The organism is Paenibacillus sp. LRG-1 (genome assembly GCF_057220305.1).
In genome coordinates, this window is record NZ_CM170126.1 from 4828502 (window position 1) to 4886172 (window position 57671).

Here is a 57671-nt window from a genome sequence, read left to right on the forward strand (position 1 = left end):
GAACACTCAATGCCTGCTTTTGTTGAGCCAGAAGATCCACATTGTATTCGCTATTCTTAACATCTTTTCGTGTTTGCGAGGTTTGAGTCAAGGCTTCCTTGGCCTTTTCTGTTTTGATACGAGCCTGCTGGCGTTCCTCAGCAGTTGCGCCAGCCTCCATTTTATCCAAAGCGGTTTGCTGCTGAGCGATCCCATTTTTAGCAATGTCCGATTGTTTGCTAGCCGCTGTAATCTGGTTATTGGCAATTTCAACCTGATCCTTAGCTGTATCTAACGCGATTTGGGCATTATCCAGTTGGTTTTTGGCGTTATCCAGTTCTGCTTTGGTTCCAGCTCCAGCATCATATAACGCTTGAATACGGTTGTAATTCACTTTAGCCAAGTCCAGAGCCTGTTGTCTGGATGCTACTGTTTTTTGCGCGATTTCCGCATTTCTTTTGGCTGTCTCTACTCCTGTCAGAGCTGCGTCCAACGATTGCTGTGCTGCTTCAATAGCCAGCTTTTGTCTTACAATATCCTCCGCACGTGTGCCTTGGTTTAATAAGGACTCTCCCGCTTGCGCAGCTTGAATGTCCAATTGCCCCTGTTTTTCTGAATTCGAAATTTTCTCCGACTGATTTTGCAGCGCGTCTTTAGCCTGTTTTATTTTCACATCAGCCTGTGCGATATCCGTTTTTAATTTCTCAATTTGCAAATCAAGGTCTACAGGATCGAGGGTCATGAGCACATCCCCTTTTTTCACCTGTTGTTCTTCCTTCACCTCAATCGTGTTTACTCTTCCCCCTACACCCTGAAAAGCAACATTCACGGTATCCGCCGTAAGCAGTGTATTTTTTTGTTGGGCTGCCATACTCACAGCATCCTTGCCGCTCATTGCCATTAGCGTACCCCCGGTACCTAACGCGACAATAAGTAATACGTACACAATGATCTTTTTGTTCATTACAATAAACTCTCCTTCATGATGATTTAGCAATGATAGTTAAAAATTAATAGTCGAAAACTAATAAGGAACCTGATAGTACGATGTCTAACTATTTGAGTTGGGAAATTTTTTTATTCCCGTTTTATCTGTTCAAGTCCTGAGGAAAGCTTATTTAATAACGTAGCAAATAGAATATGATCTTCCTTCGTAAATTCATTCATCAAATCAGCAAAAAGCTGCATAAACAACGGAATTCTTTCCGTCATTAACTGTTTACCTTCATTAGTCAAGGAGATTGCAGTCATACGTCGATCCGTCAGCGTACTTCTCCGGATGATGCCGTCTCGTTCCAGCTTATCAATTACACTGGTTACTGTTGAACGAGTAACTCCTGAATATTCAGCCAGCTCGGATGGAGTCAATGCACGTTCATGAAGAAACAATGGCATTAAAATTTTCAGGTTGCCTACAGACAGCCCATATTCCGACAGTCTGGAAGACACTCCATTGTACACTTCATGCGCTGCCTGCACGAAAAGTACCAACGTATTCAACGATTGGGAGTCCGCATTTGGAAACTTTTCTGCCAATAAATTTATTCTCTTGGGATCAGCATTGATATTAAAATCAGAATTCAATCTGAAGCTCCCCCTCTGTAATTAGTAACCATACTATACGTCGTCAAATAGTTATGAGTCAATACCTTTTTTTGTTCGCCTAAATAAAAAAGGTCTCCATGCTCCTTTTTAGGAGTCAAGGAAACCTTTCTACCTTTAGAAAAACCGTCCCTTTTTCAGTACCAGTGGAATTCCGCCAATGATGAACAGATAGCGGAGATCCACAATTTTTTTCAATTGTGCGGCCACCCAACCTTTTATTTTGCGTTTGCCCACCACGGCGACGGCTTCCCCTTTTCCAAGAGAAGCAACCGTCCCTTTGTTGGAAAATATGAACTTGTGCAGCTCCTTTTTGCGAAGAGTAGCGGCCAGATTCTTGGCACAAAGAACCCCTTGCTGCATCGCAATTTGGGCAGTCGGTGGATAAGGGCGTCCTTCAGGATTAAACATCAGGGAGCTGTCCCCGATAATAAAAATATCATCGTGGCCCGGTGCACGCAGAAAATCGTCGATTTTCACCCTTCCGCGCATCACTTCGAATCCGGCTTTCTCGATTAATCCGTTCCCACGGATCCCTCCCGTCCAGACCACCGTGCACGCTTCGATTTTCTCCCCCTCACCAACGATTACACCATCCTGCAAGCATTCCTTAATCGGAATTCCAATGCGGAAGGTGACCCCTTTATGCTTAAGGACGTTCATCGCATACTCCACCAGCTCAGGATCGAACCCTGGCAGCGCCGTAGGAGCTGCCTCGACGTTAATGATTTGAATCCGGTTAAAATCGATGTCATAGGCTCTGGCCAGCTGTGGCAATCGATCCGCCAATTCTGCTACAAACTCAATGCCGCTAAAACCAGCGCCTCCTACGACGAAATTGAGGCGACCTGGTTTACCGTCATTTTTATACAGGGCCAGCTGGTATTCAATATGCTCACGAATCAGGCGAACCGAGTTAATACTGCGAATCGTCAGCGCGAACTTATCCATTCCCGGAATACCGAATGTTTCTGGCTCGCCGCCTAATCCAATGACCAAATAGTCATAGGAGAGTGATCCATCCTCCAGCACGATTTTTTTCTCCTTCGGTATGATTTCCTTAACCGTTCCTTTGACTAAATCCACCTTGAACTCATCGATTAGCTGGGCAATCGGAATCCTTGAATGCTCAATCGTATCCGTACCTGCCGCAGGCATATGAAGATGTGTCGTAATATAGTGGTAATCATGTCGATTGATCAGTGTGACATCCGCCTCATTGTGCTTGAGCTCCTTTTGCAATTGCTGAGCCGTCAATATACCGCCATATCCGGCGCCCACAATGACAATTTTGGGAATACTGCTCATGCTTCTACCCCTTCCGATATACATAATCATTAATTATTCACAGCTGTTCTCTCAAAACGGTTAATTTATACTCACAGAAAAGTCTTCATCAAATATTAACCGCTTTAACTTTGCAAGCGGAACCCAGCAGTTTATAATGATAAACAGTGAATCATGCGTTCGGCGGCTATCTGAACCTCTATGCGGCTGATTCAATATCTACAAATCCCATACTATCCCTTTCGGAGGTGTTTTAGAGTGACAGCTCAATCCACAGGTGCGGAAATCCGCGATCTGATTATTATCGGAGGCGGTCCAGCCGGTATTTTCGCCGCTTTTTACGGGGGAATGCGTCAGGCGTCCGTCACCTTAATTGAAAGTATGCCCCAACTGGGCGGCCAGCTTGCAGCCCTTTATCCTGAAAAATATATCTATGACGTCGCTGGCTTTCCTAAAGTGACTGCACAGGAACTGGTTAACAATTTGGTTCAACAAATGAACCACTTTAATCCAGAGGTGCAGCTAGAAGAGAAAGTCGTATCATTAGAGAAAAAGGAAGAACGCCACTTCATCGTAAAAACAGACAAAGGTGGCGAGTATCATGGTAAAGCGGTTATTATTACCGCTGGTGTGGGTGCTTTCGAGCCGCGCAGACTGGAGCTTCCAGGTGCCGAACGTTTTGAAAAAACGAACCTGCATTACTTTGTCAGCGACCTGAGCAAATTTGCAGGCCGAAAAGTGCTAATTAGCGGTGGTGGTGACTCTGCTGTAGACTGGGCACTTATGCTGGAACCGATTGCAGAACAGGTTACATTGATTCACCGCCGTGACAAATTCCGTGCGCATGAACACAGTGTCGAAAACCTCCTCGCTTCCAAAGTAAACGTTATTACACCAACGGAAATTACAGAATTGCATGGAGAAGACACAATTACGAAAGTCACTCTTGCTCATGTAAAAACCAAAGAAACACAGGAAATCGAAGTGGACGATGTGATCGTTAACTTTGGATTTGTATCCACACTTGGCCCGATTGCTGAATGGGGAATTGAAATCGAAAGTAACTCTATCGTGGTCGATTCTCGCCAGGAAACTAATATTCCCGGCATTTTCGCCGCTGGGGACATTACGACCTATCCAGGCAAGCTCAAGCTGATTGCGGTCGGCTTTGGTGAAGCTCCTACGGCAGTCAACAACGCCAAGGTCTATGTAGATCCAGATGCCAAGTTATCTCCTGGTCACAGCAGTAACATGAAATTGTAGTCTAGTTTAGACTATGACAAAAAAGGGTATTTTACTCCAAATTTGAATCTTTGGAGTGAAATACCCTTTTTTACGGTGTGCCTATTCGTTGCAGTGATTGTCCGTAAAGTCATCCGAACCCTGAATGACTTCACAGTCGCAGTACGAGAGCTTGTCCGGTCTAATGAAGGACTACGGCTGTATTCATCTCTAACTTTCTTTTGTGAATCTCAGCCAGCAACAGTGCAATGAAGTCACATTCAAGTTTAAGCTCGATTGCCATCTGATAGGAATCCAAAAGCATTTCATCCGTCAGCATAGCCATCCTCGACACAACCTTTCCTTTTATTTCAAAATCTATTCTATCAAAATACCAAAATCGGAACAAGCGTTCTGTTATCCACAGTCAATTGTGGAAATCCTGTGTATAAATTGTTGGTAAGTGTCGTTAACCCATATATGTGACAGGGGATAATGTGGACAATATTTATACACAGAATTTTGACGCTCGAACACAAAAAAAATATTTTTATTATTTATATAAATATATTATATTTAGCGTCTTGTTAATAGATTATATTGGAATTTTTTTAAAGAAATCAGAAATTTATTGAGGTCTTGTATTAACCTCTAAAATCCATACCCGTCCACTCTGATCAAGCCCGTAATCAAATCCCAGTTGTCCGATCCCAGGAAATCTTCTTTCCAGTACAGGAATACAGCGCTGTGTAAGTTGAATGATTTCTCGCCGCTTTTGAATAGCAAGCCGCCGGGGATATATCATCCGAAGCGCCTCTGTTCCCTTCAGCAAAGTTCCCCCTTTGCACAGATTTGTAATGACCAGTCCGGGACGAGCATGACGTGCAACCACCGCACGAAAATCCCATCTCTGCCCTTCCTTCACGACTTTGACTCGATAGTCGACAGGTCTACCTTGAATACTTGCCAGTTGGATGCCTTGTTGAATGAGATATGGACGTTGGATTCGGAGCTTATTGATTCCGAATACAAGTGCTCTAAAATGACTGAACCGATGTGTATGCTCCATACGCGTACAGGCGTATCCTCTACGCTCCTTTGCCACACGCATGACTCCGATTCCTCCGCCTCCTTTTACAGGTTTTATAAATACAAAAGCATGCCGCCGCAGCATCATGCGCAATTGATCTTCACTATATAGACAGGTTTCCGGTATATAAACGGCGGTATGTGGATGGTGCAGCAGCGCCTTCGTCTTTAGCCATTTGCTTGCAAGTTGTCTCATCTAACCCTCTCCTTTCGCCGTCAGGTATACTTATACATACTCAACAGGAAGGTTCTATTCTTGGATGATTGTCGGTGGCATGTGTCTATTTCGACAAGATCATGGCGAACGGTAGCATGCACCGAACATCACTGGTACAATGACAATAATCTACTACCATTTGCACGGAGCAGCGGAAATTACCGGCAAATCGTTTTTTTCAACAAGGAGGTCAACTCATGAATAGCAAAATTGGCATCATGGACATTGGCTCAAACTCCATACGTCTGGTGATCTATGAAATGACAGAGACAGGAGCCTATCGAATTGTGCAGGAATGCAAAGAAGCTGCCCGACTGAGCGAAAAGGTTGGGGCCAACGGCCGTATGGAACGAGAGGCGATTCGAAGCATCGCTCCATTGCTGCGCCAATTTATGGCGGTATGCCATATGCACGGGGTTGTCCGTATGCGTGCAGCAGCAACAGCAGCCATCCGCAATGCCACGAATTCGGACGAAATCGTCCAATGGATCGCGGAGGAGACAAATTTAACACTGGAAATACTGAGCGGAGAGCAAGAAGGCTATGCCGGTTTTCTGGGAGTAGTGAACACTATGAATGTGAGTGACGGAATCATTATTGACATCGGGGGTGGCAGTACCGAAATTACGTTGTTCCGCGATCGAGAACGACTGCATACTGTGTCATTTCCCTTTGGCGCCGTCAATATGAATTGGCGCTTTGGACGTGAGGTCAAGAATGGCGAATGGTCTCCTCAGCAGATTGAGGAAATGGAGAGCTTTGTCCGTTCTTCCCTGCAAAATCATGATTGGATCTTCTCCAATCCGGGTCTGCCATTCATCGGGCTAGGTGGAACCCTGCGTACTTTGGCTAAAATCAATCAGAAACGATTGGATTACTCACTTCCTGTGACGCACCATTACGAAATGACGATAGAAGATGTCAATTACTTCTATGGAAGTCTGCCCCATCTGCCCTATGAAAAACGCAAAAAAACAGCCGGCCTGTCCAAGGACAGAGCCGACATCATTGTACCGGGTCTTATTATATTGAAAACGATATTTGAAGCTGCTCAAGGCTCCGCGTATTTGGTCAGTGGAGCGGGTCTGCGAGACGGCCTATTTCATGAGCTGGTCAACGCTGAACAGCCCGTGGTAGCTAATCCGCTTATCACATCCATTCGCAATATCCTTTCGTTTGCTGTCCCGGTTAGCGAAGCGCATGTCAAGCGAGTTAACGAGTACGCCGTCCGGCTCTATGACACATTAGCTAGCGGAACCTCAGCTGCTATGGACAAACGCTTGTTACTGACCGCAGCAACTCTTTACAAAACGGGAGCTGCCTTGAATTACTATCATTTCCGCCAGAATTCCGTATTCTGGATCTTACATGCAGGCATTGGCGGTTTATCCCATAGGGAAACGGTACTAGCCGCGTTGATCGCGGATTACCATCCCAAGAACCGGACACCCCGTTTGCTACGCACACATGCGGATATTTTGGAGCCTTCCGACGAGGAACGTGTACATCGGCTCGGCTCGCTGCTCCAGCTCGCGATTGGCATGGATCGGAGTGAGTCCGGAATGATTAGCAGCATCAATCCCACTACAGGGGATGATGCACTGCATCTTCGTCTGGAAAGCAAGAGTGAACCCATATTAGAACAACGGGAGCTGGAATCAGTTGCCAAGGATTTCCAAAAGGCATGGAATCTTACATTGTCGTGGTCCATTCTACCTTCTTCCAATTTCTAACCTTCATCGCTTCAGATTGGCTCCTGATGGGAGCCTCTTTGTCGTTTCTGGACACAAATTGATAGCTGCCGTTAGGCATAAGCTGGCGTGCCTTCACATTATCTCTTAACGATAAATGCAGAATATCTGCCAGCATTTCTTTGATCCCGTCATCATAAATCGGGCACATCAGTTCAATTCGGCGGGTCAAATTTCGCGTCATCCAATCCGCACTGGACAGAAACAACTCGGAATTGCCTCCATTTTCAAAATAAAACAATCTGGAATGTTCCAGGAAGCGGTCTACAATACTGATGACACGTATGTTCTCGCTGAATCCTTCCACACCCGGACGCAAACAGCAGACCCCTCTAATGATAAGATCAATCTTCACACCTGCTTGGGAAGCCGCATATAGTTCATCGATCATCTCCTGATTGGATAAGGAGTTGATCTTGGCAATAATCCGGGCGGGCTTACCTGCCAATGCTTGCTCAGCTTCCCTACGGATGAGTTCAAACAGCTTGTTCTTCATTCCCGTTGGAGCCACCGTAAAAGCTTGCAAAGTCTTGAGCGCAGAGAATCCCGTAATTTCATTAAACAGTTCGGAGGCATCCTCGCCAAGTACCGGATCCGACGTAAACAATCCGATATCTGTATACACGCGCGCCGTGCTTTCATTATAATTGCCTGTGCCTACGTGCACATATCGTTTGAGTGCGTTGCGCTCATGGCGTATGACAAGAATGATTTTGGCGTGCGTCTTCAAGCCAACCAGCCCATACACTACGTGACAGCCTGCTTTTTCAAGCGTACGCGCCCAGGCAATATTACGTTCCTCGTCAAAACGGGCTTTCAGCTCCACCACCACCGTTACCTGCTTGCCCGATTCGGCCGCACGTGCCAATGCCGGAATCAGCTTCGATTCCCCGTTGACACGGTACAGGGTCATTTTGATTGCCATCACATCCGGGTCCTCTGATGCCTCAATGATAAAATCAGTTACCGCATCGAATGATTCATACGGATGGTACACGAGCACGTCCCGTTTGCGAAGCACGTTGAAAATATCCTCTTGCGGGGGCAGTTCTTCCGGATACAGTGGTTTGATTGCCGGAAATTTCAAATGCGAATACCCCTCCAAATGATCGGCAAAAGACGACAAAAACGTCAGATCCAACGGCCCGTCCATCTCAAACACATGATCGAACAGCTTGAATTCGCGTTGAAGCTCCATCAGGGCATAGGGATGAATCCCTTTTTCTACTTCCAGTCTTACCGGCGCCCCCCGTCGTCTTCGACGCAGCTCTTTTTCAATCTCTTCGAGCAAATCTTCGATCTCTTCTTCATTAATGGACAAATCGGAGTTACGCGTAACACGAAAGGCATGAACCGCCTCCGGAACATATCCGGTGAACAGCGTTTGAATGTGATGCTTGATTAGTTCCTCAATTAAAATAAATGATTTCTTCTTGCTGTTCGACCGCAAAGGCACCGTAACAACACGTGGAATATTCGAAGGCACCTGCACAATGGCAAAAAGTGGTTTATCCTCCTCTGTATCCCCGGGACGTCTCAAGACGACCGCTAAATATACGTATTTATTGTGAACGAGTGGAAAAGGACGGCTCTGATCGACCGCCATCGGCGTGAGCACCGGAAATATAATTTCATGAAAATATGCATCCAGCGACTTGCGCTGTGTCGTATTTAAGTCTTCATATTCGAACAGTAAAAGACCCTTTTTCGTCAAGAGGCGAGAAATATCACGATAGGTCCGGTATTGTTCCGATACCATTGAGACGGTACGCTTGATCAGGCGTTTGTACAAACCGGAGGGGGTATATCCCGTAAAATCCTTTTGCATAAAACCCGCCTTGATCTTCTCGCGCGTCTCTGCAACACGAACAGCCATAAACTCATCCAAATTGCTAGATACAATCGCCAAAAATTTGGCTCTCTCCAGCAACGGTGTATCTGCATCCTGAGCTTCCTGAAGCACACGGCGATTAAATTCAATCCAGCTTAAATCTCGGTTAAAGTAACGTTCTGACCCGGCTTTATCCTTATTCTGACTCTCTATCAACATATGGCCTCCATCAATTCATGCAGTATAGTTACCCTTTATTGTACTATTAGATGAAACGCACTAGCATCACAGCAGTGTAAACGCAATGTAAAATGTGTGTAAACACAAACTGGATGTTTGAAAAGGTCAATCGGATGCTTTACAAAAATAGCATTAAGCGGTACAGTGTTTACGTCTGTTTCATAGAGTAGATTGACGAACCGTTCCTTTTTCAGTTGTTTATGTTCATTATGATGTGTAGTAACCACTTAGAAGCCACGTTCAATTGCTGATTTTTAAATGGCATGATATAGGGAGGATTTACGTTATGGAACCCAAGAAAACGCCACGCGTACTGCAAAAAAACATCGAATTTTTCACCGCGGCGCTATCTCAACACCTCGTTTCGGTCTGGCAAGAGGACCCTACAGGTGTATACTGTGAGATTGGCTGTGGATATATCGAGTTATTCAGTAGCGAGATGATTCGGGTGCGCAATCAAGATGGAACCCCAAGCCATTATGACCGCAATATTACCATGTTTCAGTTAATCACGAAGGATCAGCCGATATAATTATTATATGCTATGCCTGCGCTGTTCTTCCAGATTAGAATTGTTTTATGTTACAATTACCGATTTTCATATCTGCTGAATCCTGCAGTTTTTCCAAAAAGCGCCTCAGAGCGCTTTTTTTGTCGACTTTTTTTGAACATCGTTTCGAAAAGCAGTATGATAAGGGAGCATATTACCTAAATTTAAAGGGGAATCAACCGATGGAGCATACAACATCAGATGGACGCATCCTGGTTATGACCGCGGTTGAAGGCGAACGGGAAGCTGTACTGCGGGGCCTGAAAGGCGATACCCGTTTTGTGGTCGAGCTGGCTGGCGTGGGCGCACCGTCCGCAGCGGCTTCAACCGCGCTAGCACTGGCGGCGGCTGGTGACTACCGGCTGGTTATCAGCGCCGGAATTGGTGGCGGCTTCGTGGAGGTCGCTGCACTGGAAAGCGTCGTTGTTGCTGACGCGATCATTGCTGCCGACCTGGGTGCCGAGACGGCAGAGGGCTTCAGCAGCGTGGACGAGCTGGGTTTCGGCTCAAGCCGAATTGCCGTGAATGTTGCCACCGCGCAGCGATTCGTTCAGGCGTTGCGTGCCGCTGGACAGACAGCTGTCGCGGGGCCGATCCTGACCGTCTCTACGGCCACCGGTACGGCGGCAACAGCGGAACAGCTGGCCAAGCGCGTTCCCGGAGCTGCTGCCGAAGCGATGGAAGGCTACGGCGTAGCCGTGGCGGCAAATAGGCTGGAACTGCCGACGATGGAAATCCGCACGATTTCCAATGCTGTTGGTCCACGTGACCGTGCAGCCTGGCGGATCAAAGAGGCTTTGCAAGCGTTGGAAGCCGCATTTTCTACATTAACGGAGGTTATATAGATGCAAATTGCTTTTTCACCTTGTCCTAACGACACTTTTGTCTTCCATGCCCTGGCTCATGGATTGATTCCGGGCGCACCCGCGCTGGACATTACATTTGCCGATATCGACATCACCAACAATCTGGCGATCACACCAGACGGACTCGATATCATGAAAATTTCGTATGCTGCACTCCCTTGGGTGCTGGATGAATACGCCCTGTTGCCTTGTGGAGGCGCACTGGGCCGGGGTTGTGGCCCGCTCGTGCTGACCAGGGAAGGTTCCACGATCGAAGGCCCGGAAGCCCTGTCTGGCAAGCGTGTAGCCGTTCCGAGTGAACGTTCCACTGCCTATCTGCTGTTCCGCCTGTGGGCAGCCAAGCATGTGCCTGGGGGTGTCGGCGAGATCGTCGTGATGCCGTTCGACCAAATCATGCCTGCTGTCCGTGACGGGGAGATAGATGCCGGACTGGTTATTCATGAAGCACGGTTCACGTATCCGTCCTACGGACTTAGTAAGCAAGTCGATCTGGGGAACTGGTGGGAAGAAGATACAGGGCTGCCGATCCCGCTCGGAGCTATCATTGCCCGCCGTACGCTGGATCTGGATGCGATCACAAACTGGATACGCGCCTCTGTCGAATATGCTTGGAAGCATCCTGAAGCTTCGCGTGAATATGTATTGTCTCATGCGCAGGAACTTTCACCCGATGTCGCCCAATCGCATATCGACCTTTACGTAAACGATTTTACCGCCAATCTGGGAGACAGCGGATATGCCGCCATCGAAGCTTTGCTTGGTCGCGCTGCGCAGGAAGGGCTGGTACCTTCGTTTGATTTAGCCCAACTGCGCCCTACTTCCACAACAACACGTTAAAAGGGACAGACATGCCATGCATGTTTTCATGCTGAATAGAGTAGTTTAAACATATAAAACCTCCCGAACGAGCACATGGCCTAGCCAGGCGCCCCATTCGGGAGGTTTTATCATTTCATATGGCGAATCCTCATTCGGACTCGCTTGATCCTTATTCTTAGTTCTGTTCCTGCTCCACAACCTCGGTCTTAAATACGTTATCCAGTTTGGTACCCAATCTTTTGACCAGCGGCACCTTGATATCCCGGCTCAGCTCCTTGAAAAAAGCGTCCATGTCACAATTAATCTTATCCAACACGACCTTCACGGTACCCTCTTCCAAGATCTGCTCATTCAGATCCTCCGGTACGGTAACCGAGATATCATACTTCTTGCTTAACGTTTTAATGTAGCGGGTAAAGATTTCGATAAGCTCCTCATTGTTGAACTTCTCAACTGCAACTTGCCCTTTGTTAGTAAATTTCAAATTCACTCTCACGTTAGCATTTCCCCTTTTCCTTTTGACCATTTATTTTGGATAAACGTTGAACCTTTCAGAGGCTCTTCAAAGAAAGGGCCTTACCGGTCGTTTTAGACTCTTGTCCTTTGATATACTAAGTATAACACATTAAGGCCGTTTTCATTTCCCAACTTGTCGTTTTATGATAAAAAATGATACAATTTGCGCATTTTCAGCATAAATTCTTTCTTTTCATGCCAATCATTAGAAATAGTTTATACACAAATACACAAAAAAACGCCTATCTCGCAAAAGAAAGACGTTTCCGTATAGATGCCTAAGTGGTATGCATTTACAGAGGTTTCGTACATTCCCAACCGTGTGAACGATACTCACGCACAGCGTCTCGTATATCCTCAATATCATCAGAATGCAGCAAAACGGCAGGTAGAATTACCCAATATTCATTCTCCGCTAGATCAATAAATACGTCCTCGACATCGTAATATTGCATATCGCCAAATGCCGTATCCCTAATTTTCTGTCCAACCAAAGGTGTAAACTGGGAATCAAATGTTTTCATCACCTTCGTATATTCCTTCACGCCCGTTGCCGAGATCTGCTGTGAAATAATGACGCTCAATGCTGTTACCTCCCTGACCTAATAATGCTCATTATACCCTTCTCTCAGACCTTCTACAAAACCTTGTGCAAAAAAAATCATAAAAATCAATAGGCCGATGCCAATAGCTACGGAGCTGATTACGATAATGAAGATACCCTGCGTGTCTCTTTGTTCCATCTTTTTAGTCAAAATTCCGAAAACAAGACCTATGATCCCCAACAAGCCTCCAACGACAAAAAAACTAAATACGAACCCCAAACCTGCAAAAATCCAGCCAAATAGAGCGAGCACCCAGCCCTGCGGCTGTGGCTCACTCTGTTTCATCTGCCAGCGTTCCCTCGCTGTAGGTGTATATCTGTCCATTCCTTAGCTCCCCCGCTCATTGCATCTCTTAAGAAAAAAATTCGCTCGCCTTCTCCCGATGGACAGGCTTGATATGCATGTCCAACACTTTCAAAGCTGCCAGCACAACCCCCGCATCATCTGTAAAACCCAACATTGGAATAACATCTGATATAGCATCTAATGGAGAAATAAAATACGCCAAGGCTCCGAATGCTACCCCTTTGGCATACAGAGGCGTTTCAGGATCTATCGCACAATAGTACATAGCCACCGCATCCTTCACAAAGGGAACTTTTCCAGCCGTGGACTTTACCTTGTTGAAAAATCCCTTTTTCACCTGTTCTTCCTGTTTTGGATCATACTTGGCTTTGGTTACGTCAAAATCCTTCATAGGTTCCTCCTCTTGCTGACTGGTGAGTTTGAAAGTGCCACCTTCCCGCTTACCAAGCGGATAATTTTGAACCGTCATTTTCACTAACTCAACAGACTTATAGTCATATTTTACTATGACCTCCTTTGATATTCTAGTATATTTTTCCTATTCCTTGCTCCTATGTATTTGTACATGCTTTTGCTTACGATTCCAGAACAAACTAAACGACCTTTCCCATTAGAATTTCGAGAAAAGGCCGTTACTAAAACAATATGAATCTTTTACTGTTTACCGTTGCTATAAATCGTGCTTAACTTGGATGTTGCTCTGATGCCATTCGGACCTTCAATAATGGCATGTCCTTGTTCAGTATAGCTCGATCCTGCCCAGTCGTTTGACATATCCAAATATTCTAGACCTGATCCATTTCCTTTCCAAGACCATCCAAGATAACCTACACCTTTTTGTTGGGCATAACTCATAATAGTGGCCTCGTCAACATCACCATTTGTATGCTTGATTCCGAATTCTCCAATGATGAGAGCTAGATTTTTGTTTAATACATTGTCAATATTGCTTTTTACTGTTTCGGCATTTCCCCCAGCGTATTCGTACATATGAATGGAGAACATCGTATTTTTAAGCGGATCGGCATCAAACACTTGCGTTCCGTAGTCAAAAATCGACTTCGGATATTGCCCCCACCCAGCGGCGTCAACCATAATGGTATTTTTGATGCCAGCATTTCTTAGCTTTGGAATAACTGATTTATACCCCTGTGCCCAGCCGTTCCCATCCCAAGTACCAAACCATTCATTCGCGATGTTGAGAATGACTGTATTTTCTTTTCCAATCAGTGCACTTTTCATTTCAATCCAGTAATCTGCGATTTTATTCAACACAGCAGCATTATCATTTCCCGTACCATCATGTACTTCAAGGATAACAACCAATTTGTTTTGTTCTGATAAAGTGATCAGGTTTTGCAACGCTGACAAATCATCTTTCGTCCATTGTTGACCGTCAGACAGCACGATTCTAATCGTGTTCGCTCCGGTTTTGGCAATTGCAGGTATCGCAACCGACTCTTGACCTTTGTACCAAGTGTAAGCGTGATTAACTCCTCTCATGACAAAGGGATTTCCGTTGCCATCATAAAGCGTCGTACCTTTAACATAAAATCCTGTATTTTGAGAGGAGTCGGAACTTGTTGTTACTTTTAAGACATTACTTGGTTCCGAAATATTGCCTGCTGCATCTTTCGCTTTTACAGTGAAGTTGTAGGATGTGTTCGCAGTGAGACCCGTCACTGTATAACTTGTTGTGGTGCTCGTGCCTACCAGATCTGTTCCGTTATAAATAACGTAGCCAGTTACACCTACATTGTCTATTGAGGTCGTCCATGTAAGAGTGACAGATGTGCTCGTCTTGGATGAGCTTTGGAGGTTTGTTGGGGCGGTTGGTGGTGTCGTATCTGTTGTCGTATCAATCTGCGTGAATCTCCACCTTTGCTGAGCGCTACCGTTGTCGGCCCATTGTTGAACGTTTGCACCGTCATGGGTATAACCACCGACAACATCCAATGCTTTACCACTAGATTGCGAGATCAGCTTATAATATCCACCACCAACGTCAATGATTTTCCATTTTTGCTGAGCGTTCCCGTTGTCTGTCCATTGTTGAACGTTCGCTCCGTCATGGGTATTACCACCGGCTACATCCAATGCTTTGCCACTAGATTGCGAGATCAGCTTATAATATCCACCACCGACGTCAACCACTCTCCACTTCTGTTGCTCCTTTCCGTTATCGGTCCATTGTTGAATATTCGCTCCGTCATCCTTTGATCCCCCTTCAACTTCCAGGCTTTTTCCGCTATGCTGTGCAGTAATTTTGTAAACAGCATCTGAAATAATATCCGATTGGGCAGACGGTGTTGAATCAAGCGCTAGATTAGTAACTCCATCATTGTTAGCGCTTACAATCATGGTCGGCAATATATAAACAAGCATACTCAACGAGATCAAACACGACAATAACTTCTTCATTTTGTAACCTCCAGGTAACCAGCGTTACAATTCACCGTTTGCTCGAAGTTTCCAACATTTCTATTTAACCGCATCTCAACATACACCTCTCCCTTAGCTTATATATTCAAATTTCCATCCCTTAGGCACGTACTATGATCTCTCCCTCCCGGCCATAATTCGGAAAAGAAAAAAGAACCAAAAGAGCTCTATCCTAATATTAGGTAAACGCTTTCAATTATTCCAAACTAATTATGTGATTGGTAAATGAATTCTTACTCATTCTAGTTTAAGTTATACCAAATGTCAATTGTTAGCATAACAAAAATATGTAAAATACAATAATTATAAAAAACAAACATCCTATAAACATAACAAATTAGTGATATTGAGTACCACGTTTCTTTTATCACCTCTTTTTTTGCTCTAAAATATTATATTCATTGAATTCTTTACATAAGAACGAAAACTATAAAAAAAACAAAAAAACCTTTAACGTCATTTTGTTAGTTTAATGTTTTTTATAACAGTACATCTTGTTAGCTAATTCGGTACGACAAACATCTTTGAAAATCATAGTCAAAAAAAGCACGCTATATTGGTACTACCAATATGCGTGCATGAAAGAAGATATTGAAGTTCTTCCTGATCCATCGCCCCCGTTAATCCTCAAATGTCTCACCGTTCTGATCCTTGGTGGATAACTCTATTCTTTCTTTAATATTTACCAGATACACACTGCCTGCAATCAGCACCAGTCCCACAACAAACGTCAAAGTAAGTGATTCCTTGAGCATTACCATACTAAAGACCGTGGACAGCACCGGAATCATAAATGTATATGAGCCGACGGTTCCCGCATCTCCGTTGTCGATCAGTTTAAAATAAATCATCCAGCCCATTGCAATTACAAATATCGAAATAAACAATAAAATCGCGATAAAAGAGGTCGTCCAGTGAATATCGCTCCATTTCTCGGTCGTAAATCCAATCCCATTGAGTATGATCCCCCCAAAAATGAGCTGCATCGTCACCGCCCAAATGGAATCCAACTGCTGGCTTTTTTTCTTCATATAAATCGTTCCGAGCGCCCAGCACAGTCCTGAAGCTAGCCCCAACGCAATGCCCAGTACCGATAAATGCCCTGCCATTCCACCAGAGCTAATCACGATCACCCCGCCAAAACCCAGTACCAGTCCAATGACCTTCAGGGGAAACATGCGCTCCCCCAACCACATCCAGGAGAATAATCCCAACAGGATCGGCTGAAGGAATACTAAAGTGGAAAATAACCCAGCAGGCAAATAACGCAGCCCTACCGTCTGCAAGCCATAGTAGCCTGCAATATTAAATATGGCCAGCACAAGATAAGTCCACCCATTCTGTCTAAGGCGCAAGGTTTCCCGGCGACGCATAGCGAACAACAGTAGAATCACACCACCCAACAGGGTGCGGATTCCTGAAAAAAATATCGGCGGCGTATCTGGCAAAGCCAGCTTGGTCAACGGCCAGTTGATCCCCCATACCATTACTAATATCAAGACAAGCCACAGCGTGGCTTTAGGTGTTAATTTTTTCACAGATGTCTTCTCTCCCTTAGATTTTCATCGTTCATTGCTTACGACTAAAATATGAATAGCCGTTTGCAAAGTTTTGCTTTACTAGCGTATACTGTGGTCACTAATAAATAAAATGAATGTTTTCAATGAGGGAGATAACTTTTCGCTTATGACCATTACTCAAATTATGATCTTCGTTCGTGTAGCTGAAACGCTAAACTTCACCCAAACTGCCCATGAGCTGCATATGACGCAGCCCGCGGTCAGCCATGCCATCGCAAGCATCGAAAACGAGCTGGATGTTCAGCTATTGCTGCGCGACCGAAAAAAAGGAGTGCTGCTGACCGATATCGGGCACAAGGTACTGCTGCAATTCCGCATGATGCTGCAAAGCATGGAAAAGGTACAGCAGCAGGTGGCTGCTGAAAAAGGTCTAGACGTTGGCACGATCACGATCGGTGCCTTTCCTTCTGCCTCAGCCTATTTTCTGCCCCCGATTATTCATCATATTCGTCAGCATTATCCGAACCTTGTTTTCGATCTACATGAAGGCTCCACGAATGAAGTCAAGGAGTGGGTGCATACCAGAGAAATCGAGGCGGGTATCATCCTGTTGCCAGACCCTCAGGTAGATGTAATCCCATTATGTCAGGATGACATGGTTATTCTCCTGCCAGACGGTCACCCTCTACAATCGCACAATAAAATCGCCATTCGAGACTTGAATGAGCAGGATATGATCTTTTGTAAAGGTGGACATGAGGTCGCCATTATGGAAGGTTTTGAACGCGAACAAAGTCAGTTGCAGGCACAATTCATTACTCATAATATCAGCACCTTGGTCAGCATGGTTCGACAAGGACTGGGTATGGGCATTGTCTCTTCACTCGCCTTGTCCACGTTTCCCCATGATCTGACCGTCAAGGAGACTTCACCTCTGATCACACGCCAAATCGGTATCGCTGTACCATCCCTGCATAATGCTTCACTTGCTGTACAGTTATTTGTGCGAACCGCGCAGGAGCTATTTACGGATTCGAAGCAGTAGAAGCATTGGATCATGATCATAAGGAGGTCTATTCATATGCAGAGAAATCAAATCATTCGACCAAATAGCTAAATTTCTAACCCATTTCAGGTGGTTTTAGGGAAAGACGGAAACAATTCGTGGGGCCGAAACAATTGGTTGCCTATGCTGGACTACGACAAAGAGCAAATCAAAAATTAAAGGTCTATTAAGAAAAGAAAAAGAAAGAAGGCAAGCCTTACAAGGTAGCTGGGATCGCCTGCGCCAACAAGCTTATACATCACATATAATGCATTAATTCCACTGGTATATTATTCTAGCGCAGCGGGTAACCTATACTGAATACCTGCAATTTTTAAACTAGGAGGGTTTTGCATGGACCATCTCGCTATTTTGATCAGAAGTTTCTCTGCATTCGTTATCCTCATGCTAATTGGGAGAATACTGGGGAAGCAAACCCTCTCCAATATGAACTTTCACGAATTCGTGACGGCGGTCATATTAGGGGCTATAGCAGCCAACTTTGCCTTTAACGAAAAAATAGAAGTTGTCCACCTATTAATAGCCCTGTCTGTTTTTACAATTACTTCTTATGTTTTATCCAAGTTTTTTTTGAAATTCAGAAACTTTAAGATGTGGACAGAGGGAGCACCCACCGTTCTCATAGAAGGAGGGTTCATTCTCGAAGATAACTTAAAAAAAAATAATATGACATTAGATTCTTTAAATCAACAGCTTCGCCAGAAAGAAATTTTTAATATAGAAGAAGTGGAGTACGCCCTCCTTGAGATTAACGGAAAACTATCTGTTCAAAAGAAAAAGGAACTGCAAGCCGTGACATTAAAAGACCTGCAGTTGAATGCAGGTAATGCCACACAGTTCCCAATTGAGCTTGTAATCGACGGACAGCTTTTACATGGCAATTTAAACTCCAATCATATTCCCGAATCATGGCTGCTGTCTCAACTGAAGGCACGCGACAAAAAGTTAGAGGACGTATTCTATGCCGTTAAAGGCAGCAACGGCCAACTCTATGTGGATGAATATAAGGATAAAATCCAGCATCCAATTGATGTGGAGTAGTATTGACTTTCGATCAATAGTTACCTGAGATTCAACGTAATCAGATAATTGTATTTGGCAGCGTGCTTAAGCTCATCCAATATGATACCGTACACCGTGTCCTTATAGATGCCAGCAGGCAATCCAAACCAGATGTTGCGGTATCGTTCCACCGCACCCAACTCTCCCATCAAGGCGCGCTGTAAACCTTCTGTATAAGATTGCACCCTCTCATATTGCTCACTACTGATGCCTGCAATTTCTTGTCCTGTCAAAGCCCGATACATCTCTCTGAACATTTTATTGTGGCCGCGCTCATCGTTACGGATGCTTTCAATAATAGCCACCTGCTCTTGTGAGGGAGCCAAATTGATCAATTCATCGTAGAACAACTCATCGTTACGCTCCCCTTGTACCGCTTCCTTTATCATTTGTACTGCTTTCGGAAATCCTGTGTTCCAGATAGGTACAAAATTGGCCCGCATATAGTATGAATTTCCCCAGTAAGAAGGTACTTGATACAAGTTTATCTCCTCCCGATGTTAGTTTTTAGAAAGTATATGCGCATCTGCCCATGTCGGTTCCTAACATTAGGAAAAATGACTGTTTCGCACATTCCTAGTCGCCCTTTTCTAGTGAAGTAATGCTAGCGGCTATTTGACTTACCAACATACTCGGTTGATTATACTGATGATAGCTAACACAGGGGAAGAACTCACTAAAAAATCAATTACGATTTGTGTCATAGTTGAAAGTGCTGCATCTATTACTATAAGCTACAGAGAAATAGACGAGGGACTCCTTGACAAACATTATCTGGTTTTCTTGTCTTAATATGGTCTACTAAAAAAAATAAAAAGGAGTTTTCCATAAACGGAAAACTCCTTCGCACGTTAAGCTATTTACTGCTACAGCTTGTTCAATGTCGGACCACCAATTCTCCGGCTACATCATCCCAGCGCCAAGAAACTTCATGTCCATGGAGATGCAGCCCCCCAAACCACTCATCGATCCCTTGAACTGCAATGCGGTCCGCTGATCCATTCAGTACCTCTTTACCCAACTCTGTCAGAATTACCTTTCGGTTCAGAAAATCCGGAATTTGTCTGAAATCCAAGCCAGCCTCATCCCCGTCAATCATCAGTAAAGGATGTTCACCTTGCACCAAAGCACGAATAAATTTCCAGTATTCGAGATCACCCATGCCGAGCACATGCAGAACGTCTGTTACCTGACGAAATAATTCCAATGGCGTATCCACTCCATTATGAACGGCCTGAAGCGTGGTCTGTTCCACAACGCCAAGACCATTCTGCTCCGAGGGCAGCCGCTTGAGATGCGCTGTGAAAGCTTCATAGGCAAAAGGCAGGCCGGATGCTGCCAATTCTGCCTTCTTGTCTTCCAGCAGATTAGCCATTTGAACAGGATCAGGAGAAGCATACGCCTGCCAAAGCTCGCTTCCAAGCTCCATTTCTTGCCGCCCAATAGTCCGCCAGGTCCCGGATAATGTTTGAAGCTGTGCCGGAGTGAGCTGTCCCAGACCATGAAACCGTTCGATTCCCGGAAACTCCCCAATACAGAGCAGGCTCAGCTTCGTGCGGCCCAGTTTCTGTCTTTTGAACCAGTGGAGCAGATAGGCGAGCATGCTCTGATCAAACAGGTCATGCTCAAACCACAACACGACTTCATCATACTTAATAAACTCACGAAGTTTCTGCTCTTGTTCCTCACAGCTCGTAATATATTTGCTGGCCGGAATACCCATCGTTTCTTCCAGGACCTGGGCCCGCAGTGCCCGTTCTTCCGCCCCCGCTGGATTTGCAAATATCGGTCCTGCCGGATACACCTCTCTCCATACAAGCACATCACCCTGTACAACACCCTGCTTCAACATCTCGCCTACAACATCACCGTTAACAATATGCAGCATGTTTTGCCCTCCCTCATACAAATGATTGAACACGGAAACAAGGTCGGCTACCGGGAGTGTACCTTTCAACTTTCGGCGGGCATCGTGCAGCCGCTTCTTAAGCGTCGGGACCGGAGTGCCCAGATAATCCGAAATTTCCTGCAGAGAGTAGCCGTAAAAATAAAACAATCGCAGAGGCACGCGCAGCTTGGCAGACAGTGCCTTCACCGATTGTTGCAGAACTTGGCTCTCCTCCCTACGCTCCGCAATTTCTGCTAAACCCGGTACTCCTCCGGAAACCTGCACAGCCTCATCCAGAGGAAGCATCGAATGATGCTTGCGCCGCAGCATCCGCTGGCACTGTCTTACGACAATGGTCTTGAACCAGCCTGGAAAAGTGGACGGGGTCTGCAGTTTCTCCAGTTTCTGATAAGCCTCTATGAACGCATCCTGCACGGCATCTTCCGCGAGATGAACATCCTTCAGCATGTCATAGGACACCGCATAGGCCATCCCGCGAAAATGCAGCATCAGCTGACCGAACGCTTCCGCATCCCCTAGCCGCGCCTTTTCAACCCACTCCCTCATACGTCCCTAGCCTCTTTTCTTTCGTGTTCTTATTCTTAAGTGCCGGCTCAGTGGGGAAAGGTTACAAATCATGTTGATGGAAAGATGAAATGATTGATAAAGAGCTTCACTGAACACTGCAACCATATTAACAGTTTCTTTCTCAAAAGAAGCATAATGTAGCTACTGGTTGTTGGTTTTCAATAGAAATATATTATCCTTTATTTTTTACGAGGTTAAGTTCAATATGACTTCGACCATGTAGCCATAGCAGTTCATCCAGTAAAAATGCCAATCCATCCTTACTACGCAAACGCTCAATCATTTCTGTAACGACCTCCACAATCTCACGCTGTACATTGTTCGTTAGTTGGAGGCCCCCACTTTCCCCATCCACATATAGATGTGGATGATCCAGTTGATCTACCTTTCGTACATGCCGCAGACACAATATCCCATGTTCAAGATAAAAGAAATAGCTACGATCATACAGAACTCCCTCAAATAATTCATACATATGAGGGTCATCATCAGTTCCATATGTCATGGTAACTCTTTTTAAGCCAACTGGATTGCTCATATATACTTTCACTCCCTCAGAATTCAATTGTAAGTTCCTATACTTGAAATTTTAGTGAAGTAAAACTCTAATTCAAATAATGTGAATTTTTTATTCGATAAGTCCTGGAGGTCTGTATGCAATACTGTAATTTATGTATAAGAAGTCGTTCATTAAATACATTCGCATATATTCTCTCTCACAAATCATCAGCAATATGGTATATATACCAAGTTAACTTCTATTTTGTTAATGAGGTACTTATACTATATGTTTTGAATTCTTATAATTAAAAGGGAGAGTGATACAATGGATTTTATAAAATCTATTTACACAAAACAAAACGTAAATAGCTCAGTACTCTTTTTTGCATTTTTAGTTCTATATAGTGTTTTTTCTGAGATTGAAATTAAACCCGTAGTTCTCTTACTTTTTACAGTTGTATTTGCCTTTTTTAATGCCCTGAGTAAATTGGTCCAATCCATACATAGTGATAATGATCCTAAGTAAGTAATCTCTACACATTAAAAAGACCTCCGGGACGAATATAGTACGTGACTATACCGTTCTGGAGGTCTTGATTTACATTTTCGAATTGTTAACACCCCATCATGCAGGTTTGCAGACAATTCATTTCATTGTACCCTTTTAAACTATCTTAACAAGGCTCTTCGTTCGGTTTCCCGGCATCTGTAGCCGTACGGAAGCTTGAACCACAGCCACATGTCGCTACAGCATTCGGGTTATGAATCGTGAACCCGCCTGACATTCCAGACTCTTCAAAGTCGATTTCCAGACCGTCTAGGTAGCGGATGCTTTCCTTTTCCACTACAATCTTCATATCCTGTACGTTCATATATATATCCTGATCCGTCTCGTTGTCGTCAAAGCCCATTGCATACGAGAATCCAGTGCAACCACCCGGCGTAACACCCAGACGTAAAAACATATTCGGCGTTTCCTGCTGCTCCAGCATATCTTTCAAACGCTCAGCAGCGGAATCGGTGATGTTAATCATAGCTCCATCCTCCTCTTTTACTTCATGTTCTCCTTCAGTATACTCCACTATTAGCAGGTGCTCAAGTCATGGAATGTCCTTCCCTTACAGGCTTAAAGACCTGTTTTTCTATTCGTTTGTATTGAACACCGGTGGTGTGAGGTTTATAATAGGTGAAGAGTGTGTAAAAGAAACTGTCGGAAATTTGTCATTTCAAAGGCGATATTTTGAGACATTCATCATTGTAGCCTGGCATTGTAACATTTTTCACATATCGTATATCCGCGCTGCCGGATTCTTACCGACGGAACGGGACATCCTGTGCGCACCTAGCGCTTGTGCCGCTGATTTGGCGGACAGCCTCGCACAGAGCAACTTGAAGGAGGAATAGGCATGTCCACATTAGTTACACCTTTTACAGACCGCAGAATGGCGGAAATTGTAGAAAAGGTACAGAACGGTATTCGTTTGAACCTTGAAGACGGTATATATTTGTATGAAACTGACGATATCCTCACACTGGGTCAGTTGGCTAACGAAGCTAATTTACGCAAGAACGGAAAAAAGGTTTATTTTATCGAAAACATGAGCCTGTACTTCACCAATGTATGCGAAGCGCGCTGCGCGTTCTGCAATTTCCGCAAGGATCAGGGGGAGGACGGCTCTTATACGTTGTCCGGGCAGGAAATGATTGATTATGTAGAGCAACACATCCATCCGGGGGTAAGAGAATTTCATATCGTCGGTGGTCATAATAATCATGTGCCTTTCCAATACTATGTAGACTCATTGAAGGCACTAAATGAAAAGTATCCCCACGTTACACTGAAAGCTTACACTGCAGCGGAAATTGACTTTTTCACACGCATAAGCGGCTTGAGTATTAAAGAAGTGCTTCAGGAGCTGCAAAAGGCTGGACTTCAATCCCTGACTGGTGGTGGCGCGGAAATCTTGTCCGACGAATATCGGAAGAAGATGCGTGTTACCAAAGCCAACGTGGACCGCTATCTCGAAGTACATCGCACGGCCCACAATCTCGGCATGAAAACTCATACGACTATGCTGTATGGTTCGGTCGAATCGTATCAGGATCGTATTGAACATATGCTGCAAATTCGCGAATTGCAGGACGAAACGAACGGATTTATGGTATTTATTCCATTGTCCATGCAGCCGAAAAGCAAAAACGCCAACATCATGCGTCGTAACTCCGCTTACGAGGATCTCAAAACCATTGCGATCAGCCGCCTGATGCTGGACAATATCGACCATGTCAAAGCTTACTTCATTAATATTGGACCGCAATTGACGCAGGTCGCTCTCACCTTTGGCGCATCAGACGTCCATGGCACGATTGTGCGTGAGCAGATCAGCCATGCCGCAGGTGCGTTAACCCCTGCCGGATTGACCCGTAAAGAGCTAATCTGGCTGGTCAAAGGTGCCGGACGTATACCTGTTGAACGGGACACCTTCTATAACGAAATCGAAGTTTTCGAATAAATGTAATATCGGATTCAAATTTCCCGCGAGCATTTCATCCCCATTACTCACACCATGCAGCATCTGCTGCCTCGGAATACGCTGGTCTGCCTGACAAAGGCAGGCCTGATTCTCGGGTTTTATAACAACAAAAACTTGTGTTAGATCGACGAGACACCAGACCATTTGCCGGGGACACGGTAGCGAAAGGAAGGCGGATTTTGATGAAAAATTTCGTTATTCTGGGGGGCGGCTATGGTGGCCTTACCATTGCCAAAGAATTGCTGGATAAACACATTCCCGACGATGTTCAAGTTATTTTAGTGGATCGAATGCCCTTTCAGGGGTTGAAAACAGAGTACTATGCCCTCGCGGCAGGTACGGTTTCTGATTTTGATTTGCGGGTGCATTTTCCAGATGAACAACGTCTTATTCGCAAATACGGAGAAGTCACCTCGATGGATCTAGAGAATAAGATTGTCCATTTTCAAGACGGTGAACCCTTGCCCTATGACCAGCTTGTCATTGCGTTGGGTTGTACCGACCGCTTTCACAATACACCGGGGGCTGAAGAACACAGCTGTACGATCCAGTCGTTTAACCATACCCGCCAAACCTATCTGCGCTTGAACGAAATCAAGCCATATGGACATGTCCATATTGTAGGCGGCGGTCTTAGCGGTGTTGAGATTGCTGCGGAGTTACGTGAAAGCCGCACGGATTTGAATATTACCATTATGGATCGGGGCGAGCGGGTGCTGTCGGCATTCCCGCAACGTTTGTCTGCCTATGTACATGCTTGGTTCAAGGAGCATCAGGTTAATGCCCTGAATCATGTTGCGGTTTCCCGTATTGAGCCGGGGGCTATTTATAACCGCGACGAGCAAATTGTAACGGATGCAGTGGTATGGACAGCGGGGATTCAGCCGGTAAAAATCGTGCAGGATTTAGCCGTCCCTAAAGACCCTCAGGGTCGTATCGTGCTCAACGAGTATTATCAAATACCGGATCATCCTGAGGTGTATGTGGTCGGAGACTGTGCGAGCCTTCCCTACTCTCCAAGCGCTCAGGCGGCAGAAGTGCAAGGGGAGCAAATCGCACACATTGTACGCGACCTGTGGAAAGGCCAAACGCCTCACCCGCATCCTTTAAAGCTGCGCGGTACATTAGGCGCACTTGGCAAGAAGGCCGGGTTCGGCTATGGCTTTATGGGCAGTACCTCATTGCGCGGACGAGTACCACGCCTGCTTAAAAGCGGCGTGCTCTGGAAGTCCAAACGCCATTTTGGCTAACCGCATGCTCAACAAACAAAGAAGACCCGCTCCCAGAGCAGGTCTTCTTTGTTTGTTGAGTGTATGATGATGTATATTTCCTATACAAAAGGAAGCTGGTTAAACGGACCATTCTATTTCAATCCAAATCTAGGTTATCCCATGCTTCAGCTTCCTTAATTTTGTTCATAATCACTTCGTACAGAAGCTCTGCTGAATCTGCGGATACAATCTCACCGTTGACCATCGCATAGGGTTCGGCGTTGCACTGACCACAATTGCTTAGGCATCCGTATTCAATCACATCATAATCTGGATTCTGCTCCAGCTTGGACATGATTTCATCGGTACCCCAATGCATATTACTGGTGCAAAACTCAATAATAGGCCTTAACATTTTTTCACCTGCTTTGGATGACGGGCATTTTAATTTGGCCCGCTTTGTAATATAATAATAAAGGTATAGGAAAGGAGTTGAATTCTAATGAGCGAAACACAAAGCGTTCAAATGTATGACGAAGTAGCAGATGTACTGGATAAGCTCCGTCCGTTCCTGCAACGCGATGGTGGCGACGTTGAGCTGGTTGACGTTGAAGACGGCATCGTTAAGCTGAAGCTGGTAGGCGCTTGCGGCAGTTGCCCAAGTTCCACAATCACGCTGAAAGCAGGGATTGAACGCGCTCTTCTCGAAGAAGTCGACGGCGTCCAAGAAGTGGTACAAGTATTCTAATGCTTGATGCATAATGATCATGAGAGTCTTGACTTCGGTAACGAAGCTCAAGACTCTTTTTTGTATTACAGCGTCTGAAGGATCACTTAAGCTTATATGGTTGGCCGAATGGGATCTAAACCTCCCGATACATCCATAATATTGCCTGTTATAAAATCCGAATGCTCCTCACATAAATAGGCGATCACTCGTGCAATGTCCTCTCCGCTCCCCGGACGTCCACGCGGTGTCTCTTTATCCTGCATGCCGATGACATCGGCGATTGACATTTCCTTATTTGCTCCTCGGATGTCCCCTGGACAGATCATATTGACCGTAATGCCATAAGGAGCTTCCTCCACAGCCAGTGACTTCGTAAAAGACACCAGCCCCACCTTGGCGGCTGCGTAGACGGCACGATGCGGCCAAGCCCTTGCTTCTCCAGCATGACCAAAGCCAAAATGAATAATACGTCCCCAATGCTGGCTACGCATGTGGGGCAATACCAAATGATCCAACAACATGGTACCGACCAGATTTCCTTGTATCATGGCATGAATCTCAGCCACACTGTAATCCGCAAACAGACGGCGTTCCCGGATGAACGGTCCGGCATTGTTCACCATAATATCGACTCCACCCAGCCGATCCTGTACTTCACCAATCAGCCTCGTGATATCTTCCTGAACAGAGATATCCCCTTGTAAAGACAGGCAGCGTACTCCTTTAAACTCAATCACCCGCTTAAGCGCTTCGGCTTCTGCTTGGCTATGCACATAATTTAGCGCAATATTACAGCCTTCATCCGCCAGACGCAAAGCGGTCGTTTTACCTAAACCTTTGGCACTGCCGGTTATGAATGCGACTTTATCTCTCAACAATTTTCCTCCTGTTCACAGAGAACGGTCACCCCCAAGTATAAAATATTTAAGCTTCCCCTACAACTCCATCCAAAAAGAAACCCCAGTCCTCTTGTTCAAGAGAATCTGGGGTTTGCGTGCAATGCGTTCTCGTTCCCTGCTTAAAATGCTGGAATAATCGCGCCTTGGTATTTATCTTCGATGAATTTTTTAGTTTCTGGAGATTGCAAAGCTTTGATTAGCTTCTGAATCGCTTCGGAATCTTTATTATCAGGACGTGCTACCAGAACGTTAGCATAAGGAGAATCTTTATCTTCCAGTGCCAGTGCATCCTTCGTTGGATTCAGCTTCGCTTCCAGAGCGTAGTTCGTGTTGATCAACGCAATATCCACTTCAGGCAACTGACGTGGCAGCATAGCCGCCTCAAGCTCCTTGAATTTCAGGTTTTTCTTATTTTCAGTAATATCTTTTACCGTAGCTTCAATGTTGCTTGCGTCTTTCAGCTTGATCAGACCTTGTTTCTCCAACAACAGCAATGCGCGGCCTCCGTTTGTCGCATCGTTCGGAATGGCTACAGTTGCGCCATCTGGGATTTCATCAAGCTTTTTATATTTTTGGGAGTAGATACCGAATGGCTCCAAATGAACTGCGCCCACAGAAACCAGATCCATTTTGCGCTCTTTGTTCATCACATCCAAGTAAGGTACATGTTGAAAGAAGTTAGCATCCAGTTGCTTGTCAAACAATTGTACGTTCGGCTGTACATAGTCGTTAAACTGAACGACTTGGAGACGAACCCCTTCTTTTTCCAACTGAGGCTTGATCGCTTCCAAAATTTCCGCATGCGGCACAGGAGAAGCTCCAATTTTCAGCTCCACTTCACGTGGTGATCCGCCTGTATTTTCGGTCGCATTGTTTGTATCCGATGTTGTGCTCTTTGTACCGCAAGCCGCCAGCACCGCAATTAATGTCAAGCTTAGTACAGCCAATACCCATTTCTTCATGTTATTACCCCTCCAATAATTTGTAATATTCAGGATCAGACGTCCTGATCAATAAGGATATCTATATGTTTTCCCTATTTTCGAGTATAATGCCGCACGAGACGATCTCCCGCCATTTGCAGCAATTGTACCAATACGACCATCAGCACGACCGCAACGATCATGACAGCCGTTTCATAACGATAATAGCCGTAGTTGATAGCCAGTGTACCCAGTCCACCGCCCCCGATCATCCCGGACATTGCCGTGTAGGATACGAGTGTAACGACGGTAATGGTTAATGCAGCGAGCAGACCCGGAAGTGCCTCACGTAACAGCACACGCCGGATAATTTGTCCTGTCGAGGCACCCATCGCTTGTGCGGCTTCAATGACGCCCTTGTCCACTTCACGCAGAGACGTTTCGACAAGACGTGCGAAGAATGGGGCAGCCCCAATAACCAATGGTGGAATGGTTCCCAACACCCCGGTCGAGGTACCTACCAGCGATCGTGTAAAAGGAATAAGTGCAACGATCAAAATGATAAATGGTACGGAACGTAAAATGTTAACGATGAATGATAATACAATGTATATCACCTTCATCAGAGTTAACGAGGAGCGACTCGCCAGAAACAATAATATGCCAAGCGGCAAACCAATAATGAGGGTGAACAATGCGGATGCTCCGAGCATCTGAAGGGTTTCCAGAGTAGAATTCCCTAGCTCATCCCAACTCACTTGTGAAAAATCAAGTTCGCTCATTGTCCGATCACCTCCACATCAAGTCCTTGCCCAGACACTTCGCGCAGCGTATGCTCTATATCTTCATGGTTTCCTTCAAAACGAACGATCAGCTGTCCATAGGGTACATTTTTAATCGTAGATATGGTTCCCTGCAAGATCGCAAAATCAACACCAGTGCTTCGAGCCGTACGCGACAGAATCGCATCATATGTTTTACTGCCCAAGAAGGAGATACGTACTACCTGCGCCGACTCGCCGCCACCTGCTGCCGCAATCGCTGCTTGCAGCTCCTCGGGATGTTCTGACTCCCGTTGGATAAAGTCCTTGGTCACCTGGTGCTGTGGCTTCAAAAATACTTCCGCCACTGGACCTTGCTCCACGATGTCGCCCTGATGAATGACGCCAACTCGATCACAAATGCTTTGAATGACATGCATTTCATGTGTAATCAGCACGATGGTTAAATTAAAGCGCTGATTAATATCCAACAACAATTTCAGGATAGACCCCGTCGTTTGCGGATCAAGCGCAGAAGTCGCTTCGTCACACAGCAATACATGAGGATCACTAGCCAGCGCCCGTGCAATTCCTACCCGCTGCTTCTGTCCACCTGAGAGCTGTGACGGATACTTTCCACTGTGTTCTTCCAGACCCACCAGTTCCAGCAGCTCACGAACTTTCATGTCCAGCTTTTCCCTGGGAGTGTTTACCAACCGCAAAGGAAATGCAATATTGTCATACACCGTTGCCGAAGACAACAAATTAAAATGCTGAAAAATCATTCCGATTTTTCGACGTTGCTTCTGTAACTGGGATTGACTCACAGTAGCGAGGTTTACCCCGTCTACCCATACTTCACCTGAAGTAGGGCGTTCCAATAAATTAATACAGCGGATCAATGTACTTTTCCCCGCCCCGGAGTGACCAATCACTCCGAATATTTCTCCACGCTTTATAGAAAGATTCAACCCAGATAGCGCATTAACGCGTCGGTTGCCTTTGCCATAATGCTTGGTTAACTGCTTAAGCTCTATCAACGTGCTGCGACCCCCTTCACTTCTTCCTTACCCTTTTAACCAATTGTCATCTCTCAGGATTGTATAAAATCGCTATTTATTTATACAAAAAAGAGCCCCTTTCACAGAATGAAAAGGGCCCCACCTTGCGAACCTTTTCTCATCTGCCAAAATCGCTATAACTCTAGCGGTTTTGTAGGAATTAGCACCATCATGTTCCCTCCCAGTGTATTACACCGGGAAAGAACGGGTTGCCGGGCTTCATCGGGCCAGTCCCTCCACCTCTCTGGATAAGAAAAATATGTTAAACTCCAGCTTTAGCTGTCCGTTAAGTTTATATAAAAAAACATAATTCAAGCATTTTTCTGAAACTAGGTTTCAGTATAGATAGTTTACATTGCTTTGTCAAAGGATATTTTCTATCATATTTTTGGGCGTACTGCCCGGTTCTCCCATTGTTTCGCAGTATAAGTAAAGGCGTTTGACAGCGACCGACATACCATTTCCAAGCCCTGCTGCAAATCTTCCAAATGGTGATCGAGGTCCTCCAGTTGGATTTTTCCATACAAAGCTCGGTGTCGTTGCCAGAGATCATCCTGCATTTCCGTATTCATATAGTGTATCTCCGTATTCCGACGCTTACGCAGCCGATTGATGGCATCGTTGTAAGTGTCCTTGATATCATTTAAATTATCGGTCAATACAGGATGCATTTTGAGATACTTGAGCTGCCGCAACACGGTAAAATACGAATAATGCGCCTTATACTGCCCTGTTTTTAAATCATACAGATCATTTAGCCAGTTACCCAGCTTATCCAAAATAGAGAAAACCCGAACAAACCCATCTTTATAAAAGAAAACATATAATGCATAATCGGATTTTTCATCCTCACTCATATCTTCAGCATATCCGGCTTTCACTTTCATACGGAAAAAGGCGGAAGCATGATGGCTCTGCTCCAGTTCATCCAGAGATGACATTAGACCGCGTGTTAAAATATCCGCCTTCCGAAAATCGTGGGTCGGATCTCCACCAGCCTGAATTTGCCGCTCCAGCAGGTTCAACATAGCTGACATGCTATTCATGGCATCTAGCAGGATGCCTTTGTTCACACGTGGTGGCTCACCCAGTAGCTTGCGTATCATGCTTACGCCTCCTTATAAATGTAAAATCCGGCTGTAGGTTTAATTAGGGCGTCAAGCGAAATAACTTGTCCATCGTTGATCTACAAGCTTAACAATATCCTCACGCGGTAACACCTCATCTGGATACCCCGGCTTCATACGCGCATCCACTACAATCGGCAGCTTATAGTTCAGATGATGCAAACGCACTTCGCTGTCTGCGTACATATCTGTAGCCGGGTTAAAGCGTGTGAATACCGTCCACAGGAACGAGGCTTGAGAGCGAACGACTTCTTTGGCATCGTCTACAATGAAGACGAGTGGCCACTCTTGCTCACCCGCTGCTAATCGCTCCAAAACACGTGCCGCCAGCTCAGGCTCCTGCTCAAAGGACGCACCCGATACGACGAGGCAACCTCCGCAATAGGGCTCAATTTCACGAATTCCCGGCAGATCGCCTCCCTCATAAGCACGAGGCAATTCACGTACAGGCTCACCTATCCCCATCAGGATGGCCTTACTGCCATGATTCAGCTTGCGGCCTGTGTAATCGAGTGTATCGTGTGACGTGTGATTGAATATAAATAAATCCCTTGCTGGATTAAATCGCTCCAGAATGGTTTCCAGCAGTAGGTTAAAGTCAGATAAATCAATTACTCGATCCGTCAGCATCAGGAACTTGGTCAACGATAATTGACCTTGACCCAAAATGGTAAAACCGGATACAAGCGCTTCACGGGAGTAGCTTTCACGTACCACTGCCGCTGCTAGCGCATGTACACCCGTTTCCGCATACGCCCACAGGGACTTGACGGAAGGCATCACAAGCGGATATGCAGGCGACAGCAGACGTTGCAAAAACTCACCGAGATAGTAGTCTTCTTGCCGAGGCTTACCTACAATGGTTGCCGGATAAATGGCATCCTTGCGGTGATGCATATGTTTGACATGAAATACAGGGAAATCATGCTGTAATGAGTAATAGCCAAAATGATCACCAAACGGGCCTTCCGGACGGCGTTCATGAGGCGGTACATAACCGCTGATTGCAAATTCTGCTTCTGCTGGAATCCGGTGACCCCCAAGCGGGTCTTCTGTCATGGGCAGCTTGCCTCCCATAATAAGCGAAGCCAGCAACAGCTCAGGCAAGTTTTCCGGTGCTGGCGCAATGGCAGACGCAATCAGGGCAGGCGGGCCACCGATGATAATCGTCGTAGGCAATGGCTCATTACGCAGTTCCGCTTCATGATAATGAAAACCGCCGCCTTTATGAATTTGCCAGTGAATGCCCGTCGTCTGATCATCATAAATCTGAATGCGGTACATCCCCAAATTATGATCCTTGGGCTGACCTGGCTTCTCAGTATACACGAGTGGAAGCGTAATAAACGGCCCTCCATCCTCATGCCAACTGGTCACTTTAGGCAGTGGTGCCAGCGGAGCCTCTGTACGGCGAACTCCCAATACAGGGGCCTCGCTATGAGATACTGTTTTTAGCCCTACTTTTAGCATGTCCTTAATCAGGCCACGTTCATTCCACAATGCTTTGGGTGTAGGTGGAAACAATGTTTTGGTCGCTCCTACAATCGCATCCATCAGCTGCTCTGGGCGCGGACCAAAAGCCATGTCCACACGGCGATTTGTGCCAAACAGATTACTGGCTACAGGAAACGGGGTTCCTTTTACATTCGTGAACAGAAGTGCCGGCCCTTCTTCCTCAATGACTCTTCGATGAATCTCAGCCAGCTCCAGGTAAGGATCGACAGGTGCCTCTATAATTTTAAGATGATTTTCTTTACGCAGCGCTTCAATAAATTGGCGCAAATTCTGGTAGATCAACTGGACGACTCCTCCTAAGCAAATCAAGCCCTCGAGAAACTCGCGGGCCTGGTTTGTTTCTTATATGCTATTATACGTGTTTAAACGCCTCTTGGGCAAAAATCCGCTTGACTATGATCTATGGAACGCTTAGGTACGTTGTGCTTGGGTCGGAACAAGCTTGCGGTCCGGTGACAATTGCCATACACGATAGCTCAGATAAGCCAAGATGGAGAACAACGATGCAATCACCAGCATATGTCCCAGCACGATAAACATGTAGATTTCAGGTTTGTTGACGTACAACAAGATAATTCCAATCACCACTTGAAGCAAGATTAACAAGACCGATACGACACCCAATATACGGATATCCCGGTGGTTCGGGTGATAACGGTATGAGTAGTGACCCACAGCCAAGATAATGACGAACAGCAGACCAGCTGAAATCTGATGAAGCAGCAGTGGAGATATGAAGCCCCCAATATTTAAAACCTTCTGGATGACCGAGTGACTAAGCAACGCCCCTGAATAGACAGCAATATAGGTATAGATCGTCGATAACCATATAAAGTTACGAAAGCCCCGACTGACAGGCCCAGGAATCAGACGCGGGGTGTGGCGTGAATCTGCATGCTCCTGCCAGGCCCCCAGCGTCATCATAGTCGCACTGGCAAAGGCGATAAGCGCAAAGCCAAAATGCAGTCCCATGACTGCAGCCGATTGGGAGAAGACGACAGCCAACGCCCCCATTGCACCTTGTATGATGACAAACATGAGCGTAAGCAGCGAGAATAGCTGCAAATCCTTCCGATGCTTCATAAACAGCAAAAAGCCAACAAATGAGGCGATAGAAAGAATCCCGGCCATGGCACTGACAGAGCGATGAGAGAACTCAATAAGGGATGCGATCGTATGTGCCGGAACCAGCTTACCATTGCACAGCGGGAATTCCCGGCCACAGCCGAGACCCGAATCCGTTCGCGTCACGACACCTCCACCGAAGGTAGCCAAAAACATGACAATACATGTTACGAGTGCCAGCCATTTTAATATTCTAATTTTGTTATTCAAATTCACCCGTATCCTTCCAAATATAATATTTATTCACTTTATATGTTGTGAAATGATCACTTAAAGTAATTATAACTGATATATCGTTCCTTGACATACGAGCTTTGTTGACAAAATGTGAACGTGTCCGTGAGAAAGCCGCCCCCTGAGAAGGAAGCGGCTTTCTGAATGTCTTGATGTTATTTTGCTAAGCTCGCGTGGACTTCAACAGCCCGATCCAAAAATTGCTCAATCTCTTCGCGGGATTTGCGCAGTCTGTTCACCAGACGTACCAGTTCTCGCCCTTCACTGTAAGCGATAAAGCTAGGAATCCCCAATACATTTTGCTCTTGACTGACGCTTTCGGCCTGTTCTACATCAATCTCAATTAATGTAAGCTTATCTGCATATTGTTGTTCCACATCAGGCATGAACGGATCGATGAAATGACAATCCTTACACCAGTCCGCCTTAAACACAGCCACCGTAACGCCCGGAGTGGATATTGCCTTATTAAAGTCTTCATGAGAGACGATTTTTTGCATGGATGATTCCTCCTTAAATTCTTTTTGTGCTGAAAAGATTGCACTTTCTATTGTAACGCCAAGTGAAGCTTTTGCACACTCCCCCATTCTACTCACATGCCGATTGGAAGCCCTCTCATTGAGGCATACTAAAGATATACTTAAGAATCCACATAAGCGTCGACATCCTAACAGCATACCCAACATACTTGGCAGGATACGGGGATGCTTGCAGTTGGAAAGGAGGTTAATTTAGTCATGTCTCTTACCGAATGGCTCCATACAGCATCTCGACAGCTTCAAGGAGGGCTAAAGTTACTGGGTTCCGTTCCCCGTGTTGCAGAGGAAGCTTGGGAGGGCAAACGGGCGGCTTGGACCGAATCCCGCAAATTACGCTCCCCCTTGCGTGAACTAGCGTGGGATTATCATACGGCACAGGCCGCTATGAATGAAGCTGAAGCGATAATGCTGGTGAACGGACCCGCTACGCGTCCCTCTTCTCTGAATATGCCCTTATGCGAAACAGACTGTGAGCTACTGGAACGGATCAAGAACGATACAGCACAGGAGAATCGCAGCAACGTTACCCGCACTGCCGCTTACCTTGAATGCTATCGTGGCTACCCGGAGTTACATTGGGCATTACTGGCCCACCTGGTTTCTCGTAATGGCGGCTATAATATGACCGATCTGAAAGGGGGACTGATTGGCAACCTGTTCGGTGAACAGGAAAAGGAATGGCTGTATCGGCTACTGGAGCGCTGTAACGCCCTTATTTTTCAAGACGCTTATCCGCAGTTGCAACTTTACATGCACAGCCGTCATTTGGGTCGGAGTTGCTTTCACTTGTTGCCTTATTTTCACGTTTCGCCATTCATGAAGCCCTTTTGGGAACGTTTCTGGGCTTGGCGGGATAGCTCTCTGTTGACTGTGGCGCTCATCATTAATGAACAAAACTATATTGAAGGACGTGTGGTAAAAGATCCGTATTTCCAAAAATTTGTGACACACAAGCCGGGCTTTTATTTGCATGACTGGCTCCAGCTAAATCAGGTTATATTTCCACTTGGACTGAACGGTGAACTTGCTGGACTAGTAATGGAGCGTTTCGGCCATTTGGACGAGCGGATCGGCTTTGGCAAAAGTCTCTATGCTATGCTCTTTGGCCATCAGCAGGTGCTGGACCAGGTATCCGCATTCGCTAACAGTGTGCCGCATACAGGTTCACGCAGCGACTATTGGCCCGGATTGTTCACACCGAATGAACAAAAAGCGCTGCACTCTCCAGATGAAAGTGCAACGCTTTTAGCACATGAATGGCTACCGCCAGGACAACGTCTGTACAGTCCGGAGCTGAACGCCGTCTGGTCCGATACAGCTTATGATCCAATCCCCCGGTATGACTGGTTTCAGGACGGCTCCACACTTGGACATCTCAGCGAACCAAGGCGACCGCTGTTATTTGCCATGCGCCATGAGCATCGTCATGGCATTCAAAAAACAGCAATGGCCCACGTTGCCCATAACAGCTTGCAACCTTTCCACTGAAAGACTGGGGGGCTCTTTTAGCCTCGTTGTCCTGTGGACTCACGCTGTAGACGCATTAACGGACGCAGTACCTTTTGCAACATACGCGGATAGTTGCCAAGCTCGTCCCTGCGCAATACGCGCAGTACAACCAGCAACAACAAGTAGCATACCAGTACAGCTGCCCCGGCAATGCAGCACGCGATCAAGAAGGCCACACGCGCAGGCATCAGATGCACCAGCAGAATACAGGCTTCATTTACACCGTATCCGATAGCTCCCGAGACGACGACTGCGGTTAAGAACCCTGCCCAGCGACGACCCATGATGGAAAAGGAGACAATCCCTTTAAGCACACGCAAATTTAGCAATGTGATCACGAGGAAACATAATCCGGTTGCAGCAATGATCCCATAAATTCCAAGCCAACCAGCCAGCAGCCAGCTCGCTGCAAACTTGACGACGATACCGACCATGACATTAACCATTGAAATACGCGGCTTGCCCATACCGATCAGTATCGAATTAGAAGTCATCATCGTAATCTGGAATATCGTTCCGAGTGTCAGAACAGCAATGATACCACTGCCTCCAAGCGAGCTAAACAGTAAACCATTAATAGAATAGGCGGTTACACATAAAGCCAGCACAATCGGCATTCCAGTCAAAATAGAGATACGCAAAGCCAACGTCATCTGATTTTGTAAATGCTGCTCATCCTTACGGGCAAATGCCGCTGAAATGATCGGAATGAGCGATTGGCTGAGCGCAATGGCCAAAATCGGCGGAATTCCCGCCACACTCTGTGCCCGAGAGCCTAGATAACCCAACTGAGTAGTCGCCTGATCCAATCCCACTTGACCAGACAGCAGTCTCACCACAATCGACGTATCAATAAAGTTGACCGCCGGAACCGTCAGAGACGACAATACAATGGGAATAGAAAGCTTGAAAATATCTTTGTAAATGCGCATCATCGGTAGCGCGGAGCTTTCCTCTTGGAATTGATCTTGACGATCCTGTCGATCCTGGCGACGCAGTTTCACCGTGTAGTACAACATGACCGCTAGAGCGCCAAGACTTCCCATGACACCTCCAAAGGAGGCCCCAGCCGCAACCTCGCGATCTCCATAACCTAGCTTCAAAATAATAAAAGCGAGTACAATAGCGGTCGCTACCCGTGCAACCTGCTCCACAATTTGTGAAATACCGCCTGCGGTCATATTACCGCGCCCTTGGAAGTATCCACGCATCATGGCAATGGCAGGGAACAGCAGTAATGCTGGTGCCAAAGCCTGAATGGCCAAAGCGGATTGCGGAACCCCCGCTACATGCTCGGCAAAGTAAGGCGCTCCAAAATACAGCAGCGCTGTAATGATAATGCCTGCGGCAGCCGCGAATATCAAAGCCGCACGATACACACGTCGCGCTTCCGAAGGCCGATCCAGTGCATAACGTTCTGAAACCATTTTGCTCAACGTGCTTGGAATGCCGGCCGTAGCGACCGTGAGCAGCATCAAATAAGCGTTGTTCGCAATGGTAAACGAGGCGTTCCCGACGGAACCGAGCAGATGCTCCAATGGAACACGCTGTACCAGACCAAGTACTCTGGCCACCAAGGCGGCAGCGGCTAAAATAAGCGTACCTTTAAGGAATGTTTCTTTATTGGACAAAATGCGTTCCCTTCTTTCTTGCTGTTCACACGCATGCAAAAGCCCCGCACAAACAGTCATGGCCTGAGCCATCACCGGTGCGGAGCCGCATGTCGATTCTGTCTCTGCAAATCATAATAAACCAAAACGAATCTCGGGTCATAACACCCAAATTAAGAATACAATAATCATGGCAAGCTGCAAAATCACTTTCATCACGGTGCTGGTAAAAAGGCCTAATACAGAGCCAAAGCCCACTTTTATAGCTCGATCCAGTGGGGCTTTGCTTATCAGCTCACCTAGCACAGCACCAATAAATGGTCCCAAAATCAGGCCAAATGCCGGAATAACGAAGGGGCCGATAATAATCCCGATGGTACTCAGTATCGCCGACAGACGCGAGCCGCCAAATCGCTTGACACCCCACGCATTCACAGCATAATCCGCAACAAAAAGGGCAACGACGATTAGTGTTTGTATAATCCAAAACAATGCATTGTATGGAGCAAACGAGAAAAACCAGCCGTATACAAAAAATGCAAAATAGATGGCGAGCGCCCCCGGCAATACGGGATATACCGCCCCGGCCATGCCCACAATGAACAGCACAATAACAACAATCCAGCCTACAACGTCCATGGGCCTCCTCCTTCTCGTCCATTCATCCGGCCTGCTGCATTATTCATTTTATTACACAAGCACATAATCACGGATCACTTCTACAATGCCGTCGTCATTATTCGAAGCCACGACCAAATCAGCGGCTTCTTTAACCGTATCCTGAGCATTCCCCATTGCTACGCCCAGTCCAACCGCTTGAATCACAGCCAGGTCATTCAGACTGTCGCCAACGGCAACCACCTGCTCCAGAGTAATGCCAAGCAGATCGCACACTTCAGCGATTCCACTGGCTTTGGATATACCAGCTGGGTTAATTTCCAGATTTGTCATCGAAGAATTGGAAATTTCAAGTCCACCCATATCCTGAAGCTTAAGTAAAATTTGGTGGCGAATTTCGTCATTTTCCGTATTATAACCGAATTTGAGCCACTCCTGTGTGTCCAATGTATCCGGCCAACGATCCCTATTATATAATTCCTCCGTTGAGTAAGCCCAGAACCAAGAGCCTGTTTCTACAGCAATTTGGTGCATCTTACGAACGAGCTCCTTATCAAGTAAATAACGGCGCCACAACTCGTGGGGTGATTTCCACACCTCACTGCCGTTTACGGTTACCATTGGCGTTTCCAGGCCGAGTTGCTGACCGTAAGGCAGAGCATGCATCGCTGCACGTCCGGTGGACAAGCATACATGAATCCCTTCCTGAATCGCCTTGTTAATCCAGTTAATCGTTTCCAAGGAAATTTCATGATTATCATTCAGTAAAGTTCCATCCATGTCGAGCGCAAGCAGTTTGTATTTATATTGGTTTTCTCCCATAGTCTCTCTTCCTCCTGTATGTCCCTTATGTCCAACGACATTTTACCATGAAAAAGAGAAGCCCACAAAAGTATTCAAGTCCTCACTTTGCTGCCAGAGGCTTTTTAGGAGTACCATCTAGCCCATATACTTCGTCATACGCATCAAATATTTTACGCGCAACCGGTCCTGCGCTCGTCGCACCAAAGCCCCCTTCAGGAATGATGACCGCTACTGCCAGCTTCGGATTTTGACGCGGAGCAAAAGCGATGAACACCCCGTTATCTTTAACCGTACGTCCCACCAGCTGCTGGGAAGTCCCCGTTTTGCGGGCATAATCATAAGGAAATCCATTAAAGGCTTTAACATCCGTGGCCATACCTCGAATCACTGTATTCCAGTACGTATCTGAAAAAGCGACCTCATTCAGCACCTTCGGCTTAAATTCACGTACAAGATTCCCCTGATCATCTACAATTTTGCTGACCAAATGAGGTTGCATACGCTTGCCCTTTGTTGCCAACACAGTCGTATACTGGGCCAGCTGCATCGCCGTATACTTTCCCTGCTGACCAAAGGATGCCTGCACCAATCGTGTCAGCGCACTTTCATGCTTGCTCGTATACTCAAGTCTACCTGCCCACTCGCCCGGCAGATCTACTTCTGTCGGAACGCCTAATCCAAATTCCTTCATATACTTGTCCCATACGTCAATTCCCTGATGTACCCCTGCATTACTTCCGTATTTGCCATACAGCGGCTTGCCGATCATATCCACCATAAACGTATTCGACGAGACCTCAATTGCCCTGCTAGGTGTCAAAGAACCATACACATGTCCGCTAGAATTCCCAACCCGGCTGGAGCGATTTTTGCCGTAGTACGCACTTCCCGTATCCAGATAAGTTTGTCCGGGAGAAAACAGGTTTTCCTTCAACCCGATCAGCACGGATAGCGGTTTAATGGTTGAACCCAGAAGCACCGAGGATTCTGGATGTGGACCCGCTTTTCCGCTAGGCACGGATTTAATGGTTCCATTTCCCATTTTATGCTGAATTTCGTCATATACCGAAGGCGAGGTACTTCCACTTTTCCATACATTAGAGTCATAATCCGGCATACTGGCCATTGCCACGATATTTCCGGTCTCTACCTCCATCGCTACAGCGAAGCCAGTGGTAGCGTCTTGATGAAGCTTCCCCGATACGGCATGAGTATGAAGCCAGCGAAGCTGATCCATAATGGCCTGTTCGGTTTTCTGCTGAATTTCCTTGTTAATGGTGGAATATAAATGATGTCCTTTTTCAGGAGGAGTAATGGATTCAATGCCCTCCGGCATGCTGCGCGGATTGACCTCTACCGTTTTATATCCGTTTTTTCCTCTCAGCTCATCCTGGTACTGAAGCTCCAAGCCATCATATCCGACCGTTTCACTTTCCGAATACACCTGTGTCGGTCTTAGAACCTCCGAATTAGCTTCATAGAGCTCTTTATATTTGGGCCGGTTCGTTCGAGCTCCTTTGAACTTGTACATATATCCAATCGTTTGTACCGCCACCCGATCCGGGTCATAATGGCGTATACTTTCTTCTACAACCTCTACACCAGGGAACTCTGTCCGATGCTCCAGAAAATAAGCGATTTCCTCCCGACTCAGGTCGGATTTGACCAAACGTGGGGTAAATCCCCTATATTGATTATAGTCCGGGTCCAGTCGCTTTTTTATTTCCTCTGCATTAAGCTGCTCTCCTTCGTTACGACCCAGTTCGTTTAATTTGGCAGCAAGCTTGGCAGCAAAAGCATTGAGCTCAGGGAGCAGCTTTTCCCCCGGCTTGCGATCTTTCTCCGTACGCTTGCTATAATCCTTAGATAAAGTTACATACAAGGACTGTACTGGAGTCGAATACGCCAGCTTAACCGTACCTGTGGAGTCATAAATCGTGCCGCGACTCGGGGCTAACGGGACATTTTTCGTATTTACGGATTGCTGCTGGCCCTTCAGCTCCTCCGATTGTACAAACTGCAATACAGCTAGTCTGGTAATGATCAGGGCAAACAGCACAAAAGCACTAAAAAACAGTAGGTTGGTTCGTAAAACCGTCCGTTTTTTTCGTGACTCTTCATTCTCTTCAACATTTTTCTTTTTAAATGAAAACTTTTTATCCAAACTTCCTCTGTCCATATTAGCTGGTCATTACTCCTTCCATTAGGGTTTCATATTCCTGATCCTACCATATCCAAAGCAATAAACGATGAATTCCAAGATGACAATTTTGTAAGAAAACGTAGAAAAAGCATAAAAAAGCTTCCCTCAGCCCTAAGGCTAAGGAAAGCTTTCATGAAATGACATCGTATAAAATCGTATAAAATGATTATGGCTGTTTGATTGCGTTAGAATCGGTTGCTGTTTCAACCTTTTTCTTAGGTACCCCGTCCAAACCATATACTTCATCGTAGGCATCAAATATTTTGCGTGCTACAGGTCCGGCACTAAAAGCCCCGAAACCTCCTTCAGGAATGACAACCGCTACTGCAAGTTTGGGATTCTGACGTGGCGCAAAGGCAATAAATACCCCGTTATCCTTCAGTTTACCGCCTACGCTTTGCTGCGATGTCCCCGTTTTGCGAGCAAAGTCATAAGGAAAACCATTAAATGCGCTGACATCTGTTGCCATCCCGCGTATGACCTCATTCCAGTATGCATCTGGGAATTTCACTTCGTTCAGCACCTTCGGCTTAATCGTTTGTACTACATTGCCGTTGGTGTCTTTAATCTGACTGACCAAATGCGGCTCCATCCGTTTGCCCTTGGTAGCCAGTACAGTGGTATATTGTGCAAGCTGGAGCGTTGTATACTTACCCTGCTGTCCAAAAGAAGCATACGCTAATTTGGACAAGGCCGATTCCTTACTTTTAGGTCCATACTCTCTCAAACCAGGATATTCCGTAGGTAAATCTACACCCGTAGACACACCTAGTCCAAATTCCTTCATGTAGCGGTCCCATACATTCACACCTTGATCTTCCTTGGCATTATTAATGTACTTGTTGTACAATCTTTTGCCCACCATATCAACCATGAATGCATTGGAGGAATGCCGTATGGCAGAAGCTGGGTCTAACCCCCCGTACACATGACCGGAAGAGTTTCGAACTCGTGACGAATTGTTACGCCCAAAATAAGCCGCTCCTGTATCCTGATAGTAGGATGAGGTACTGAATAGATTTTCCTCCAGACCTATCAACACAGAAAGGGGTTTAATGGTGGAGCCCAGAAGAACAACTGACTCTGGATGTTGACCCGATTGGCCCGATCCGAACGAACGAATAGTACCATTTAAGTATACATTTTGTATTTTCTTATAATTATCACTGGATATATTTCCAGTCTGCCAGTAATTCGCATCATAATCCGGCATGCTAGCCATCGCTACCACATTTCCTGTGTCCACTTCCATAGCCACTGCGAAGCCTGTTTTGGCATAAGGATGAGTCTTGCCAGATACAGCGTGTGAATGGAGCCATCTCAATTGATCCGCAATGGCTTCTTCTGTTTTGACCTGAATCTCTTTGTTAATCGTGGAATAGACATTATCTCCTTTTTGCGGAGGAGTAACGGAATCTACACCTTCCGGCATATTGCGCGGATCTATCGGAACGGTTTTATAACCATTTTTCCCTCGCAACTGTTCCTGATATTGAAATTCAAGTCCATCAAAGCCTACAGACTCGTTATCCATATAGATGAGACCCGGATCATTTTCAGCTGACATGGATTTTTGAATATTTTTATATTTATCCAACGTTTCACGCGCACTTTTGTAGCTTTTAATGTAGCCAACCGCTTGAACTGCTACCGTATCTGGATCGTAATGACGTACCGTTTCCTCTACGACATCTACGCCCGGGAACTCACTCTTATGCTGCATAAAATAGGCAACTTCATCTTTATTAAGATTCGTTTTAATCAGACGCGGCGTAAAACCGCTAAATCTCTGATAGTTTCGGTCCATAGCGTCCATAATTTGCTCTGCCGTCATTTTCGGCTCATCTTTATTACCATATTGAGCAAACCGATTTGCCAGCTTTTGTGTCATATTTTCCAGCTCAGGCAACAGCTTTTTATCAGGATTACGTAACTTTTCCATACTGTCACTATAGTTCTTGGAGAGTGTGATATACAGCGATTGTACAGGTGTAGAATACGCCAGTCTATTCTGCCCGGTCGAATCATAAATCGTTCCGCGAATCGGCGTAAGTGGTACATTTTTGGTAACATTACTGGCCTCCTGCTGCTTAAGCTGAGGTCCATCTACAAATTGAAGTATCGCCAGTCTTACAATAATGACCGTAAATATAATGAACGAGCTGAAAAAGAACAGATTGATCCGAAAGCTGAATCTTTTTCGATCAGACGTCTCGTTGTCTTTTCCCTGCTCGTTGTCTATCTTTCTCATGTGCCCTTTTCCACTCCTTATTAAATCACTTTATCCTTGATATGTGTTTGGGCAAAACCAGGCGGATTAAACCAGTCCCCACTTTGCGCCCAGGTCGGGTCTAACGGTACCCACTGATCCTGCGCGCTCAAATACACTTCATTCCATGCATGGGAACCATATCCTCCCTGTCCGTTATATCCAAGCCCTGTCACCACCTTGACCTGTAGTCCCTGCGACCGAGCCATCATCGCATACAGGCGGGCATAATCAATGCAGACTCCTTTACGTGTATCAAACGTATCTCTGGGGGTCTGTTCATGCCAGTCACCACGCTGCTCATAGGCTTCTACCTTACCGAAATCATAGCTAATACGGGTACCTACCCATTCATACAACGCTCTGGCCTTTTGCTCATCACCGCTCATCCCCTGTGTAATCTTGGCCGCAGCCTGACCGATATCGTTCGGAATTTCTCGGTCAATCATTTCGTATTTTCGCTGCAGGATACCATTTAATTCCTTGGTAACGGCCTGCGTAAATACGGGCAATTTATCCTTAATCAGTGTACCGGATAACGGCTCAATGACCGATTGCGCTCCCTGCTTATAAATCGGTGAAGCTTGGACGTAGCTGCTAAACCCGCTGTCTGGATACAGACTTACGCCGATGAATAGCAGGGCTATAACCATGATAGCGCGTGCTCCACCAATAAGAGTACCTATTCCAGCCCCTGCCACCCTGCTGAAAAAGCCTGATTTTTTTTCATGCTCATGGAAAGAAGAATCTGACTTGCCCCCTACCATCAACACATAAATTGCACGTAGTACAAATTGGGCGATCGCATAACTGAGCATAAACAATACGGCGAACCGCAGCAGCGGAAACCCCTCTAAGCCCGCCACCAACGTATAATAAAATTGCTCAATCCCGCTTAGTTCTCGCTGAGGCAAATGTTCCATGTAAGCCGCCAGCCATTGTTGTACCTTCGGTGAAAGCCACATGGCTAATCCGAGCGAGCACAAAATACCCGCCACAGTCAGTATGCCATCCACAATAAGACTGAACAGCGCCCCTACAGATCTGGAAGCTCCTCGTCTCCAGCCCTGAATCAACGACAGCAGTACAATGACAATCAAAAACACCGTCACGCCATTCCAATGAAGAATAGGCTCCAGCCAGGATGGTTTCATTGTGTTCCTCCTGTCTCTACGGCGACTGTGGCGACTGTGTTACAGCCGAGCCTTTCGCACCTTCGATATATTTCTTGACGGTATCGCCCATACTCCACTCGCCCAGCGACATCCCCTGAAACCATACCTTGACCTTGTCACCATCAAATGGACCTTTCACTTCCAGGTTGGAGCTGGTTACCGAAAACGTACCATCCGCGTTGGATGTGTATTGGGCATCCCGTCCCTCTTTGATCATCATGTTCAAAGCCTCGCTCTGAACCTTGTTAATCGCATCATCCTTTGCCTGAGTAACGACCTTGCCGACCTGTTCAAAGGAAATGCCACTGTAGATAAGCAAGCCTGCAATTACGACAATAACAATCAGCCATTTTATGAGAGTTCTTACAACCTTCAATATGACTAACAATAGGACAAGCCCAATTAATATATACAGCCAGTTATCCTGAACGATCTGCCAATTATGTTCCAAAAACTCTGTCCAGACGCCCTTATCCATTTCGCTACACTCCCGTTTTCAACTACATCATTTAAATCAGAAAATTGTCTCTGTAATTATACATGATTACGTGATGCCCTGTCAGCTTAGCTCTTTTACATACCTTGTTATTCAATTCTTGTCCATACAAAGTGGTCTATGTTCGTCCACTCCAGCGTACAACTTAGGAAGGGCCAATACGTGGTACAACATGAAAGTTTACATTAGGGAAGGGGGTCATCCCATGAAAACAGCCCTCTGGCTGTATCTCTTTTTATTCATTGCTTTTTTCGATCTGCATGCACAATATCCTATTTTGACACCATTCGCTATCTCCCTGGGTGCAGCACCTACTTTTATTGGCTGGATGATGGGGATTTACTCTCTAACTCACCTGCCTGGTAATTTGATGGCCGGCCCCAAGGTCGACAAACACGGCAGCCGCCGATATATTATGTTCAGCCTAACAGCCGCAGGCATCATTCTTATCATTCAATCGTACATCCACACACCGTGGGAATTACTTTTTCTTCGGGCGATTAGCGGTTTTGTGTTGGCCTTTTTATCTCCAGCCTGTCTGGCCCTGTTGGCACAGCTATCCGATCATCCAGTTACGCAGGGCAAATATATGTCGGGACATGGTGTCGTTCACACATTGGCCTCTGTCCTGTCTCCAGCCGCCGGCGCATTTATCGTAGCCAGTTTCGGCTTTAGTGAGACGTTTAGTTCCCTTGGCATCATTCTCGTAGTCACGGGACTTATGGCTTATTTCACCTTGCCCAAAAGAGCTCCCGCTCCACAGGCCCAATTATCAGATGGTCATGCGACACCCGCTCCACTATCCGGGGTACAGAAGACGCGTTTACCATTCAATTGGCGCTACCTGCTCCTGCCTTTTGTTTTGGCGTGTGCACAAGGCATTTTATTTTACGAAATCCCATTACGAAATAACGGTTCTGCGTCCATGATGTCCACCGGATTGCTCTTTTCCATCATCAGTTTGGGAGCACTTTGTACGCTCAGCTTGCTGTTTCTGAACAAATATTCACCCATGGCGCGGCTACTTTGTGGCATTATTTTGATGTCTCTAAGTTTCTACGCACTCGCCACCACGCCTGAAGCGGCGATTGGCATCATACTTTTTATTTTGGGAACAGCCAAAGGTATCATTTTTCCAGCGCTGGCCTCTCTTTTCATACGAATTGGAGGTGCGCGACTGGGTAAAACCTTTGCACTACAGTCTATTGCAACATCTATCGGCTCCTTTGCCGGACCTGTACTGGCAGGTCAGCTACCCGATCACATTTCTCCTTTTTTTATCGCATTTCTGATTCTGATGGCTGGCCTGCTATTCGTTCCCGTTAAGCGCTTATCTCCGACGCCGCCACTGTCTGCCTCAGGACCTTATCATTCCTAGCTAGTCTGAGACAGCGGTTGCTATTGTCCTACCTATAAAGCCCAAAATACCGTTCCAGAGGGCAAATGCACAGTACACTATACCCCTATCCACATAGACTATTTTGACTGAACATTCACTAACAAAGGGAGGTGCAGCCTGTGAGCCACTGTCATCCTTGCCCTATTGGAACTTCAACTGGCACCATTCTTGTTCTTTATATTCTGCTCGTCATCATTCTCCGTACTTGCTGGATTTAATGTCTGAATCGCCCTAACATGTTGCCCCTTGTGCCCATGCCTGCCACTTCTGGCAGGCTGTTTTGTTATTTTTTGCATGAGAACCCTATTTGGAGCTACACTATACACATATTCTTCATTTCCCGGGGAATTTCGAGCATATGTATCAGACAAGGGGTGAGCTTACATGGCGATAACCGTGATCGTCGAAGGGAAAAATGACCGCAGCAAACTTCGCCGATTACTTGACCCGGAGGTCCACATTTTATGCACCTTCGGCACACTAAACTCTATAAAACTGGAATCCCTCCACAAGCGGGCCAAGCACGACGAAATATATTTATTTATGGACAATGACAGCTCAGGGAAAAAAATAAGGGGTGTACTTGCAGACTCTTTTCCGGATGCCTACCATATGTATACCCGCAAAGGATACGCTGGCGTAGAAGGCACTCCAGACGAATATGTGATCGCTCAATTGGAAAAAGCAGGGTTGGAAGAATACATTATATACCCGCCACCTGTTCTTTAGTCTTTAAAATAACAAAAAGCTGTCCTCAGGCCGCTTTCATGCCTGTTGGACAGCTATATGGTGCACTATAAAATGCCTCTAAAATGACATTAGAACTTATGAACCGTATCGACGATCATCAGCAAGAAACTGAGTGTCAGATGGTTAATGGAAAAGAAAAATACTTTCTTCGCCCAGGAATCCGTTTCTTCTTCCTTAATCGTAAAACCTTTAAAGGCATAGAATGCCCACAGCACGGACAGTAACACGGACACGATCATAAAAATCATACCGGCATATCCATAAGCATACATAAGGATGGGTACCGGAATCAGCAATACAATATAAGGAATCATCTGAATCTTCGTCCGATGGATACCTTTTACGACTGGCAACAACGGAAATCCTGCTGCGCGATATTCCTCAACTCTGCGAATAGCAAGTGCCCAAAAGTGAGGAGGCTGCCATAAGAACAGGAGAGCGAATAAGAGCCAAGCGCCCATATCAATACGACCCGAAGCGGCCACATAACCAATCACCGGAGGCATTGCACCAGAAATACCGCCGATGGATGTGCTCCATGTAGACGAACGTTTTAACCAAAGTGTATAAATACCGACGTAGACGAACATACCAAGTAATCCCAGTAATCCTGCCGTTACACCAGAGAAGGAGAATAGAACAGCTAACCCAACAACGCCCAAAATAATAGCGTATGACAACACCGTTGTAGGGGTCAGACGCCCTGTTGGCAGTGAGCGATTACGTGTACGCTCCATTTTCAAATCCAGCTCACGGTCAAAATAGTTGTTAAAAACACAAGAAGACGCCATAACCAGCATTGTACCTAAAAGTGTAAGAATTAGCTTTATATAGTCAACATCCCATTGCGATGCTAACCAAAAACCACCAAAGGCTGCAACCAGATTGGTACGAAGGATGCCTGGCTTGGTAACTGTAATAAAATCTTTCCAAGTGCCCGCTTTACCGGGTGGTTTAGATTTTACAGAATAGGTAGCCGCATCCGAAGAAGTCTTATAACTTATATTATCCATTGTGAGTAACTCCCCCTTAGAGATGTATGAATTCGGGAGTAAGTTGAACTCCGATATAAATTTTATCATATACCTACCCCAAAAAGTTTGACAGAAAACGCACAAAACGTTCACAATTCCGATGGCAAATCGCCCCTGCTGATCGTTTACAGTAAATTTGGGTAGTAATAAGTACAGGAAACAATACAAAAGGAGCGACAGATATGGATACAGCCACACACTTTGTCATGGGAATCGGATTGGCCGGGCTGGCCTACACTGATCCTGTCGTCGCCGGAGATCCAAAGTTGGCCGCAGTCATACTGCTCGCTACAGTCGTAGGGTCACAAGCTCCGGATTTTGACACTTTGCTTCGGTTGAAAAACAATGCAGCCTACATTCGCAATCACCGTGGACTGTCGCATTCAATTCCCTTCTGGTTGATATGGATCTTGTCCATAACAGGACTGATTTGCCTGATCTTCAGAGATGTGCCCCCAGGTCATGTAGCATTATGGGTAACGATTGCCGTCTGCCTGCATGTATTCACAGATTTATTTAATACGTACGGAACACAGGCATTCCGGCCGTTTACAAACAAGTGGATATCTTGGAATATCATCCATATTTTCGATCCCTTTATTTTTGGCACCCATGTTGCTGCGATTATGCTGTGGATCACCGGATTGACTCCACCCGCTCCCTTATTTATTACGCTGTACGTTATTATTGGCCTATATTACATTTGGCGAACCTGGAGTCATTTTATAACCAGAAAAGCGGTACGTAATATGGACAATGAGCGTCAGGAGGGCGACATCTATTATATCATTCCCACCGTATCATGGAACCGGTGGCATGTGGTAAAAGCTCATCAGAATGGAAGTTATGACATTGGCGGATTAAATGGCAAACACTTATTTTGGACGAAACATGCAATTCCATCCACACATCCTGCCGTAGAAGCCTCCAAATCCTATCGCGATGTGCAGGCATTTCGCTATTTTTCCTCCTTTGCCGTTGCCGAGGTGGAGGAACTGGAATGGGGCTATATTGTGCGATGGGGAGACGTCAGGTATCGACACCGGAGACAATATCCATTCGTGGCTGTGGTCGCGATGGATAAGCAGTTCGGACTGATCAACAGCTATATTGGATGGCTCAGTGACGAAAAGATGCAAAAACGCCTTTCCCTGCATACGAATTAAAACCTGCTTACAAGCTAACAACAAGCCGTATGAACAACAGACAGCAAGCTACCCTTAATCTGGGAGCTTGCTGTTTTTTTGGTCACTCCCGCAAAAAATCAGATCTCATGAAAGCGCCCTCTTGACGAAGCGGACTTGCGTGATTCACAATGGTCATAGGCCATGCGTAAAAAAATCCGGAGCATGATCGCTCCGGATTTTCTTCATCACAGTTGCTCATAATACAGCTTCCAAGATGGAGTGTTTATGTGTATTACTGCAAACGGCTGCTGCCCGACAAGGATTGTTCTGCTTGTTGGACCAGCTTTTTCGTGATATATCCCCCAAGCGAACCTGTTTCGCGGGAAACAACATTACCGAAGTAACCGTCCTGAGGGATGGTGATGCCAAGTTCTTGAGCTGCCTCATATTTTAATTGTTGTAAAGCGGCGTTGGCCTGCGGTACTTGCAGGTTGTTTGAACGACGTCTGCTCATATTTGAATCTCCTTTCAGTTCTTTGTGAGTGAGGTTCATTGCAAGCTTGCAAGATTATTATGGCTCGCTTACAACTACTTATTCCTGAAATTCAACATTCGAACACTGGAGGTTTTTACCAATGAGCAAAGGTTTATCCCTATGGTTCGCCGTTTCATCCATTGTCCTGCTGACCGCAGCCGCTATATCCATCAGTTATTCCGCATGGCTTGCCATTCTACTGGGGCTATTATCTGTCGGCAATATCGGCTGGGGTTTCGTGGTCAAAGCCCGACAACGCCGCTCCTAAGCCAATCCTATAGGGCCTAATCTATTTTGCCAGCAATATGCTTTAGCGTAGACGTGGCAGAAAGCCCATGCGCTCTTTGACCGCAGACAACGTGACTTCAGCCGCTTCTTGTGCGCGCTCTGCGGATTGGGCCAAAATACGTCCAATCTCACCGGATTCCCGGATGTCGCGATAGCGCTGCTGAATCGGTTCAAGCATAGCTACAACGGTCTCTGCCAGTTCTTTTTTAAATGTTCCGTACATTTGACCTTCATAGCGATCCTGCACTTCTTGGAGCGACAAACCGGAACATTGACTGTAGATGCCCATCAGATTACTAATTTCTGGTTTATTGGCCGGATCATATCTAACCTCACTGCCAGAATCGGTCGTAGCGCGGCTAATTTTCTTGCGTATGACTTTCGGTTCGTCCAGCAGGGCAATAAAGCTGCCTGCATTCGGATTGCTCTTACTCATTTTTTTAGATACATCATCCAGGGACATAATTCTCGCCCCTACTTCAGGGATATACGGTTCGGGAACAGTAAAATAATCTCCGTAACGGTGATTAAAGCGACCCGCCAAATCGCGTGTCAGCTCCAGATGCTGTTTCTGATCGTCGCCTACCGGAACGAGATCCGCGTTGTAGAGCAAAATGTCAGCTGCCATCAACGATGGATATACGAACAGCCCTGCTCCTACGGAGTCCTTGCCTGCCGCTTTGTCCTTAAACTGAGTCATACGTTCCAGCTCGCCCATATTCGTCAGTGTTGTCATCAACCATCCCAGCTCAGCGTGCTGAGGAACATGGGATTGTAAAAAGACATTGGATTTATCCGGGTTAATACCTGCTGCGATAAATAATGCCGCTACCGCCTCCGACTGCTCACGTAATTGGGCCGGTTCCTGCGGTACGGTAATTGCATGAAGGTCCACGACCATAAAGTAGCATTGATGATCCTCTTGCAATTTGACAAAGTTTTTCATTGCACCAATGTAATTGCCCAAAGTAAGTTGTCCGCTAGGCTGAATACCTGAAAGTACAGTTTTCATATTCTTCCTCCTCAGTTTATTTCAAAATTAGAACGCAAAAAGGCCCCGCATCCTCAAGGGACGCGAGACCGTGGTACCACCCTTATTCATTGCCGTCAGCCTATTACTTGTCAGAGCTATGCTCCGTGGCTGCCTGCAATCTTAAAGCTCCGTTAACGGGGAGCAATCGGCCGTCATACTGAGGACAGTAGAATCCTGTTCTGTGCGGCACTCCAAGGTCCATTCAGCAGTGCAGGCTCACCGGTTCCCATCCACCACCGGCTTTCTGAAGAGCTTATGCGAAAGCTTACTTGTCCTCATCATCGTGTTATCCATGTCATTACTTTCTAAACTACATTAATGATAATTCCGCATAATGTTATTGTCAAATGACGATTGTGCCCTACGATCAAAAATCTGTTATCATAATGACACGAAGCTTCAACCGATTATAGTGGACAAAGGAGCATGGATATGAAACAAGTGACCAAAGAACACTGGAACGGTTACGACACGTATGTTTTACATAGTGGTGAACTCGAAGTTACGATGATCCCTCGCCTCGGGAATAATATTATCTCAGTGCGTGATCTGAAGCTCGACCGGGATATCGTACGTCGGCCTGGTGAGGAAGAATTGGCTTTCTATTTACAAAAGCCTTATCATTTTGGCTTGCCCATTTTGATTCCTCCAGGCCGAATTCGCAAGGGACAATTTGAGTTTGACGGTGTTCCTTATCAGTTCGACCGAAATACTGCCAATGACAATCATATACACGGTCTGCATCGTAATCAATCCTGGCGCTGCAGTGATATTGAAGAGGATGAAGAAGGTTGCAGTGTTACTACCGAGCTTTTAACAGAAAGTGATCCGCACTGGATGGAACAATTCCCCATTCCTTTACGTCTGGAGATGACGTATCGCTTACAGGGTGCTGTATTAAGTCAAACGCTGCGCGTAACGAATTTGGGTGAAAAAGCAGCTCCATTTGGCTTGGGATATCACACTTGGTTTATGGTGGACGGAGAACCTGAGCGCTGGCGCCTAAAGCTGCCTGTGAACGGCGTCTATGAGCAGGATGCTGAACAGCTACCTACAGGTATCATTACTTCGTTGGACGACTTGGAACAGCTCTCTTCCGGACTTTCTCTGAAAGGAACAAATCTAGATACGCTGCTGCGGGCAACGGAAGGCCCTGCTGAAGCTCTTTTGACCCGTGACGACGGTTATCAAATCCGCTACACAGCAGATGAGCAATACTATAAGTATTGGGTTTTATATACCAAAGGTGAATGCGACCAGTATCTTTGCATTGAGCCTTATACATGGCTGCCTGATGCGCCCAATTCACCTGATCCTGTCGGGGAAGCCGGGCTGATCCGTCTGGAGCCTCAGCAATCCATCGACCTCAAAACTCAGATTCATATCATATATCCGTAATTTTCCTCTAGTCACTTTTCTTCCTTCGGCGCATATTTTCATAACTCTGTCGCATACTAACCTCATCACAGCCGAAGGAGGTGACTACACATGAATGAAGCTAATCAAGGCAGAAGCCGTCGCAGTAACAACCTAGTTGTTCCTCAAGCCAACAACGCATTGCAACAATTGAAATATGAAGCTGCACAAGAGCTGGGCATCACCATTCCGGCAGATGGTTACTACGGTGACATGCCATCCCGTGAAGCTGGTTCTCTGGGAGGCTATATCACTAAACGCTTGGTACAGCTGGCCGAACAGCAATTATCAGGTCGTTCAGGTCAATAAGCGTCATTATTCCGCGTGAGCATTCCGTTCATCGTAATTTACCAAAATGCGTTATAACGGGCATATAACAAAGGCGGTCTTCCCTAGGAAGGCCGCCTTTTCTTTACTCTTTTTTATCAGGATTTTGCAAAATTCGATTCCAGTCGCTCCGAAGTGCAAGATATAGACGAACTAACCATTTCGATCTATATCTTGTTCATTGGAAGTCGCTTATGGGATATTTGCAAAATTCTCATATAAATGTTTATTCCGAATTAGCCGCTCGGTATGTAGGCTTGTTGTAGCGGATCATGAGATTCGCCATGTTGTAGTTGGACTCCAGTGTTGCATCTACCAAAATCGTTCCTTGTCTGATGGCAAAATCGAAAGCAATCTCACCATGAGTCCAGCTACGCTTATGATTTAGCGTTTCTAGGGCCATACGCCGAAAATCCTCCCGATGCTTTACTGATAACCCCGGTTCTACTGCTGCAAATGTGCCACCTTTACCTGCAAGCGGATTATGACGAATCCCAAATTTCCCAACTACATTGTTACGTATTTGTACAAATACGATACCTGACGACAAACCCGCCAGTTCATTATCCAGTTCTTTTAAAACGATATCCATCTGCCTTGCCAACGACAATTGACCTACTTCATCCATTACAAAAACCCTCCTATATACCTTATCCAAAAATATTTAATAGGTCTTACGGCTCAATTATATGCGAAGATTTTTAACCTTACAATCAAAACCAACATAATTGGGTATTTATAACTATTTTCTAAGTATATCCATCATTTTAAATTTCGCCAACAGGTAATGTTAATTACACTTCGACATTTTGCGACTTTGTTCATCATCTTCTGCAAAAATTACAAAAAAGGCCTCCCTCGTGGGAGACCTCTAAAGTGTAAATCCGTTATTTTGTCATTTGTAAAAATTGCTCAATATCCTGAACAGTAACTTGCGCAGCATTACGCCAGAAGTCAGCCTGTGTTAAATCGGTACCTAAGTGCTTGGAAGCCAATTCTTCGACTGTCATGCGACCTGTATCACGCAGCAAGGCATCATATTGGTCGGCGAAGCCGTCAGGATTTTCCTTCGCAAAAGCGTAAATTCCTGCACTGAACATATACCCGAATGTGTACGGGAAGTTGTAGAAAGGAGTATTCGTAATATAGAAATGCAGCTTGGATGCCCAAAAATGAGGATGAGCCTCATCCAGGACACCACTAAACGCTTCACGCTGCGCTTGTTCCATCAACTCGCTTAATTGTTGTGCTCCTACGACTCCTTTTTTCCGCAGCTCGTAAAAACGGGTTTCAAACAGGAAACGGGCATGAATGTTCATAAAGAAGGCTACACCACGCTGAATTTTATCCTCCAGCAAAGCCACCTTCTCCTGACCCTCGGCAGCTTCCAGCAACGCATCTGATACAATTAGTTCTGCCAGCGTCGATGCCGTCTCAGCTACGTTCATGGCATAATTTTGATTCAATGGGTGCAATTCATTCATCACATGCTGATGATAACCGTGTCCGAGCTCATGGGCCAGTGTCGAAACATTGGATGGTGATCCGGCATAGGTCATAAAAATACGGGTCTCTTTGCTCAGACGCAGAGATGTACAGAAACCACCCGGACGTTTGCCTGGACGATCTTCTGCTTCGATCCAGCTTTTCTCAAAAGCCATTTGGGCAAAGTCAGCCATTCTCGAGCTAAATTTACCAAATTGCTCAACAATCGTTACAGCAGCATCGTCGTAAGGGATTTTAGTAGTTGACGTCCCCAGCGGAGCTTCAACGTCATGCCAGGACAGCTTCTCTAAGCCCAGCAGTTTTGCTTTCCGCTCCAAGTATTTGACTACAATAGGCTTTGTTTCATTAATAACCTGCCACATCGTATCCAGCGTTTGTGCAGACATACGGCTGATTTCCAGCGGTTCCTTAAGCACATCTGTCCAGCCTCGTTTTTCATATAGCTTCAGACGGAAGCCTGCCAAATGATTCAATGTATCCGCGCAATAGTCCTCTACCTGAGCCCATGCCTCTTCCCAACGTGCAAACACGTCTTTACGTACGCTGCGATCTGCTTCATCCAGCTTATTAGCTGCCTGACCTACAGACAGGTTTACGATCTCGCCATTTTCTGGCACAGGGATCGTCATATTTTTGACAATGGTATCATAAAAGTCGCCCCAGCCATGGTAGCCATCCACTGCCAGATCCAATGCAAGGCTTTCCAGCTCAGGAGCCATTTTTTCACGTGCTTCGTTCCGATATTCGGTCAGGACAAAAGAAATCGGCTGGATAGCTTCCCGCTCCATCCATTTCTGCCAAATGTCTTCACTGGTTTGTGCCAGCAAGTTCTGGAAAGATACTAAAGCACTTTTTCCTTGGGCATATAGCGTATTGACACGCGCACCCAGTTGAACAGCCAGCTTGTCGTGCTGGTTTTGAGCAGTTAGACAAGAGACAAAGGAACCCGCCTGCGACGCACCATTAAACAGCTCCTGTATGCTATTCAGTACACTATCCAGACGCTCGGTATCCAATACCGTTTGTGGTACTTTGGCTGCTTTAAGCTGAGCTTGCAGTTGTTGGACCTTGCTTTCCATTTCTTCCAAAAATGCAAGAAATGAGGCAGAGGAAGATCCTCCGCTAAAAATAGATTCCAGATCCCATGTTTGCTTTAACGGTGTTTTCATAATAGTTCCACCTTTCTTTTTTGGCGAATTCTTGTGGTTTCAGATACAATAAAGCTACATCGTGATAGTAAATCACTACAATTGGGAGGAAAACAGGATGAGACCCTTACAAATTTCGCCGGAAACGGCTGTGAAATTATCCGAAAAGCTCGGCATTCCGCTGGAACACCTTATGCATACACCCCAGCACATTTTGATGCAAAAGCTAGCCGAACTGGCTAAAGAAGAAACCGCTGACCCGAACGGCGGAGAATCGGACAAATCATGATCCCTTTTCATAAAACCTGGCCTTATGACATCGTCATGGGAGACGTTTATGTACAGTCTTGTCCGTTTTGCGACCATGATAATGTTTTGCTGCCCCTGAAGCCAAAAGAACTTAAGCTCATACACGAAGGTATGAAAAAGCTGCTTGTGTTTCCATGCTGCCATAACAAGGTTACTTTAGTGGATTGTGATGACGATTATTTGCTGTCAGATACCACATTGCGTCATCATTAATTCATGAGGCATTTGTAAGATAAGATAACCCCGTTTTACAAACAAGGTGTGAACCATGAGCCTAAATCGGCCATAGTGCACACCTTTATTTCTTCAGGAGGAGCTTGCGTCTTGCATTTCCTCTGGCAGTTGGTAATTTTTAGCCAGCATTTGTTCTCGCAGTACAGACCACTGTTCACGGGAAGCCCGGATCATGGCTGCATCCATAATCTTTTTGTCATTAATGACACGCGAAAACCAGCGTACCGCTTCGTTAAAGTTGCCTGTACGTCGATGCAATTCACCAATCAGATAAAGCAGTTTGGCATTATTCGCCCCGACACCCTCCAGCTCATAGACCCGAACATAAGAATCCAGGCTAAATTTGAGAAAGCGAAGCTCCTGCTCCTCATTTCCCTGGTATCTGTACATCCAAGCGATATGCTGTAATAGACTAGCTACTACGCGTTCCTTTTCTCCGATGACCTGGGCACATAGTAAACCCAGTTTATACGTTTCTAATGCCTCTTCCCAGCTACGATGCCCGCCATATTCGCGAGACTGCCAGCGATTACCGATTTTATCCTTGAATATCTTGGTTTGCTGTTCGCTTAACTGAACGGTAGAGTGCTCTGTCGAGGTAAATCCACAATGAGGACAGACCCTTACGACATAAAAATCCGGATTTTCATTCTTATAATAAGCACAAAAATCTGAATCCGTACGAATGGCCTTCTTTAGGCTTGGTCTTACACGGGATGTCTGAAATTCTTCTTCGCAATGTGGGCAAATGATTTTGATCTGATATAACGGTTCAAGTTCCAATGTTTTTACAACCCTCTCCAAAATTCGGCAATCCCCGAAAGCTTACGGGGTATTTACAAAATGATGCGCAGGACCAGACAAACGGTTAAGTATGATTGAACGAAGCGGCTCCTCAATGCCCGTATCCGTTAACGCACCTGCCATACAAGACAACCATGCCTCTGCTCGCTCCTCCGTTACGGGAAACTTCATATGTCTGGCACGTAACATCGGATGACCATATGCATCAGAAAAAAGGGACGGTCCTCCAAAAAACTGGCTCAGGAACATATACTGCTTTTCCTTAACCGGTTCCATGTCTTTAGGAAACAGGGGACTTAACAACGGATCTTTATAAACTCTCGGGTAGAAGGCCTCAATAATAGCACGAACACCTTCCGCACCCCCAAGGTTGTCATAAATGCTCAGGCTAGGGTTCACTTTTTCTCCAACTTTCTGTGCTATGGTAATAAATATACACCCGTATTATAACAAAAAACAAAAAATGACGCTA

General features: G+C 45.8%; 58 protein-coding genes, 1 riboswitch and 1 other annotated feature (1 of these 60 cut by a window edge). Of the genes, 19 read left to right on the forward strand and 39 right to left on the reverse strand.

Annotation, left to right across the window (positions count from 1 at the left end; all coding sequences use genetic code 11):
- The 3 genes from ACUUJN_RS21365 to ACUUJN_RS21375 all read right to left on the reverse strand — a co-directional run.
- On the reverse strand, positions 1-943 hold the 5' portion of the coding sequence (locus ACUUJN_RS21365; protein WP_340959573.1) for an HlyD family secretion protein. 395 nt of this gene lie to the left of the window's left edge; 943 of the gene's 1338 nt are visible here — the first part of the coding sequence; its start codon is at positions 941-943; its stop codon lies off the left edge, out of view.
- Between the two features lie 113 nt (positions 944-1056).
- The gene (locus ACUUJN_RS21370; RefSeq protein ID WP_023990155.1) at positions 1057-1563 is read right to left on the reverse strand and encodes a MarR family winged helix-turn-helix transcriptional regulator; all 507 of its coding nucleotides are present in this window, start codon (positions 1561-1563) and stop codon (positions 1057-1059) included.
- A 135-nt stretch (positions 1564-1698) separates the two neighbouring features.
- Positions 1699-2889: an NAD(P)/FAD-dependent oxidoreductase gene (locus ACUUJN_RS21375; protein WP_023990156.1), complete on the reverse strand. Its 1191-nt coding sequence runs from the start codon at positions 2887-2889 to the stop codon at positions 1699-1701.
- A 237-nt stretch (positions 2890-3126) separates the two neighbouring features.
- On the opposite strand from ACUUJN_RS21375, the gene ACUUJN_RS21380 reads away from it, so the two are divergent.
- Complete coding sequence (locus ACUUJN_RS21380) at positions 3127-4131, forward strand: NAD(P)/FAD-dependent oxidoreductase (protein ID WP_023990157.1); 1005 nt, start codon at positions 3127-3129, stop codon at positions 4129-4131.
- Positions 4132-4291: 160 nt separating this feature from the next.
- Here ACUUJN_RS21380 and sda read toward each other — a convergent pair whose 3' ends face one another.
- Together sda and ACUUJN_RS21390 are read right to left on the reverse strand one after the other, a co-directional pair.
- Positions 4292-4435, reverse strand: a complete 144-nt coding sequence (sda, locus tag ACUUJN_RS21385; protein ID WP_023990158.1) for a sporulation histidine kinase inhibitor Sda — start codon at positions 4433-4435, stop codon at positions 4292-4294.
- A gap of 282 nt (positions 4436-4717) precedes the next feature.
- Positions 4718-5374 carry a YheC/YheD family protein gene (locus ACUUJN_RS21390; RefSeq protein WP_023990160.1) on the reverse strand — a complete coding sequence of 219 codons (657 nt, stop codon included), beginning with the start codon at positions 5372-5374 and terminating at the stop codon, positions 4718-4720.
- Between the two features lie 218 nt (positions 5375-5592).
- On the opposite strand from ACUUJN_RS21390, the gene ACUUJN_RS21395 reads away from it, so the two are divergent.
- Positions 5593-7128, forward strand: a complete 1536-nt coding sequence (locus tag ACUUJN_RS21395; protein ID WP_069080304.1) for a Ppx/GppA phosphatase family protein — start codon at positions 5593-5595, stop codon at positions 7126-7128.
- Here ACUUJN_RS21395 and ppk1 read toward each other — a convergent pair.
- On the reverse strand, positions 7088-9196 hold the full coding sequence (ppk1, locus tag ACUUJN_RS21400; RefSeq protein ID WP_028541444.1) for a polyphosphate kinase 1: 2109 nt from the start codon (positions 9194-9196) through the stop codon (positions 7088-7090). The two genes, ACUUJN_RS21395 and ppk1, sit on opposite strands and share 41 nt — an antisense overlap.
- Before the next feature lie 307 nt (positions 9197-9503).
- Between ppk1 and ACUUJN_RS21405 the strand changes: the two genes are divergently transcribed.
- The 3 genes from ACUUJN_RS21405 (at position 9504) to ACUUJN_RS21415 (ending at position 11470) form a co-directional block, all read left to right on the forward strand.
- A complete protein-coding gene (locus ACUUJN_RS21405) occupies positions 9504-9749 on the forward strand; it encodes a hypothetical protein (RefSeq protein ID WP_007431922.1) in 246 nt (81 codons plus the stop codon).
- Between the two features lie 200 nt (positions 9750-9949).
- Positions 9950-10612 carry a futalosine hydrolase gene (locus ACUUJN_RS21410; protein ID WP_023990163.1) on the forward strand — a complete coding sequence of 221 codons (663 nt, stop codon included), beginning with the start codon at positions 9950-9952 and terminating at the stop codon, positions 10610-10612.
- Positions 10613-11470, forward strand: a complete 858-nt coding sequence (locus ACUUJN_RS21415) for a 1,4-dihydroxy-6-naphtoate synthase (RefSeq protein ID WP_023990164.1) — start codon at positions 10613-10615, stop codon at positions 11468-11470.
- A gap of 157 nt (positions 11471-11627) precedes the next feature.
- On the opposite strand, the gene ACUUJN_RS21420 is transcribed toward ACUUJN_RS21415, so the two are convergent.
- From ACUUJN_RS21420 to ACUUJN_RS21445, 6 genes are all read right to left on the reverse strand, one after another.
- Entirely contained in the window at positions 11628-11948 is a 321-nt protein-coding gene (locus ACUUJN_RS21420) for a hypothetical protein (protein WP_023990165.1), read from the reverse strand.
- Between the two features lie 313 nt (positions 11949-12261).
- On the reverse strand, positions 12262-12552 hold the full coding sequence (locus tag ACUUJN_RS21425) for a hypothetical protein (RefSeq protein WP_013311821.1): 291 nt from the start codon (positions 12550-12552) through the stop codon (positions 12262-12264).
- Positions 12553-12570: 18 nt separating this feature from the next.
- On the reverse strand, positions 12571-12897 hold the full coding sequence (locus tag ACUUJN_RS21430) for a hypothetical protein (RefSeq protein WP_023990166.1): 327 nt from the start codon (positions 12895-12897) through the stop codon (positions 12571-12573).
- A gap of 28 nt (positions 12898-12925) precedes the next feature.
- Positions 12926-13270: a YkvA family protein gene (locus tag ACUUJN_RS21435; protein ID WP_049828405.1), complete on the reverse strand. Its 345-nt coding sequence runs from the start codon at positions 13268-13270 to the stop codon at positions 12926-12928.
- A 263-nt stretch (positions 13271-13533) separates the two neighbouring features.
- Positions 13534-15300, reverse strand: coding sequence for a cellulase family glycosylhydrolase (locus ACUUJN_RS21440; RefSeq protein WP_484668915.1), 1767 nt, complete (start codon positions 15298-15300; stop codon positions 13534-13536).
- A 641-nt stretch (positions 15301-15941) separates the two neighbouring features.
- A complete protein-coding gene (locus ACUUJN_RS21445; RefSeq protein WP_484668916.1) occupies positions 15942-16859 on the reverse strand; it encodes a DMT family transporter in 918 nt (305 codons plus the stop codon).
- Positions 16860-17007: 148 nt separating this feature from the next.
- On the opposite strand from ACUUJN_RS21445, the gene ACUUJN_RS21450 reads away from it, so the two are divergent.
- Positions 17008-17886: a LysR family transcriptional regulator gene (locus ACUUJN_RS21450; protein ID WP_254326712.1), complete on the forward strand. Its 879-nt coding sequence runs from the start codon at positions 17008-17010 to the stop codon at positions 17884-17886.
- 354 nt (positions 17887-18240) lie between these two features.
- Entirely contained in the window at positions 18241-18948 is a 708-nt protein-coding gene (locus ACUUJN_RS21455) for a DUF421 domain-containing protein (RefSeq protein ID WP_023990171.1), read from the forward strand.
- A gap of 20 nt (positions 18949-18968) precedes the next feature.
- Here ACUUJN_RS21455 and ACUUJN_RS21460 read toward each other — a convergent pair whose 3' ends face one another.
- From ACUUJN_RS21460 to ACUUJN_RS21475, 4 genes are all read right to left on the reverse strand, one after another.
- Positions 18969-19412, reverse strand: a complete 444-nt coding sequence (locus ACUUJN_RS21460; protein ID WP_049828413.1) for a ferritin-like domain-containing protein — start codon at positions 19410-19412, stop codon at positions 18969-18971.
- A 434-nt stretch (positions 19413-19846) separates the two neighbouring features.
- On the reverse strand, positions 19847-21424 hold the full coding sequence (locus ACUUJN_RS21465) for a sigma-70 family RNA polymerase sigma factor (protein WP_484668917.1): 1578 nt from the start codon (positions 21422-21424) through the stop codon (positions 19847-19849).
- 193 nt (positions 21425-21617) lie between these two features.
- The gene (locus ACUUJN_RS21470; protein WP_053326055.1) at positions 21618-21983 is read right to left on the reverse strand and encodes a hypothetical protein; all 366 of its coding nucleotides are present in this window, start codon (positions 21981-21983) and stop codon (positions 21618-21620) included.
- 637 nt (positions 21984-22620) lie between these two features.
- On the reverse strand, positions 22621-22980 hold the full coding sequence (locus ACUUJN_RS21475) for a HesB/IscA family protein (protein WP_013311832.1): 360 nt from the start codon (positions 22978-22980) through the stop codon (positions 22621-22623).
- Between the two features lie 372 nt (positions 22981-23352).
- On the opposite strand from ACUUJN_RS21475, the gene mqnE reads away from it, so the two are divergent.
- Both mqnE and ACUUJN_RS21485 read left to right on the forward strand, forming a co-directional pair.
- On the forward strand, positions 23353-24459 hold the full coding sequence (gene mqnE / locus ACUUJN_RS21480) for an aminofutalosine synthase MqnE (protein WP_023990177.1): 1107 nt from the start codon (positions 23353-23355) through the stop codon (positions 24457-24459).
- A 203-nt stretch (positions 24460-24662) separates the two neighbouring features.
- Positions 24663-25730: an NAD(P)/FAD-dependent oxidoreductase gene (locus ACUUJN_RS21485; RefSeq protein ID WP_023990178.1), complete on the forward strand. Its 1068-nt coding sequence runs from the start codon at positions 24663-24665 to the stop codon at positions 25728-25730.
- 118 nt (positions 25731-25848) lie between these two features.
- Here the strand turns inward: ACUUJN_RS21485 and ACUUJN_RS21490 are convergent, their stop codons facing one another.
- Positions 25849-26106, reverse strand: coding sequence for a YuzB family protein (locus ACUUJN_RS21490; RefSeq protein WP_023990179.1), 258 nt, complete (start codon positions 26104-26106; stop codon positions 25849-25851).
- Between the two features lie 87 nt (positions 26107-26193).
- Here ACUUJN_RS21490 and ACUUJN_RS21495 point away from each other — a divergent pair, with 87 nt between their 5' ends.
- The gene (locus tag ACUUJN_RS21495; RefSeq protein ID WP_013311836.1) at positions 26194-26439 is read left to right on the forward strand and encodes a NifU family protein; all 246 of its coding nucleotides are present in this window, start codon (positions 26194-26196) and stop codon (positions 26437-26439) included.
- Positions 26440-26531: 92 nt separating this feature from the next.
- Here the strand turns inward: ACUUJN_RS21495 and ACUUJN_RS21500 are convergent, their stop codons facing one another.
- The 8 genes from ACUUJN_RS21500 to ACUUJN_RS21535 form a co-directional block, all read right to left on the reverse strand.
- Positions 26532-27296, reverse strand: a complete 765-nt coding sequence (locus ACUUJN_RS21500) for an SDR family oxidoreductase (RefSeq protein ID WP_339200850.1) — start codon at positions 27294-27296, stop codon at positions 26532-26534.
- Positions 27297-27439: 143 nt separating this feature from the next.
- Entirely contained in the window at positions 27440-28282 is an 843-nt protein-coding gene (locus tag ACUUJN_RS21505) for a MetQ/NlpA family ABC transporter substrate-binding protein (protein WP_023990181.1), read from the reverse strand.
- A 74-nt stretch (positions 28283-28356) separates the two neighbouring features.
- On the reverse strand, positions 28357-29025 hold the full coding sequence (locus tag ACUUJN_RS21510; RefSeq protein WP_023990182.1) for a methionine ABC transporter permease: 669 nt from the start codon (positions 29023-29025) through the stop codon (positions 28357-28359).
- The gene (locus ACUUJN_RS21515; RefSeq protein ID WP_053326058.1) at positions 29022-30044 is read right to left on the reverse strand and encodes a methionine ABC transporter ATP-binding protein; all 1023 of its coding nucleotides are present in this window, start codon (positions 30042-30044) and stop codon (positions 29022-29024) included. Before ACUUJN_RS21515 ends, ACUUJN_RS21510 begins: the two co-directional genes overlap by 4 nt.
- Before the next feature lie 136 nt (positions 30045-30180).
- Positions 30181-30320: riboswitch (SAM riboswitch) on the reverse strand.
- Between the two features lie 125 nt (positions 30321-30445).
- Entirely contained in the window at positions 30446-31171 is a 726-nt protein-coding gene (locus tag ACUUJN_RS21520) for a Cthe_2314 family HEPN domain-containing protein (RefSeq protein WP_025723590.1), read from the reverse strand.
- Positions 31172-31222: 51 nt separating this feature from the next.
- Positions 31223-32989, reverse strand: coding sequence for a UbiD family decarboxylase (locus ACUUJN_RS21525; protein ID WP_025723591.1), 1767 nt, complete (start codon positions 32987-32989; stop codon positions 31223-31225).
- 129 nt (positions 32990-33118) lie between these two features.
- The gene (locus ACUUJN_RS21530; protein WP_484668918.1) at positions 33119-34048 is read right to left on the reverse strand and encodes a COX15/CtaA family protein; all 930 of its coding nucleotides are present in this window, start codon (positions 34046-34048) and stop codon (positions 33119-33121) included.
- 173 nt (positions 34049-34221) lie between these two features.
- Positions 34222-34566 (reverse strand): thioredoxin family protein, encoded by a 345-nt coding sequence (locus ACUUJN_RS21535; protein WP_028541427.1) that lies wholly within the window; start codon positions 34564-34566, stop codon positions 34222-34224.
- Positions 34567-34803: 237 nt separating this feature from the next.
- Between ACUUJN_RS21535 and ACUUJN_RS21540 the strand changes: the two genes are divergently transcribed.
- A complete protein-coding gene (locus ACUUJN_RS21540; RefSeq protein WP_484668919.1) occupies positions 34804-36093 on the forward strand; it encodes a DUF2515 family protein in 1290 nt (429 codons plus the stop codon).
- Positions 36094-36110: 17 nt separating this feature from the next.
- On the opposite strand, the gene ACUUJN_RS21545 is transcribed toward ACUUJN_RS21540, so the two are convergent.
- The 7 genes from ACUUJN_RS21545 to ACUUJN_RS21575 all read right to left on the reverse strand — a co-directional run bounded on the left by ACUUJN_RS21545 (position 36111) and on the right by ACUUJN_RS21575 (position 45271).
- The gene (locus tag ACUUJN_RS21545) at positions 36111-37745 is read right to left on the reverse strand and encodes a putative polysaccharide biosynthesis protein (RefSeq protein WP_023990189.1); all 1635 of its coding nucleotides are present in this window, start codon (positions 37743-37745) and stop codon (positions 36111-36113) included.
- A gap of 138 nt (positions 37746-37883) precedes the next feature.
- Positions 37884-38363, reverse strand: a complete 480-nt coding sequence (locus tag ACUUJN_RS21550; protein ID WP_023990190.1) for a DUF456 domain-containing protein — start codon at positions 38361-38363, stop codon at positions 37884-37886.
- A gap of 51 nt (positions 38364-38414) precedes the next feature.
- The gene (locus tag ACUUJN_RS21555) at positions 38415-39164 is read right to left on the reverse strand and encodes a Cof-type HAD-IIB family hydrolase (protein WP_023990191.1); all 750 of its coding nucleotides are present in this window, start codon (positions 39162-39164) and stop codon (positions 38415-38417) included.
- 82 nt (positions 39165-39246) lie between these two features.
- Positions 39247-41325, reverse strand: coding sequence for a peptidoglycan D,D-transpeptidase FtsI family protein (locus ACUUJN_RS21560; RefSeq protein ID WP_075154718.1), 2079 nt, complete (start codon positions 41323-41325; stop codon positions 39247-39249).
- Between the two features lie 190 nt (positions 41326-41515).
- Entirely contained in the window at positions 41516-43600 is a 2085-nt protein-coding gene (locus tag ACUUJN_RS21565) for a peptidoglycan D,D-transpeptidase FtsI family protein (RefSeq protein WP_484668920.1), read from the reverse strand.
- A 20-nt stretch (positions 43601-43620) separates the two neighbouring features.
- Positions 43621-44772: a transglutaminase domain-containing protein gene (locus ACUUJN_RS21570; protein ID WP_028541422.1), complete on the reverse strand. Its 1152-nt coding sequence runs from the start codon at positions 44770-44772 to the stop codon at positions 43621-43623.
- Between the two features lie 16 nt (positions 44773-44788).
- Positions 44789-45271: a hypothetical protein gene (locus ACUUJN_RS21575; protein WP_053326064.1), complete on the reverse strand. Its 483-nt coding sequence runs from the start codon at positions 45269-45271 to the stop codon at positions 44789-44791.
- 223 nt (positions 45272-45494) lie between these two features.
- On the opposite strand from ACUUJN_RS21575, the gene ACUUJN_RS21580 reads away from it, so the two are divergent.
- Positions 45495-46667, forward strand: coding sequence for an MFS transporter (locus ACUUJN_RS21580; protein WP_340857780.1), 1173 nt, complete (start codon positions 45495-45497; stop codon positions 46665-46667).
- A 405-nt stretch (positions 46668-47072) separates the two neighbouring features.
- On the forward strand, positions 47073-47417 hold the full coding sequence (locus ACUUJN_RS21585; protein ID WP_029518206.1) for a toprim domain-containing protein: 345 nt from the start codon (positions 47073-47075) through the stop codon (positions 47415-47417).
- A gap of 89 nt (positions 47418-47506) precedes the next feature.
- Here the strand turns inward: ACUUJN_RS21585 and cyoE are convergent, their stop codons facing one another.
- Positions 47507-48451 carry a heme o synthase gene (gene cyoE / locus ACUUJN_RS21590; RefSeq protein WP_023990199.1) on the reverse strand — a complete coding sequence of 315 codons (945 nt, stop codon included), beginning with the start codon at positions 48449-48451 and terminating at the stop codon, positions 47507-47509.
- Between the two features lie 203 nt (positions 48452-48654).
- On the opposite strand from cyoE, the gene ACUUJN_RS21595 reads away from it, so the two are divergent.
- On the forward strand, positions 48655-49638 hold the full coding sequence (locus tag ACUUJN_RS21595) for a metal-dependent hydrolase (RefSeq protein WP_023990200.1): 984 nt from the start codon (positions 48655-48657) through the stop codon (positions 49636-49638).
- Between the two features lie 253 nt (positions 49639-49891).
- On the opposite strand, the gene ACUUJN_RS21600 is transcribed toward ACUUJN_RS21595, so the two are convergent.
- Positions 49892-50113: an alpha/beta-type small acid-soluble spore protein gene (locus tag ACUUJN_RS21600; protein ID WP_013311857.1), complete on the reverse strand. Its 222-nt coding sequence runs from the start codon at positions 50111-50113 to the stop codon at positions 49892-49894.
- Positions 50114-50234: 121 nt separating this feature from the next.
- Between ACUUJN_RS21600 and ACUUJN_RS21605 the strand changes: the two genes are divergently transcribed.
- On the forward strand, positions 50235-50402 hold the full coding sequence (locus ACUUJN_RS21605) for a hypothetical protein (protein WP_007431986.1): 168 nt from the start codon (positions 50235-50237) through the stop codon (positions 50400-50402).
- Positions 50403-50444: 42 nt separating this feature from the next.
- Here the strand turns inward: ACUUJN_RS21605 and trpS are convergent, their stop codons facing one another.
- Positions 50445-51434 (reverse strand): tryptophan--tRNA ligase, encoded by a 990-nt coding sequence (trpS, locus tag ACUUJN_RS21610; RefSeq protein ID WP_071558285.1) that lies wholly within the window; start codon positions 51432-51434, stop codon positions 50445-50447.
- Between the two features lie 53 nt (positions 51435-51487).
- Positions 51488-51746: a binding site (T-box leader), on the reverse strand.
- A gap of 141 nt (positions 51747-51887) precedes the next feature.
- On the opposite strand from trpS, the gene ACUUJN_RS21615 reads away from it, so the two are divergent.
- Both ACUUJN_RS21615 and ACUUJN_RS21620 read left to right on the forward strand, forming a co-directional pair.
- Complete coding sequence (locus ACUUJN_RS21615; protein ID WP_023990203.1) at positions 51888-52853, forward strand: aldose 1-epimerase; 966 nt, start codon at positions 51888-51890, stop codon at positions 52851-52853.
- A 90-nt stretch (positions 52854-52943) separates the two neighbouring features.
- Positions 52944-53180: an alpha/beta-type small acid-soluble spore protein gene (locus tag ACUUJN_RS21620; RefSeq protein WP_013311861.1), complete on the forward strand. Its 237-nt coding sequence runs from the start codon at positions 52944-52946 to the stop codon at positions 53178-53180.
- A 244-nt stretch (positions 53181-53424) separates the two neighbouring features.
- Here the strand turns inward: ACUUJN_RS21620 and ACUUJN_RS21625 are convergent, their stop codons facing one another.
- Together ACUUJN_RS21625 and ACUUJN_RS21630 are read right to left on the reverse strand one after the other, a co-directional pair.
- Positions 53425-53826 (reverse strand): hypothetical protein, encoded by a 402-nt coding sequence (locus ACUUJN_RS21625; RefSeq protein ID WP_023990204.1) that lies wholly within the window; start codon positions 53824-53826, stop codon positions 53425-53427.
- A 259-nt stretch (positions 53827-54085) separates the two neighbouring features.
- Positions 54086-55873 (reverse strand): M3 family oligoendopeptidase, encoded by a 1788-nt coding sequence (locus tag ACUUJN_RS21630; RefSeq protein WP_071558284.1) that lies wholly within the window; start codon positions 55871-55873, stop codon positions 54086-54088.
- A gap of 97 nt (positions 55874-55970) precedes the next feature.
- On the opposite strand from ACUUJN_RS21630, the gene ACUUJN_RS21635 reads away from it, so the two are divergent.
- A complete protein-coding gene (locus ACUUJN_RS21635; protein ID WP_014277894.1) occupies positions 55971-56141 on the forward strand; it encodes a YycC family protein in 171 nt (56 codons plus the stop codon).
- Positions 56138-56374 carry a hypothetical protein gene (locus ACUUJN_RS21640; protein ID WP_023990206.1) on the forward strand — a complete coding sequence of 79 codons (237 nt, stop codon included), beginning with the start codon at positions 56138-56140 and terminating at the stop codon, positions 56372-56374. The genes ACUUJN_RS21635 and ACUUJN_RS21640 overlap by 4 nt, the downstream gene beginning before the upstream one ends.
- 93 nt (positions 56375-56467) lie before the next feature.
- Here ACUUJN_RS21640 and ACUUJN_RS21645 read toward each other — a convergent pair whose 3' ends face one another.
- On the reverse strand, positions 56468-57178 hold the full coding sequence (locus ACUUJN_RS21645) for a DUF2225 domain-containing protein (RefSeq protein WP_023990207.1): 711 nt from the start codon (positions 57176-57178) through the stop codon (positions 56468-56470).
- Positions 57179-57220: 42 nt separating this feature from the next.
- On the reverse strand, positions 57221-57598 hold the full coding sequence (locus tag ACUUJN_RS21650) for a globin domain-containing protein (RefSeq protein ID WP_023990208.1): 378 nt from the start codon (positions 57596-57598) through the stop codon (positions 57221-57223).
- Between the last annotated feature and the right edge of the window lie 73 nt (positions 57599-57671).

Coding starts and splice junctions, on each gene's coding strand:
- ACUUJN_RS21375 (WP_023990156.1), bottom strand. CDS start 2,889: ATGAGCAGTATTCCCAAAATTGTCATTGTGGGCGCCGGATATGGCGGT.
- sda (WP_023990158.1), bottom strand. CDS start 4,435: ATGGCTATGCTGACGGATGAAATGCTTTTGGATTCCTATCAGATGGCA.
- ACUUJN_RS21390 (WP_023990160.1), bottom strand. CDS start 5,374: ATGAGACAACTTGCAAGCAAATGGCTAAAGACGAAGGCGCTGCTGCAC.
- ACUUJN_RS21395 (WP_069080304.1), top strand. CDS start 5,593: ATGAATAGCAAAATTGGCATCATGGACATTGGCTCAAACTCCATACGT.
- ppk1 (WP_028541444.1), bottom strand. CDS start 9,196: ATGTTGATAGAGAGTCAGAATAAGGATAAAGCCGGGTCAGAACGTTAC.
- ACUUJN_RS21405 (WP_007431922.1), top strand. CDS start 9,504: ATGGAACCCAAGAAAACGCCACGCGTACTGCAAAAAAACATCGAATTT.
- ACUUJN_RS21410 (WP_023990163.1), top strand. CDS start 9,950: ATGGAGCATACAACATCAGATGGACGCATCCTGGTTATGACCGCGGTT.
- ACUUJN_RS21415 (WP_023990164.1), top strand. CDS start 10,613: ATGCAAATTGCTTTTTCACCTTGTCCTAACGACACTTTTGTCTTCCAT.
- ACUUJN_RS21430 (WP_023990166.1), bottom strand. CDS start 12,897: ATGGACAGATATACACCTACAGCGAGGGAACGCTGGCAGATGAAACAG.
- ACUUJN_RS21435 (WP_049828405.1), bottom strand. CDS start 13,270: ATGAAGGATTTTGACGTAACCAAAGCCAAGTATGATCCAAAACAGGAA.
- ACUUJN_RS21440 (WP_484668915.1), bottom strand. CDS start 15,300: ATGAAGAAGTTATTGTCGTGTTTGATCTCGTTGAGTATGCTTGTTTAT.
- ACUUJN_RS21450 (WP_254326712.1), top strand. CDS start 17,008: ATGACCATTACTCAAATTATGATCTTCGTTCGTGTAGCTGAAACGCTA.
- ACUUJN_RS21455 (WP_023990171.1), top strand. CDS start 18,241: ATGGACCATCTCGCTATTTTGATCAGAAGTTTCTCTGCATTCGTTATC.
- ACUUJN_RS21460 (WP_049828413.1), bottom strand. CDS start 19,412: ATGCGGGCCAATTTTGTACCTATCTGGAACACAGGATTTCCGAAAGCA.
- ACUUJN_RS21465 (WP_484668917.1), bottom strand. CDS start 21,424: ATGAGGGAGTGGGTTGAAAAGGCGCGGCTAGGGGATGCGGAAGCGTTC.
- ACUUJN_RS21470 (WP_053326055.1), bottom strand. CDS start 21,983: ATGAGCAATCCAGTTGGCTTAAAAAGAGTTACCATGACATATGGAACT.
- ACUUJN_RS21475 (WP_013311832.1), bottom strand. CDS start 22,980: ATGATTAACATCACCGATTCCGCTGCTGAGCGTTTGAAAGATATGCTG.
- mqnE (WP_023990177.1), top strand. CDS start 23,353: ATGTCCACATTAGTTACACCTTTTACAGACCGCAGAATGGCGGAAATT.
- ACUUJN_RS21485 (WP_023990178.1), top strand. CDS start 24,663: ATGAAAAATTTCGTTATTCTGGGGGGCGGCTATGGTGGCCTTACCATT.
- ACUUJN_RS21490 (WP_023990179.1), bottom strand. CDS start 26,106: ATGTTAAGGCCTATTATTGAGTTTTGCACCAGTAATATGCATTGGGGT.
- ACUUJN_RS21495 (WP_013311836.1), top strand. CDS start 26,194: ATGAGCGAAACACAAAGCGTTCAAATGTATGACGAAGTAGCAGATGTA.
- ACUUJN_RS21505 (WP_023990181.1), bottom strand. CDS start 28,282: ATGAAGAAATGGGTATTGGCTGTACTAAGCTTGACATTAATTGCGGTG.
- ACUUJN_RS21510 (WP_023990182.1), bottom strand. CDS start 29,025: ATGAGCGAACTTGATTTTTCACAAGTGAGTTGGGATGAGCTAGGGAAT.
- ACUUJN_RS21520 (WP_025723590.1), bottom strand. CDS start 31,171: ATGATACGCAAGCTACTGGGTGAGCCACCACGTGTGAACAAAGGCATC.
- ACUUJN_RS21535 (WP_028541427.1), bottom strand. CDS start 34,566: ATGCAAAAAATCGTCTCTCATGAAGACTTTAATAAGGCAATATCCACT.
- ACUUJN_RS21540 (WP_484668919.1), top strand. CDS start 34,804: ATGTCTCTTACCGAATGGCTCCATACAGCATCTCGACAGCTTCAAGGA.
- ACUUJN_RS21550 (WP_023990190.1), bottom strand. CDS start 38,363: ATGGACGTTGTAGGCTGGATTGTTGTTATTGTGCTGTTCATTGTGGGC.
- ACUUJN_RS21555 (WP_023990191.1), bottom strand. CDS start 39,164: ATGGGAGAAAACCAATATAAATACAAACTGCTTGCGCTCGACATGGAT.
- ACUUJN_RS21560 (WP_075154718.1), bottom strand. CDS start 41,325: ATGGACAGAGGAAGTTTGGATAAAAAGTTTTCATTTAAAAAGAAAAAT.
- ACUUJN_RS21565 (WP_484668920.1), bottom strand. CDS start 43,600: ATGAGAAAGATAGACAACGAGCAGGGAAAAGACAACGAGACGTCTGAT.
- ACUUJN_RS21570 (WP_028541422.1), bottom strand. CDS start 44,772: ATGAAACCATCCTGGCTGGAGCCTATTCTTCATTGGAATGGCGTGACG.
- ACUUJN_RS21575 (WP_053326064.1), bottom strand. CDS start 45,271: ATGGATAAGGGCGTCTGGACAGAGTTTTTGGAACATAATTGGCAGATC.
- ACUUJN_RS21580 (WP_340857780.1), top strand. CDS start 45,495: ATGAAAACAGCCCTCTGGCTGTATCTCTTTTTATTCATTGCTTTTTTC.
- ACUUJN_RS21585 (WP_029518206.1), top strand. CDS start 47,073: ATGGCGATAACCGTGATCGTCGAAGGGAAAAATGACCGCAGCAAACTT.
- cyoE (WP_023990199.1), bottom strand. CDS start 48,451: ATGGATAATATAAGTTATAAGACTTCTTCGGATGCGGCTACCTATTCT.
- ACUUJN_RS21595 (WP_023990200.1), top strand. CDS start 48,655: ATGGATACAGCCACACACTTTGTCATGGGAATCGGATTGGCCGGGCTG.
- ACUUJN_RS21600 (WP_013311857.1), bottom strand. CDS start 50,113: ATGAGCAGACGTCGTTCAAACAACCTGCAAGTACCGCAGGCCAACGCC.
- ACUUJN_RS21605 (WP_007431986.1), top strand. CDS start 50,235: ATGAGCAAAGGTTTATCCCTATGGTTCGCCGTTTCATCCATTGTCCTG.
- trpS (WP_071558285.1), bottom strand. CDS start 51,434: ATGAAAACTGTACTTTCAGGTATTCAGCCTAGCGGACAACTTACTTTG.
- ACUUJN_RS21615 (WP_023990203.1), top strand. CDS start 51,888: ATGAAACAAGTGACCAAAGAACACTGGAACGGTTACGACACGTATGTT.
- ACUUJN_RS21620 (WP_013311861.1), top strand. CDS start 52,944: ATGAATGAAGCTAATCAAGGCAGAAGCCGTCGCAGTAACAACCTAGTT.
- ACUUJN_RS21625 (WP_023990204.1), bottom strand. CDS start 53,826: ATGGATGAAGTAGGTCAATTGTCGTTGGCAAGGCAGATGGATATCGTT.
- ACUUJN_RS21630 (WP_071558284.1), bottom strand. CDS start 55,873: ATGAAAACACCGTTAAAGCAAACATGGGATCTGGAATCTATTTTTAGC.
- ACUUJN_RS21635 (WP_014277894.1), top strand. CDS start 55,971: ATGAGACCCTTACAAATTTCGCCGGAAACGGCTGTGAAATTATCCGAA.
- ACUUJN_RS21640 (WP_023990206.1), top strand. CDS start 56,138: ATGATCCCTTTTCATAAAACCTGGCCTTATGACATCGTCATGGGAGAC.